This is a genomic window from Oceanibaculum indicum P24 (assembly GCF_000299935.1).
In the GTDB taxonomy this organism is placed as follows: domain Bacteria; phylum Pseudomonadota; class Alphaproteobacteria; order Oceanibaculales; family Oceanibaculaceae; genus Oceanibaculum; species Oceanibaculum indicum.
Genome location: NZ_AMRL01000021.1, coordinates 1 through 56,601 on the forward strand (window position 1 = coordinate 1; position 56,601 = coordinate 56,601).

The window sequence follows — 56,601 nt, forward strand, 5'->3', positions numbered from 1 at the left end:
GGGGCCAGAACACCGCTTACCATATAGCCGCCGACGATATAGGACCATTTGAGCGTCTGGATTTCCCCCAGGCGGCGGCCGGTCGTCAGCAGCAGCCAGAAGGCCGCAGAGACATGCGGCGATTCCGAACCGTCCGCCTCGCATTCGGCCAGCACCGCTTTCAGCCGCGCCAGCTCTTCCGAGGTCAGATAGCGTTCCTTCCGCCGCTCCGGGTACTTCTTCACATGCCGGCAGGGGTTGGAGCCGTCCGGCCGCAAGCCCCATTCCTCGGCTAGGTTGAACATCTTGGACAGCACGCCCAGGGTGCGGTTCGCCTGATAGGGGATATCCGACCGCGATGCATGCAGCTTGGAGATATCGGCCCGCGTCACGTCGCCAATCTTGAAGCTGCCCAGCGCCGGTTTGATGAAGATATCCAGCGCCCGGCGATACTCATTCTGCGTTCTCGGTTTGCACCGCTTCACCACATGCTCGGTATAGAACCGCTCCCCCAGATTGGCGATGGTCGGCTCCGCATGATGTTTGGCGATCTCTTCCGCCGGGTTCTCGCCCCGCGCCACGCGCCCCAGCAGATCGCGGCCATGCTGCCGCGCCTGTTCCACCGTCACCGTGCCATGCATGCCGAGGGCAACGCGCCGGGTCCGCCCGCCGGCCCGGTACTGCACCAGATAGGATTTCTTGCCCGAGGGCAGCACGCGCACGCCGAACCCCGGCATGGCGTCGTCGAAGGCGAAATAATCCGTCTCCCGGATCGGCAGCGCCTCGACGCTGCGCTTGGTCAGTTTCGGCATTCGGAACCCCTTTGGACTGCTTCCATGGAAGCGCCATGGAAGCACGCGGAAGCGAAATCTCACGCAAACCATGAGAGGTCAGAGTCGAACCTGTCCAGAAAAAACAAACCAGAACAATGCATTATGTATATGCAGCGCAAACCGGCGCATATCAGAGAAATCGCCTTTGGCTTCCTCATAACCTGAAGGTGGCAGGTTCAAATCCTGCCCCCGCACCCAACAAAATAGCCTCCCATCAGGGAGGCTATTTTGTTGGTTGGTGGGGACGGTGAATTAACCAGCCGGTTCGGCCAAAGGCAACGCGCGTAAGCATCGCGAACAAACGGCAAATCCTGCCCCCAAAACCAAAATATTATAGAAATATCAATGTATTAAGATCGCTTTGGTAGGCTTCTGCATGTGACACAGCCGCTGTCACATAGATCGCGTGTAAACCCAAGCGTTCCTAGTCGAGACGATGGCTTGTAAACCTGGAAATTCTTCTTTCTCGCCGCATCGCTTCTGCACGTCCGTCATGATGGCTTCGGGGCTTGCGGTGGAAGATCAGACGCATCTCGTCGCCACTCGAACGAGCGGCGGCGCGTGATGCGATAGACGGCCGCAGGGGGGAGGTTGCGTACCGTTCTGCCGATGCGCACCGCCTTTAGCCCCAGCCGGTCGAGAATGGTCCGCGACACCGGGCATCGTGGCCCGTAAGTGAACTGATAGAACGCCCCGTTATTCTGGAGATACATGAAGGCACCAGAAAGGATCGCGATGACCTTGCGCGGAGGCATCGACAGCAGGGGCAAGCCGCTAACCACCGCCCCCACCATTGCTGGCTCGAACAGCTTGTACTTGGCCAGTTGAGACGCATCCATCCACAGAACGCGCGCCTTCGGAAACCGGAAATCGAGCAGCCGGGCGAAATCTGATCCGTACTCGATTATGGTCAGGTTCCTTTCATCGACACCGCGGGCGAGAAGGGCGCGCGTAAAGACGCCGGTCCCCGCTCCCAGCTCCAGAACGGGGCCGCTTTCCTCAGAAATTTCCGATGTGATGAGTTGCGCCAGCGACACGCCGGACGGAGCGATCGCACCAACCCGCAAGGGGTTGCCCACCCATGATCTGAGAAAACGCTGGAGATCGGATCTGTCGTCGATTTCAACCATGATGCAAACCTCTGATGAATGCTGAAGCGGCGGATGAGTTGCCTCGACCGCAGATCGAAGCTCGATCAAGACCGCCTGCCTCTCGAAGCGCATCTTAGAAAGTCAATGTCGCGCCTGTGTGTCGTCAGACTGATCGCAATGTGTCGGGATGTTGCAAAACCCCCTGCTGCGACAGTGAATTACGAAGATTTTTTGCCGGGCATATACGGATCTCGCAGGCCATCCGGTCAATCCTGCCGGCATTCTTCCGTCAGGATTATTACAGCAGGTCCTCGATCCGGAACGGCATCGAGCGCAGGCGCTTTCCGGTGGCATGGAAGATGGCGTTGGCGATTGCCGCCGATGCCCCGGCCATCACGACCTCCCCGAGGCTCTTGAGCCCCGCGGAATTGGCCATCGGGTCCGGCTTGTCAACAAAGCCGACCTCGATCTCACCGATATCCGCGTTGACGGCGATCAGATATTCGGCGAGATCGCAGTTGAGATAGCCTCCGTAGCGGGGGTCGATCTCGGTCGCCTCCCGCAGGGCTGCGCTGAAGGCCCACACGACCCCGCCATGAACCTGACTTCGCGCCGTGCGCGGGCTGATGACACGACCGCAATCGACGACGCTGACGCAACGCGGCATGCGGATGCGGCGGGTGGTCGGCTCGACGCGGACCTCGACGAAATGCGCGATCCAGCTCATCGAGGTGAATTCCGGATATTCGGGTCCAGCCGCCCCATCGCCGCTCACGCGCAGATACTCAATGGCTTCCGCGCCCTGTCCTGGCGCGACCTCGGAGACTTCGATCTGCAGGCAGGGCCGCCGGATCATCGCCAGTTGGCGGTGGATATTGCCCGGCACGGACCTGCCACCCATGAGTTCTTGCAGGGCTGCCTGCATGCGCCTTACCGCCTTCAGGGTCGCCGGCACGCATCCGGCCGTGCCACAGGAGGCACCGGTCTGATGCTGCGGTGCCGCGCTCGTGTCGCCGATGACGATTTCCAGCCCGTTGGGATCAACGTCGAGGCCTTGAAGCAGGGTGTTGGCAATCGTCGTCTTGATGCCCTGCCCCATTTCGTGGCCGGAGACGGTGATGCGCGTCCTGCCATTTGCGCCTATGCGCAGGGTGGCAATGGCAGGCGACATCGGGGACGGATAGTTGCCGAGCGCCATGCCCCAGCCGACCTGCGCACCGTTCGGCGCCGTCATCGAACCGGGTGCGTGCGATCGCCGTGACCAGCCGAAGCGGCGCGCGCCCTCGGTAATGCATTCGGTGACGAACCGGGAGGAATAGGGCTTTCCGGATAGCGGGTCGGTTTGTCCGTCATTTTTCAGTCGCAAGGCGACGGGGTCCATCCCAAGCTTGTAGGCAAGCTCATCGACCGCGCTTTCGAAGGCGAAACATGCCTGGTGCGGGAACGGGCATCGCATGTAACCGGCATCCTGCCGGTCCAGACGAACCTGGATGCCGCCACCATGGTAGTTCGCAATGTCATACAGCCTTGGCGTCCCCTCATGGTACTCGGCAGGCGACAATCCGCCTTCGCGAGAATTCTCATGCTCGGCAACGTACTTAGCCGCGATCATCTGGCCGTTGGAATCGGCGCCAAGGCGAATGTGATGCATGCTTCTCGGCCGATAGGATGCGATGTGAAAGATATGGCCGCGCGGGATGACGATCCTGACCGGCCGGCCGGTCAGGAGGGCAGCATGCGCTGCGATCACCGAGTAGCCGTAGGCATGGGCCTTCTGACCGAATCCGCCGCCAACCGAGGTGCTCTTCACGTCGATCCTGGCCGGGTCGATCCATAACGAGGCGGCGACGGCGTTCTTGACGCCCATCGTATGCTGCGTCGTGTCGTAGATGGTCAGCCTGCCATCCTCGAACACTGCCATCGCCCCCAGCAGTTCGAGCGGGTTGTGATGCTGCGTGGGCGAGACATAGGTCTCTTCCACGATCACCGACGCGCGGCCGAAGGCCTCTTCCGCATTGCCCGCGACGACCGCTTCGTCGATGGGCTCCCGCTGGGCGCCTGGGCTTTCCATCACGACAGAAAACGGCTCTTCCTCATATTCTCCCGTGACCTTCTCTGCCCCCTCAACTGCCGCATCAGGCGTCTCAGCAATGACCACCGCAATCGGCTGTCCGCGATAGGCGATCATATTGACGACGGTGGACGGGACGGCGTAACCCTCGCCGCCCTCTTCCTCCTCATCCTCGGCTGTGGGGGCCTCGAAGTCCGGATTGGGCTCCGGAAAATCCTCCGGGGTGAGCACGCGCAGCACGCCGGGTACGGCCAACGCCGCGGCGGTATCGACACGCACCACCTTTCCCTTGGCAATGAGGGAAGGGACAAGCACGGCATGGAGCATGCCGGGGCGTTGAAAATCCGCCGCGTACTTGGTCGTACCGCGGACCTTGTCAAAGGCATCGACGCGCGCGCGGTCGGGCAGTTGTTCGATGGACATCAAACCGTCCTCATTCTTTCGGAAGCAATCATCAAGGCATCCGCGAGGGTGCGAATGCCGAGTTCGACCTTGAAGCCATTGTGGCGGCCGGGCTGTGCATCGACGAAAGCATGCCACGCCGCGCCCAGGGCTGTTTCGTACCGGAGGGTCTTTCCAATCAGGAACTGCTCGGTCTTAGGGACTCGCCAGGGCCGGGTCGCGACCCCGCCGAGCGCAACATGAGCCCGTTCGACCCGGCGGCGGCTGTCGAACTGAAGCGCCACCGCCGCCGATGCGAGCGCGAAGGCGAAGGATTCACGATCCCGCGCCTTGTGATAGGTTGATCGGCGCCCGGCGTCCGTCTTCGGGATCACGATCTCGGTGATCAGTTCGCCGCGCTGGAGACCGAACTCAAGGTGCGGGGTGTCTCCCGGCAGACGATAGAGATCCGAGATGGGAAGGCTGCGCTGGCCGTTCGGCCCAAGGATATTGATGCGCGCATCGAGCGCGGTGAGCGCGACCGGCCAGTCGCCCGGAGAGACAGCCGTACAGGCGCTGCTGACGCCGAGAATGGCTTGGGTACGATCAAGACCGCCGATGGCGGCGCAACCGCTGCCAGGATCGCGCTTGTTGCAGGGGTAGACCGCTCCCGCCGCGGCAATCGCCCCCGCTCCATGACGGAAATACGAGCACCGCGTCCGCTGTAGCAGGTTCGCCCCAACGGTCGCCATGTTGCGCAATTGCTGTGAGGCACCCTTGAGCAACGACTCGGAAAGGACGGGGTAGTCACTTGCAATGGTCGGGTTCGCCGCGACCTCGCTCATTTTCGCATTGGCACCGATGCGCAGTTCGTCACCCATCGTCGCAATCGCATCATGGCCGATCCGCGTCAGGTCGATCAGCTTGCTCGGACGTTCCACCCGGAGCTTCATCAGATCGAACAGGGTCGTTCCGCCGGCGACATAGCATGCGCCTGCTTCGGACATGAACTCGCTTACTGCCTGCTCGGCGCTGGTCGGGATGCTGTATGAGACCGGTTCCATCACCCCCTCCGCATTCTGGCGGCCGCATCGCCAATCGCTGCGACGATGCCTGGGTAGGCCCCGCACCGGCAGAGATTGCCGCTCATGAATTCGCGTATCTCTTCAGGCGAGCTCGCGTGCCCCTCGTTCACGCAGGCGATGGCGGCCATGATCTGGCCGGGCGTGCAATAGCCGCATTGCAGCGCATCATGGTCGATGAAGGCCTGCTGCATCGGGTGCAGGGCATCGCCATCGCCGATCCCCTCGATGGTGGTGATCTCGCGACCATCGGCCTGGGCAGCGAAAGTCAGGCAGGACAGGATTCTCTGACCGTCGACATGCACGGTACAGGCACCGCATTGGCCCTGGCCGCAGCCTTTTTTCGCTCCCGACAAGCCCAGCGTATCCCGCAAGACATCCAGAAGCGATGCGCGCGCGTCGACCGTCAGATGGACGGAGCGTCCATTGACCTTTGTCCTGACGACAACCCTGTTCGGTTCCGGGACGGCCAATCCGGGGGGCATGCCATCGCCTTGCGCGATGGCCTGATCCCCGGCAAGGACTCCAAGCGCCGTCGCGGCAGCCGCGCCCTTCAGGGTTGTCCGGCGACTGACTGTTAGGGCCGGCGCGACACGGCATGTGGGCACTCCGGCAGTGCGATCGCCACTCCGTTCACCGTCAGCCGGGGAAGAGCCGGAAACGCCCGCCTTGGGACAGGGTTGAAAATGATCGCTCGGTCTGACAGCCACGGGCCTGTTCTCCAAATCCGTCCATGGCGCGACACAATCGAGTGCGCCTCATCAGACTTGAATGTAGTTGGCGAACGTCGCAGTCATGCGTCGGGCCGGCAGCTGAAATGTAATTGCGTGTCGCAAAGCACCGGTACGATACGGAGGGTTACAAAAAGTTGGCTAAATCCCCAGAGCGGCTTCGGGTAATCTCTGCGTTATGACAAGGACACCGAACATCCTGATCGTCGACGACCATCGGGAGATCCGGGATGCGCTGAAGCGTTATCTTGAGCGAAACGGCTTCAGGGCCAGCGCCGTTGACAGCACGAAGGGGATGGACAAGGCGATGGCCGAAAGCCGCTTCGATCTCGTCGTGCTCGACATCATGATGCCGGGTGAAGATGGACTTTCCGCCTGCCGCCGTCTTCGTATCGAAAGTGATGTCGCCGTCCTGATGCTGACTGCGCTTGGCGAGGATACCGACAGGATCGTCGGCCTCGAACTCGGGGCCGACGATTACCTCGCCAAACCGTTCAACCCGAGAGAGGTGGTCGCACGCATCAAAGCCATCCTGCGCCGGACGGAACGCCCGCCGGTAGCACTCGGCGGACAATATGGCGGCAAGCGCCTGTCCTTCGACCGGTGGACACTGGATGTCGACCGCCGCGTGCTGATTGGTTCGGACAAGGCACAGGTCGAGCTGACAACGAGCGATTATCAGCTGCTCATTGCCTTCCTCGAACGTCCGCGAATGGTGCTGTCACGCGACCGGCTGCTGGACCTGACCAGCGGCCGCACGGCAAGCTTGTTCGACCGGGCCATCGATAATCAGGTGAGCCGCCTGCGGCGAAAAATCGAGCGGAACGCGGCAAGTCCCGAACTCATCGCGACGGTCAGAGGCGGCGGGTACTGCTTCATGGCCGACGTTACGGAGAGTGCATGAAGGTCCACCCTGGATGGCCACGATCCATGCGTGGCCAGCTCGTCGCGCTTCTGCTCCTGGCATTGGCCGTGGTGCAGTGCTTCAGCGTATGGATGTTCATTGAAGAACGAAGCAACGCGGTTCTTGCGGCCTTGGCGAAGGATGGAACCAGCCGTGTCCTGGCGGCAGCCGACAGGCTGGAAGCCGCGCCGGAGGAAAGCCATACGGCTATCATCCAGGCTGCAGAGTCGTTCGATTTCCAGCTCAGCATCGACAACAGAGCACTTTCGGACGCACCCGGCGCCGAGTCGCTTACCTTCCTGGCCGAGCATATCCGGAGCGTCCTGGCAACAGCACCACAGCGCCCGTTCCGGCTGGCCTTGGTTGATGAAGACCAGACAATTGCGCCAACGCAGGCCGGCTCCAACCGTGATGAGGACGGCGATCCCAACCAACTTGCCGTTTCGGCCCTCCTGCGGGACGGACGATGGCTGAATGCACGAATCGATACCGGAGGGCCGCCATTGCAGTGGGCATGGCAGGCGCTTGCATCGATGGCTCTGACCGGTGCCGCTGTGATCGCGGTCGTATGGTTTCTGATCGGGCAGATTTCACGTCCGCTGCAACGGCTCGCCGACAACGCGGAGCGCCTTGGGCGAGACAACGCAATTCAACCTGTGCGGGGGGCAGGCCCCAACGAGGTGCGTCGTCTCGCGGTGACGTTCGACGATATGGCCGATCGGCTGACCCGGCTGCTTGCGGAACGCGCCACGATGCTTGCGGCACTCGGACATGATCTCCGTTCCCCGATAACCGCCATGCGCCTGAGGCTCGAACTGGTCGATGACACGGAAACGCGAGAGCGCATGGCCAACTGCCTGGATGAGATGCAGAGCCTTGTCGAGTCGGCGCTCGCCATCGCGCGGGGCGTGGACACTGCGGAACCCGTATCGCAAGTGAATCTCGGCCAGATGCTCGCGCTACTCGCCGATGAATTGCGAGAGGCCGGTGGCAAGGCGAGCCTCTCCGTAACCGGAAATTTCGTCGTGCAAGCGCGGCAGGCCAGCCTGAAGCGAGCCCTGCGAAACATCGCGGACAATGCGATACGCTATGGCGGAGAGGCTCGCATAACGCTGGAAGGTGCAGAGGACGCGGCGCGAATCAGTGTCGAGGATGATGGACCGGGCATTCCGGCGCATGAGCGCGCGCGTATCTTCGAACCGTTCGTGCGTCTCGAGACATCGCGCAGCCGCGACACCGGCGGGTCGGGCCTTGGCCTTGCCATAGCGAAAATGGTGATCGAGTCGAACGGCGGCTCCCTGACGGCTGAGGATGCACGCAACGGCGGTGCCCGCTTTGTCGTCAGCCTTCCGGCGTCCTGACGAGCTGACGCGCCGCAAGACCGTTGGTGGCCTCGCCGATTCAGACTGCCGCCCTTAGATTCTCAATAGGGGCCGTCTTCGGACGGCCGTTATCCGTTGAAGCCAAACCGGTAACGGACCGTCCGCTCCAGGCCTGTTTTACTGCCGCCATTGCCGCATTTCCCCCTTCCGGTCGCGCACCAGTGCGCCCAAGGCGATCAGCCCGATAACCGCGAAGGGCACGCATGATACGAAGGTCCATCGGGCAACCTTCGCGGCGTCTGCGGTTGTCTCCATCGACAGCAGGCCCGACGCATTCGCCACGATCCCGACATAGGCCGCGCCGAAAGCGTAGCCGAGCCTCTGTATCGTGGGGATCGCTCCGGAAACGCGCTGGACCTCGTCGGCATCGGCGAGCGCGATCGTCCGCCTGAGAATGAATGTCCACGCCATCCCGAAACCGCCGCCCTCCATGGCGGCGAACACGACAATCAGCCAGACAGGGCCGCCGGGAACCGCATAGAGAAAGCCGAGGAGGCTGAGGGCCACGATTGCCATGCCGAGGGCGATCATCAGCCGGTCGAACCGCTCGGGCAATCCGCTGACCAGAACGGCCATGACGGCCCAACCGATGGAGGAGCAGGCAACGATGTAACCGGCGGTCAGCGCGGAGACGCCATGGATCACCGTGACCAGCAGCGGCCCGAACGCCGTGATGGGAATGGTCGCCATCGACATGGTCAGAATCATCAGCAGCGAGGCCCCGACCGGGCGCCACAAATCGAATGGGCGACGCGGAAAAAGCCGGGTGTCGCCGGCGCGACGGTCCAGCCACAGGAACCCGATCAGGCAGACCAGACCGGCGGTAACGGAAGGCACCGTCCGCAGGATCGAGACCTCGACGCCGCCAAAGGCGACCAGAACGACGGCGAGACACAGCAAGGACAGGCGCCTGGCAGGGAATTCGGTAGCGTCGGTCGCAGGTCGTGTCGCGTCCGCATCGTGCCGCAAGACGATCCAGAGGGCGAGGGCGAAGGCCTGGCCGGCAAAGAAGGCGAAGCCCCAGCGCCAGGTCGCATATTCCACGAAGAAGCCGCCGACCAGCGGTCCGGCAAAGGCCGAGACACCCCAAAGGATCGAGACGGCCGCCATGGCGCGCGCGATATAGCGGCGCGGGAAGACCTGGCCGACCGCAACGAAGCCCATCGCCATCAGACCGCCGCCGCCGAGCCCCTGCAAGGCGCGACCCGTCAGAAGAAGCGGCATGGTCGGGCTGACGGCGCTGAGGATACAGCCAAATCCAAACAGGGCAGCAGCCATGCTCATCGGCGCGCGCAGGCCGAAGCGCAGAGTCAGCAATGCGCTGGCCGCCCCCGCGACGATTGACCCGATCTCGTACAGCGAGACGGACCAGCCCACCAAGGCGATCCCGCCGATCTCGGCCACGATGGCGGGGAGCATGGTAGCGACGATCAGGCTGTCGGCCGCGTGCAGCCAGACCGCCAGGCAAACCAGGGCCAGAGAGGCCGCGTAAGGGCTTCCGAGAAACTCCCGCCATGACACGAATGTCTCCGTGTCCTGCTCCGTATCGCTGACCATGTCCGCCATGCCCGTCTCCTCTTGACGGGTATGGTGCTACAACCTCAACATTGGTTGAGGTAAAGAGGATTCAGAATGCCGAAGAAGGAATTGTCCGTTGGCGAACTCTCGCGCCGCAGCGGGTTGCCGGTTTCCACGCTCCATTTCTATGAGCGCAGGGGGCTTATCGCCTCCGAACGGACGTCGGGCAATCATCGGGTCTATCGCCGGGAAATCCTGAGGCGCGTGACGGTCATCAAGGTCGCCCAGAGTGCCGGCATACCGCTCGCGCAGATTTCCGAAGCGCTCTCGCAATTGCCGCGCGACGCGTCGCCCGACACGCAGGATTGGGAGCGCATCGCCGAAAACTGGCATGATGATCTCACGCGGCGGATCGCGCTTCTGACGGCGCTGCGCGACAAGATGGCGATCTGCATCGGCTGCGGATGCCTGAGCGTGCAGCGCTGCCCGCTGGTCAACGCGGACGATCAGCTGGCGAAAGAAGGTCCAGGCGCCCGGCTGCTATAGGCCTCACCATCACCTGTTCTCCTGTCGGCGTTCATGCGTCCGGGATGTGGAGCCGTGCCCCTGGATGGTCAGAGACGAAAACGAACGCCAGGGCGGGCCAGCCCGCCGCTTTGTGCCATCACGGTGCCGTCCGCCCGCCAGCAGGCGGCCCCTGTCATCATCCCGTCCTTCTCGAAAGCGATGGCGTTCATGCCGCCGCCCGCGGTCTTGACGAGGCGTACCTCCCGGCCCCGCTTGGCCAGCGCGTCTTCCATATCCGCGTAGGCCGGTTCCAGTTCGATATGGTGGCCTTCCGTCCAGAGGCGCGGTGCCTCGACGGCCTGCTGCAGGCTCATCCGGTGATCGATCAGGTTGACAATGGCCTGCATCGCCGACGGGAAAATGCGGACCCCGCCCGGTAGGCCCAGTGCGAAGACAGGGCGGTCCTCTTTCAGGATGATCATCGGCGCCATCGCTGTCGGCACCCGTTTGCCAGGGGCGATGGACATCGCCTTACCGGGACGCGGGTCGTAGTTCAGCATGTAGTTATTGGGAATGATCCCGGTGCCGGGAACCATGATGCGCGCACCGAAGAGGCTGTTTATCGTATGTGTCGCGGCGACGACATTCCCGTCCCGGTCGGCTGCGGTGACATGCGTGGTGTCGCGGCTTTCGTGAAGCGAGGAGTGCGGCGCCGGCCCTTCCTTCATTCTCTGGAGGCAGGTGCGGGCATAGTCCTTCGAAATGTAGCGTTCGACAGGCACCTCGACGAAATCGGGGTCGCCGGACGCGGTGCGCCGATCCTCGAAGGCGATGCGGATCACCTCGGCCAGCAGGCCCAGAGACTCCACGCTGCCGAACCCCATGGCGGCGACGTCGAAATGCTCCAGCATGTTCAGCATCTGGACGATATGCACACCGGATGAGGCCGGCGGCGGCGGACCGACGATGGTGTGCCCGCGATAGGTGCCGAAGATCGCCTCGCGTTCGATGGCGCTGTAGGAAACAAGGTCTTCCAGCGTCAGGGCACCGGCATCCATACCGCCGGTCTGCAGCCGGTCGATCAGGGCGCGCCCCAGCGCACCGCCATACAGCGCCGATGCGCCTTCCGCCTGCACCTGGCGCAGGCTGTCGGCATAGTCTCCCATCACCATGCGGCTGCCCGGTTCCGCCGGGGTGCCGCCCGGCAGCATCAGCCGTGCAATCTCGGCATCCGCCGCAAGATCGGCCTCATGCTCTTTGATTGCGCCATTCAGATAGTGACTGACAGTGAAACCGCGCCTCGCGGCCTGTATGGCCGGTTCGATCACGTCGGCAAAGGGCAGTTTGCCGTACTTTTCCTGCATCAGGCACCAGCCGCGCAGATTTCCTGGAACGGCGACGGCCGATGGCCCGACGAAATTGCGCCGGTCAAGCGTGTCGCTGTACCGCTCGGGAAGGTCCGAAACAGGGGTGAACATCGTCGGATGCATCGCCGCCCCCGCGGTTGACAGCGCGTCGATCACCACATGGCGGCCGTCACTCAGCCTTATGTGCGAGATCCCGCCACCCGCGATCCCCACCATCATTGGCTCGACAACGGTGAGCGTCAGCAGCGCGGCAACGGCGGCATCGATGGCATTGCCGCCAGCCGCCAGCATCTCGCTGCCTGCCGCTGTGCCGAGCGGCGCGTTCGTCACAACAACGCCCAGATCACCGGAGGCCGAGCGCTTTTCGCAGGTGAAGGGCAATTTTTTGCGGATCAACGGAATCTCCCGGTTTTCACACGGATTGGGTCCATATCGCATCGGTCTGGCGGCGTACGGCGCATGTGGCCAATCCGCAGGGTCTCCCCGCAGGTTTGCCTCCTGTATCAGGACGCCTTCGGTCGCGGCCTGTAGGGAGCCGGAGCCCAGGAGCGAGCTTTGCAAGATAATAGCGTTCAAGGCCAAGACTTTAGATGCCGGGAGTATCGCTGTCCGCCAGATAAATAATCAATGCTGCGATGCGACGTCATCGGACGGGCGAAGGAGGATACGCGGAACCCTGTAAAGGAAATGGCGCGTTTGGGCAGTACGCTATGTTAGCGGTCGAGGCCCCAAATCTCCGGATTGCCGGCCATGTGCTCGATCAGCATCTCGGTCAGGACCCGTATTTTCCGCGCGGGATGCTGGCCGGGCGGACGGACGACATAGGCGCCGGCGGGCGGTGGGGGATAACGTGTCATGATCGGAACGAGGGCGCCGGCGGACACATAGTCATGGATGATGCAGTCGGGCAGCCAGGCAATGCCGAGGCCAGCCGCTGCGGCACCGGCAAGCGCCGTGGCGTTGTCGGCCTTGAACCGGCCCTGCGGCTGCACCGTGACAATCCTGTTGCCATCCTGGAACTGCCAGCTTTCCGTTCCCTGCATCAGCGCCTGGTGGCTTGCCAGCTCATCCGGCGTCTGTGGGGCGCCGTTTTTCTCGATATAGTCCGGACTGGCCACAAGCTTGCCATGGATCGGGCCGATGCGCTTTGCGATCAGGTTGGAGTCCTGGAGATAGCCAACCCGGATCGCGCAGTCGAAGCCCTCGGCGATCAGATCGACAAAACGGTCGCTGTAGGCGCTGTGGATATGCAGCCGGGGATGCCGGTGCGCCATCTCGGCAAGCACCGGGGCGAAATGTGTCGGGCCGAAGGAAAGCGGCATGGCGACCCTGAGATGGCCGCGCAGATCCCCGGTCGGCAGGATCGCCTCCCGGGCCGTGTCGATCTCCGCACTGGCCCGGGCCGCATGATCCCTGAAGGTAACCCCCGCTTCGGTCAGCGCGGCCCCGCGGGTCGTCCGTGCCAGAAGCTGCACGCCGAGTTCGGCCTCGATCCGGAACAACCGCCGGCTGACGATCGACTTGGAGAGGCCGAGCCGGCGTGCGGCGGCTGAGACACCCCCAGCATCGGCCACCGCGACGAAGGTCCGCAGATCGTCCATATCCATATTCGACGTTCCAGTTTTTGCGACACAGCGTGCCGCATTATGGCGCTAGGCCGCCAATTAAAGGAACAGCAGAGTGCGGTCGAGTAACGGCGGCGCTGCCGGCGCCTGTGGCAGACCGCCCCTCACACTGGCACGACAAGGATGCAGCAATGACCTTCCGCAATGGCCTCGATTCGCTTCTCCGCCCCGAAGATTCGGTCCTCGTTCTGATCGACCACCAGCCTTACCAGCTGACGAACCTGAACAGCCATGATCCGCATATGGTGGTGAACAATTCGACCGCGCTGGCGAAGGCCGCCAAGGCCTTCGGCGTGCCCACCATCCTGACCAGCGTGATCGCCGAGCGCGGCGGCCTGATCTTCCCGCAGATCACCGATGTCTTTCCGGGGCAGGAGGTGATCGACCGGACCTTCATCAACACCTGGGAAGACAAGAAGGTCGTCGATGCGGTCAAGGCGACGGGCCGCAAGCAGCTGATCATCGCCGGCCTGTGGACGGAGGTCTGCGTCGCGATGCCGGTGATCCAGGCTCTCGGCGAAGGCTGGGACGTGACGGTTGTCACCGATGCGTCGGGCGGCACCTCGGTCGAGGCTCATGAAGTCGCGATCCAGCGCATGATCGGGGCCGGCGCGAACATGATGACCTGGCTGGCGGTGGCGTCGGAGTGGCAGCGCGACTGGGCCCGCACGGAACATGCCGCCGAGCTGACGCAGATCCTGATACAGCATGCCGCCGGCAGCGGCGTCGCCTATCTGTGGGAACAGCAGCTGCTGAACACGCCGGTGCCGGCAAAAGGCTGAACCAGGCCGGGGATGGCGGGTGTTTCGGGAAATGGCCGGCCCTCGCCATCCCTTCCTGCCGGGGTATGCCGGGAAATCGCACGGTCGCCGAACCTGCCGGAATAGGCCATAGTCTTTACCGGTTGCCGGCACAACATTCAGAAGGCAGGCGGATGGCAGAAGCGAGCCTGGGGCAAATCATCGGACCGGCGGTTGTCCTGATGGGGGCGGCTGTTGTCGCCGTGCCGCTGTTCCGGCGGATCGGTCTTGGATCGGTGCTGGGCTATTTCGCCGCCGGCCTGCTGGTCGGTCCCTCGGTGCTGGGCCTGTTCACCGATGCGCAGTCGATCCTGCATTTCTCCGAACTTGGCGTGGTGATGTTCCTGTTCGTGATCGGACTGGAACTGCGCCCGCAAAAGCTCTGGACGATGCGCGGCCAGATCTTCGGGTTGGGTCTTGTCCAGGTTGCCCTCGCCACCGCCGCCCTGGCGCTGACAGGGGCGGCGATCTTCGGCTTTTCCGCTCAGGTGGCCTTTGTCGCCGGGGCGGGTTTCGTCCTGTCCTCGACCGCTGTCATCATGTCGGTGCTGCAGGACCGCGGCGAAATCGCCAGCCTGGAAGGCCAGAAATCGGTCTCGATCCTGCTGTTCGAGGATCTGATGATCGTGCCGCTGCTGGGCGTCGTCGCCTTCCTGTCGCCGCTGGCACAGGGCGAGGCGGGATGGATGGACGCCCTTCTGGCGGTCGGCGCGCTGCTGGCACTGCTGGGGGTGTCGCACTGGGGCCTGAACCCGTTCTTCGCCCTGCTGGCGCGGGCGCGGACGCGCGAGGTGCTGACCGCCGGCGCGCTGCTGGTGGTTCTGGGAGCCGCACTGCTGATGGATGCCGTTGGCCTGTCGATGGCGATGGGCGCCTTCCTGGCTGGCGTGATGCTGTCGAGTTCGAGCTACCGCCATCAGATCGAAAGCGATATCGAGCCGTTTCGCGGCCTGCTGATGGGGCTGTTCTTCCTTGCCGTCGGCATGTCGCTCGACCTGTCGGTCGTCGCGGTGGAATGGCAGCTCCTTCTGGCGATGCTGGCGGCCTTCACTGTCGCCAAGGGCATCATGGTCTATGGCGTCGCGCGCCTGTTCGGCAGTTCCAACCATCAAGCGCTGCGCCGGACATCGATGTTCCTGCAAGGCGGTGAATTTGCCTTCGTGCTCTATGCCGCCGCGACCTCGGGCGGCGTGATCGATGCGCGGGAAAATGCGCTGTTCGTCACTGTCGTTATCCTTTCCATGGCGATGACGCCGCTTTTCATGCTGATGGCCGACCGGTTGCTGCGCAACGAACCCTCCATGGAGGGTGTCGATGTCGCCCGCGACCTGAAGGGGCGCATCCTGATGATCGGCTTCGGCCGCTTCGGCCAGATCGCCTCCCAATTGCTGCTGTCCCGGGGCGTCAGCCTTTCCGTCATCGACCGCGACCCGGACCGGATTCGTGATGCCGGCCGATTTGGCTTCAAGGTCTTCTTCGGCGACGGCACCCGGCTCGACACGCTGCATCATTCCGGTGCCGGCACGGCCGATGCGATCATGGTCTGCATTGATGACCGGAAGGCCGCGTTACAGATCGTGGAGCTGGCGCAGCACGAGTTTCCGCAGGCGAAGCTGCTGGTGCGCAGCTACGATCGTGGCCATTCCATCGATCTCATCCGCGCCGGTGTGGCATATGAGATCCGGGAGACGGTCGAATCCGCCTATCTGATGGGCGCCGAGGGCCTCCGCGTCCTGGGCTGTGCCGAATCCGAGATCGAGGAGGCCGCGGAGGATATCCGCCAGCGCGATGTCGAACGCCTGTCCGAACAGGTACAGGGCGACATCATGTCGGGCCTGGACCGGCTGCACAGCAACCAGCCCACACCGGAGCCGCTGAACAAGGCGAAGCCAACGGAACAGGCGGACTAGAACCGCACGGAAACGGAAGCGATAGCGGTCAGCGGCTAGCCCGGATGGGTGAAGCCGTCAGTCGCCGGCTGTGGTTGCCTCAGCCGCCGGCCGGCCTATACTGTCGGGGGAGTATATACCCCAGGCCTGAGGCATTCATGCCGAACGATCCGGAAGAGAAGAAGCGTGTGCTCGCCCGCGTCCGCCGTATCCGCGGCCAGTGCGAGGCGTTGGAGCGCGCGCTCGATTCCGGCGCTGCGTGCGGGCCGGTGCTGCAGCAGATCGCCGCCGTGCGCGGCGCCATCAACGGGCTGATGGCCGAGGTGCTGGAAGCCTATATCCGCGAGGAGTTTCCAGCTCCCGGTGAGGGGGTGGATGTGCGGCAGCACGAGCTTCTCGGCCTCGTCCGCAGTTACCTGAAATGAGAATCGGCGGCACAGACGCCAACGACAACAGCCACCAGATGGAGAGAGCATCATGAAATCCCGCGCCGCCGTCGCCTTCGGTCCCGGAAAGCCGCTGGAGATCGTCGAGATCGATGTCGCCCCGCCACAGAAGGGCGAGGTGCTGATCCAGGTCACCCATACCGGCGTGTGCCATACCGACGCCTTTACCCTGTCGGGCGAGGACCCGGAAGGCCTCTTCCCCTGCGTACTGGGGCATGAGGGGGCCGGCATCGTGCTGGAGGTCGGCGCGGGCGTCACCTCGGTGAAGCCGGGCGACCATGTGATCCCGCTCTACACCGCCGAATGCGGGAAGTGCGAATTCTGCACCTCCGGCAAGACCAATCTGTGCGTCGCCGTGCGCGCCACCCAGGGCAAGGGCGTCATGCCGGACGGCACCACGCGCTTCTCCTACAAGGGCGAGCCTGTCTATCACTATATGGGCTGCTCCACTTTCAGCGAGTACACGGTGGTGGCCGAAGTCTCGCTGGCGAAGATCAACCCGGAAGCCAATCACGAGCAGGTTTGCCTGCTGGGCTGCGGCGTCACCACCGGCATCGGCGCGGTGCACAACACCGCCAGGGTGCAGGAAGGCGATTCGGTCGCCGTGTTCGGGCTGGGCGGTATCGGCCTTGCGGTCATCCAGGGCGCCCGCCAGGCGAAGGCGGGGCGGATCATCGCCATCGACACCAATCCGGGCAAGTTCGAGCTGGCAAAGCAGTTCGGCGCTACCGACTGCGTGAATCCGAAGGATCACGACAAGCCGATCCAGCAGGTCATCGTCGAGATGACGGGCTGGGGCGTCGATCATTCCTTCGAGTGCATCGGCAATGTGAATGTCATGCGCGCCGCGCTGGAATGCGCGCATCGCGGCTGGGGCCAGTCGGTCATTATCGGTGTTGCCGGTGCGGGGCAGGAAATCTCCACCCGCCCGTTCCAGCTGGTGACCGGGCGGCGCTGGATGGGCACCGCCTTCGGCGGGGTGAAGGGCCGCAGCCAGCTGCCCGGCATGGTCGAGGACGCGATGAAGGGCAAGATCGAGCTGGCGCCCTTCGTCACCCACACCATGGCGCTGGACCGGATCAACGAGGCCTTCGACCTGATGCATGAGGGCAAGTCGATCCGCTCCGTCGTCCATTACTGACCGGCGGCGCACAAGGAAGCGACATGGAACTTACCGAAAGCAACCGCGCCTTTGGCGGCACGCAGCAGGTCTGGCGGCACGAGTCCCGCACGCTTGGCTGTGCGATGAATGTCGCCGTCTATGTACCCCCTCATGCCGAGGGGGCGCGGCTGCCCGTGATCTACTGGCTGTCGGGCCTGACCTGCACCGAGCAGAATTTCATCACCAAGGCCGGCGCGCAGCGCTATGCGGCGGAACAGGGGGTGGTTCTGGTGGCGCCGGACACCAGCCCGCGCGGCGGCGATGTTGCGGATGATCCGGCCTATGATCTGGGCAAGGGGGCGGGGTTCTACCTGAACGCCACGCAGGCTCCCTGGTCGCCCCATTACCGGATGTACGACTATATCGTTGAGGAGCTGCCGGCGCTGATCGAAGCGCATTTCCCGGTCGATGACCGGCGCGGCATCACGGGGCACTCGATGGGAGGGCATGGCGCGTTGGTCATCGCGCTGCGCAATCCGGGGCGTTACAAGGCGGTCTCCGCCTTCGCGCCGATTGTCGCCCCGTCGCAGGTACCCTGGGGCCGCAAGGCGTTTGCCGCCTATCTGGGCGAGAACGAGGCGGAATGGGCCGCCTATGACGCGACGGCCCTGCTGGGAGGGGCGCGGGAGCGGCTGCCGATCCTGATCGACCAGGGTGATGCTGACGATTTTCTGGAGAAGCAGCTGAAACCGGAGATTTTCGAGGCAGAGGCGGCGCGGGTCGGCCATCCGCTGGAACTGCGGATGCAGCCCGGCTATGGCCACAGCTACTACTTCATCGCCAGCTTCATCGGCGACCATATCGCCCATCATGCCAAAGCCCTGAACCCAAAGCCCTGAACGAGGGCTGATTCATGCGCCCATGACGGGACGGGCATTGCGCAGGTGCGAAAGCCGGCGCAGACTTCGCGGTATCAGGCATGCGTTCTGCATTGCCTGTCCCACCCTGCCAGATGATGTGAGGTCCCGTCATGAGCGCCCGTCCCGACATGCCCTATTGGTGGGAAGAAGCTGAACCCGCGGCGGCATCAACAGGGGCGCTGCCGGCCAGGGCCGATGTCGTGGTGGTCGGCGGCGGCTATGCCGGCATGGGGGCGGCGATCCCGCTGGCGCGGGCGGGCCGCGAGGTCGTGGTGCTGGAACGTGACCGCCCGGGCGATGGCGCGTCCAGCCGCAATGGCGGCATCACCAGCGGCAATATCCGGCATTCCTTTTCCAGCCTCATCTCGAAATACGGGCTGGAGAAGGCGAAGGCCATCTATGCCGAGGGCGTGGCGGCCCGCGAGGAACTCTACGCCTTCATTGAGGCGGAGAAGCTGGATTGCGATTTCCAGCCGACCGGCCGCTTCACCGGGGCGATGCGGCCGGAAATCCTGGACACGATGAAGCGGGAAATGGCGCTGCTGCACGAGCATATCGGCGTCGAGCCGGTGATCGTCGAGCGCCTGGACATGCAGGATGAGATCGGCTCCGACCTCTATCATGGCGGCGTGCGCCGCGCCGATATAGGCGGCGTTCATCCGGCGAAGCTGCACCGTGCGCTGCGCGGCGTTGCCGAGGCGGCCGGGGCCGCGATCCATAGCGGTGTCGGCGTCACCAACATCCGCCGCACCGGTACCACCTTCGAGGTGACGACTCCGAAGGGCAAGATCCAGGCGGCGCATGTCATCGTCGCCACCAATGGCTATACCGACAAGGGCCTGCCCTGGCTGCGCCGCCGCCTCGTGCCGGTGATTTCCGAGATGATCGCGACGGAACCGCTCAGCCCGAACCTGATGCAGAAGCTGATGCCGAAGCGCCAGATGCATGGCGAGACACGGCAGCTCGGCTATTATTACCGGCCCTCGCCCGATGGTACGCGCATCCTGCTGGGTGGCCGGCGCTATGCCAGCGACACGGCGGAGGCGCGCGAGCGGCTGCGCCAGGGGCTGATCGAAATCTTCCCGGAACTGGACAAGGTGCAGCTGACGCATCACTGGGGCGGCTTCGTTGCCTTCCCGATGGACCAGCTGCCGAAGCTGACGGTGCAGGACGGCATTGTCTATGCCGCCGGCTTCTGCGGCTCCGGCGTCGTGTGGGCGCGCTGGATGGGCATGAAGGCGGCCGCCCTCGTGCTGGAGCGGGACGAGCCCTCGGCCTTCTACAGCGACGCCTTCCGGCGCATCCCCTTCTATAATGGGAAGCCCTGGTTCCTGCCGGTGATGATGAACTGGTACAAGCTTAAGGATCGGCTGACCGGCACGATGAAGTAGTCGCCATCGGCGCGGGCTGCCTTCCGGGTGCCGCGCGGCAGCATTGACGGGTACACTCTCAGCCTTTATGTATCGTCAATCGACGATAAACGAAAATGAGGTTGCGGCATGACTACGCTGCTGGCCCCGCGGCCCGATGCGGGCTTTGACAAAGATGACGAGGCCGTGGCGGCTATCGCCAAGGCGCTTGGCCATCCGGCGCGTATCCACATCGTCCGGGTGCTGATGGCAAAGCAATCCTGCATCGGCTGCGACATTGTCGATGAGGTCGGGCTGGCCCAGTCCACCGTGTCGGAGCATCTGCGAATCCTGAAGGCCGCCGGGATCATTACCGGCCAGATCGAGCATCCGCGCGTCTGCTACTCGCTGAACCCGGACAGCCTCGCCCCGCTGGTCGCCCTGCTCGCTGCCCTCTCCGGGGACGGCGACACCACCGCCCCCTCCTGCTGATTCGGCCAATCGAGGCACCCCATGTCGCTCTTCGACCGCTACCTCTCGCTCTGGGTTGCCTTGTGCATCCTCGCCGGAATCGTGCTCGGCAGCCTGTGGCCGGGCCTGTTCCAGACCGTCGCCGGCTGGGAGTACGCCTCGGTCAATCTGGCCGTCGGCGTGCTGATCTGGGCGATGGTCTATCCGATGATGGTGGCGGTGGATTTCGCCAGCCTGCGGCACATCCACAGGCGGCCCAAGGGGCTGGTCATCACGGTCGTGGTGAACTGGCTGATCAAGCCCTTCACCATGGCGGCGCTGGGCGTGCTGTTCTTCGAATTCCTGTTCGCCGATGTGATCGACCCGGCGGATGCCGGCCAGTATATCGCCGGGCTGATCCTACTGGGGGCGGCACCCTGCACGGCGATGGTGTTCATCTGGTCGCAGCTGACACGCGGTGATCCCAATTACACGCTGGTCCAGGTGTCGCTGAACGACATCATCATGATCTTCGCCTTCGCGCCCATCGTGGCGCTGCTGCTGGGCGTCACCGATTTGCAGGTGCCGTGGGAGACGCTGCTGCTCTCCGTCCTGCTCTATGTCGTGATCCCGTTGGCGGCGGGTGCGGCAACCCGTGCGGCACTGGTCGGCAAGGCCAATAACGGTAGTGGCGGTGAAGTGCGGGTCGCCCGCTTCATCGCGGCGGTAAAACCCTTCTCGATCCTGGGCCTGCTGGCGACGGTGGTGCTGCTGTTCGGTTTCCAGGGGCATGTCATTCTCGACAAGCCGTTGCTGATCGGGCTGATCGCCGTGCCGCTGCTGATCCAGTCCTACGGCATCTTCGCCATCGCCTATGCTGCCGCCTGGGCATGGCGGGTGCCGCACAATATCGCAGCACCCTGCGCCCTGATCGGCACCTCGAACTTCTTCGAGCTGGCGGTCGCCGTGGCCATCGGCCTGTTCGGCCTCAATTCCGGGGCGGCGCTGGTCACTGTCGTCGGCGTGCTGGTGGAGGTGCCGGTGATGCTGTCGCTGGTCGCCTTCGCCAACCGGACGAAGCGGCATTTCCCCGACACGGCGGACGCTGCGAACGACAGCACCCCGCCGCTGCATCCCCAGGAGGCCCGGCGATGAATATCCTGTTCCTGTGTGTCGCAAATTCCGCCCGCAGCCAGATGGCCGAGGGGCTGGCCCGCGACCTGTTCGGTAGCCGGGCGACGGTGATGAGCGCCGGCTCCGCCCCGTCGCGCGTCAATCCCTATGCCATCGAGGCGATGGCCGAGCTGGGCATCGATATCAGCGGCCAGCACTCGAAATCGGTCGATGGCATTGACCCGGAGGGGCTCGACCTCGTCATCACGCTCTGCGCCGAGGAGGTCTGCCCGGTCCTGCCCGGCCGGGTGCAGCGGTTGCACTGGCCGATTGCCGACCCGGCCTCGACCGACCCCGCGCTGACGCCAGAGGATTTCCGCGCGCGCTTCCGCGTGGCGCGCGACGAGATCCGCGCCCGGCTGGAAAGCCTGAAGCTCGATCCGGCCTAAAGCCGCTTGTACATGATCGTGGTCGCGTCCAGCCGGTCGATGGCGACGTCGCGGGAATAGTCTGGAACGATGCCGGCTGTCTGGTATCCCAGCGAGGTGTAGAGTGGTTCCGCCTTGTCGCCGGTTCGGGTGTCCAGGGTGATGAGGCTGCGGCCGCGCGCGCGGGCCTCAGCCTCCAGCGCCAGCATCAGGGATCGTGCGATGCCGAGGCGCCGGCACTCGGGATGCACGATCAGCTTGTTCACCTCCGCCCGGTGCGGCTGGTTCGGCGGCGTGTCGAGATTGAGCTGTACCGATCCAGCCAGCAGCCTCTCATGCCGCGCGACGAACAGGATGCGGCTGCCATCGGCCAGGCCTGGCTGTACCTTGCGCCGCCAGAAGGCCTCGCTGTCCGCCAGCCCGAAGGGCTGTATGAAGCTGATGCTGGCCCCGGCGCTGACGCAGGCATGCAGCAGCGCGGTCAGTTCGCCGAGACTGTCGGCGAAAGCATCGGCCGGAAGGATGGAGATATCGTTCTGCGCGGTGGCCAGCATGATTGCCCTCACAGGATGAAGATGAGATAGCGTGCACCCTGCCGGGCGGGCGTGGCGAAGACGCTTTCGCCGAACAGCTGGTAGCGCAGGCAGTCGCCCGGCCGCAGCGAATGGGTTCGTCCCCCGACAGTTACCTCCAGCGCGCCGTCCAGCAGCACCAGATGATGCTCCAGCCCCGGACGCGGTGGCCGGGGATAGTCTATGCGCGCGCCGGGATCGAGCGTGCCTTCCAGCACCTCGCCGGCCAGCGCCTGCGCCGGTGGCGAGACGGAGCGGCGGTGGAATCCGCTGTCGGGGTCATGCCAGACCGGCTGCGCCGCGCGTGGCAGCAGCGGGGTGAATTCCGCTTCCACCAGATGCATCAGGCGCGACAGCGTCATGCCATAGGCCGCGCAGAGCTGGCCCAGCACCTTGGCGGTTGGGCTGACCTCCGCCTTTTCCAGCCGCGACAGGGTGGCGCGGCTGACGCCGCTGCGTTCCGCCAGCTCGTCCAGCGTCCAGCCGCGCTCGCCCCGCAGTGCGCGCAGGCGCTGGGCCAGCCGGTCATCGATGGAGGTGTCTTCGAGGAGTGCTTCTTCCATAAAGGGGAAAATTTCCCATATATGGGATTTCGTCAAGTGAAGATTGACGGGCGTTGCTTGCTGCGATTTTAGTTAAAGCCAATCCTTTGATGGTCGCGGCGAAACCGCATCGCCTCCTGACGGCGCCAGGGTGCCGACCGGGCAGACAGCTGAAGAGAGGTCGAGGAGCATGCGGATCGCGCCGGCTGCGCTTTTGGCCTGTTATCTGGCAGTGGCGGCAGGGGCCGTCGGCTTTGCTGCCTACAGTGTCCACGAAGAGCAGGCGCGCGTTGCCGAAAGGATCGATGAACAGGCGCTGCGCGTGCGGGGCCGTGTCGATTACATGGTCGGCACGGCGAAGGTGCTGGTCGAGCTGATGCAGAAGCTGGCCATCGATTACCGAATCAACCGGCCCGACTTCGCCCCGCCCAGCGACCTTTACCTGGCCCTGACCGAGGAGCCGGACGGGCGCTACCATCTCGACATGCCGTCGCGCGGCATCATTCCGCTGGAGATCGGCAATCTTACCGGCCTTGGCGGGCTGCAAGGGCGGGGCGACGCCTTTCAGGCCGAAATCGAGATGGCGCTGTCGCTGCACACGGTATTCCGGCTGGCGACCGAGCGGCTGCCGAATATTCCGTGGATCTATTACGTCTCGGCCAGACGATTCGAGTTCGTCTATCCCTGGGTGCCGTCGGCGGAACTGACCTATGCCGACGAGGATCTGGAGGAGCCCTATTTCCAGCTGGGCACGCCGGCCCTCAACCCCTGGGGCGCCGAATATTTCACGCCGGTCTATGAGGATGATGGCGGTCGGGGACCGGTCACCACCATCGGTCGCCCGGTCTATATCGACGAACGCTTCGAGGGAATCGTCGCGGTCGATATCACGCTGGATCATTTGCTGCGGCTGCTGAATGGTTTCCCGGTCGAGTACGGCTATCTCAACCTGGTGGAGCGTGATGGCACGCGCTTCTGGTATGACGACCGCCCGCCTGCCCCTGGAGCGACGCGCTACGAGCTGACCCGCGCGCCCTGGAGCCTGGAGCTGACGCCGCCGCCCGGCGGTCAGTTTGCGCTGGCGCTGCGCGGCAGCGCCATGCCCATCGCCTCCTCGGTCCTGATGCTGCTGATGCTGGTTGCGTTCGAATGGCGCCGCCGCGTCGCCCAGAAGATCGAGGCGCAGCGCCAGGCCCTGGCGGACGCCAATGCCGAGCTGCAGGTGGCGCGCCGGCAGGCCGAGGCGGCGACCGAGGCGAAGTCCAACTTCCTGGCCTCAATGAGCCACGAAATCCGCACACCGATGAATGGCGTCATGTCGATGGCCGAACTGCTGGACCAGACACCGCTGACCGACGAGCAGCGCGGGATGAGCGCGATCATCCGGCAATCCTCGGCGGCGCTGCTTGGCATCATCAACGACATTCTCGACTTCTCGAAGATCGAGGCCGGCAAGCTGGACATCGAGATGCTGACCATCGACCTGTCGGAGATCGTCGAGGATGTCGGTGACCTGCTGGCGCTGCGGGCGGAGGAGAAGGGGCTGCATCTCATCGTCGATATCGATCCGCGCCTGCCGGGGCGGCTGCAGGGTGACCCGACGCGGCTGCGGCAGATCCTGCTCAATCTCGGCGGCAATGCGGTGAAGTTCACCGAAGAAGGCCATGTGACGCTGCGCGTGTCGCTGCCCGATACGGCAAAGCCGGCGGCGGGCGCGACCCTGCCGGTCCGGCTGGAGGTCATCGACAGCGGCATCGGGCTGACCCCGGAGCAGCAGGGCCGGCTGTTCCAGCCCTTCATGCAGGCCGATAGTTCGACCGCGCGGAAGTTTGGCGGCACCGGCCTTGGGCTGTCGATCTCGCACCGCCTGACCGAGATGATGGGCGGCCGCATCGGCGTGGACAGCGAGGCCGGCAAGGGATCGACCTTCTGGGTCGAGCTGCCGATGGCGGTGATGGATGAGGCGGGTATCCGCCCGGAGGCCGACATCGCCGATGCGCGGCTGGCGCTGGTCGGCGTGCCGGCGCCGCTGGCCGATGCCATCGCCGGCTATATGCGCTTCGCCGGGGCAGCCGCGCCGTCGGTCTGGCCGGATGGCGCCACGGCGCTGGCGGCGCTTTCCGCTTCCGGTACGCCGTCGCATCTGGTCCTGATCGAGGCAGCACTGCCGGACATGCCGGGGCTGGCACTGGCGCGCGATCTGCGCACAAGGTTGGGCGGGGATGGCCCGAAGCTGGCGCTGCTCGCCTCGCGTCGGCTGTTCTCGACCATTTCCGAGGCAGAGCGGCGAGGGCTGCTGGTCACGCTGCTGCATCCGATGCGCCGCGCGCGGCTGTGGAATGCGATCGCCGCCGCGATGGGCCGCGCGGCATTGCTGACACGGGGCCAGTTGCTGGCTGGAACGGAAGAACTGGAACCGCCCGGGCTGGAGGAGGCGCGGTCAGCGCAGGCGCTGATCCTGGTCGCGGAGGATAATCCGACGAACCAGATCGTCATCGGCCGGCATCTGACGCGGCTCGGCTACGCGCATGAGGTCGCGGCGAATGGCCGGCTGGCGCTCGACCGGCTGGAGGCGGAAACCGGTTACGGTCTGTTGCTGACCGATTTCCACATGCCGGAGATGGATGGTTTCGAGCTGACCGCCGCGATCCGCGCGCAGGAGGAGCCGGATACGGCGCGCCTGCCCATCGTGGCCCTGACCGCCGATGCGCTGGCCGGCACCGAGCAGCAATGTTTCGAGGCCGGCATGGACGGCTATCTGACGAAGCCGATCAACAGCGCGGCGCTGGCGCGGGTACTCGAAGAGATGCTGCCGCAGGCCCAGTCGCTGCGCCGGCCGAAGAGCGCCGCGTCAGAGCAACCTGCGCCTGCAGCGCCGAAAGCGCCGGCGGCCGATCCCGACATCCTGTCACTCGACCAGCTGGGGGAAAGCTTCGGGGCCATCGATGCGGAGGCCATCGCTTTCCTGCGCCGCTTCGCCGAGGATGTGCCGGCGCGCCTCGCCCGGCTGGAGGCGGCGCTTCGGGCCGGCGATGCGGCAGCGGCCCGGCACGAGGCGCATGCGCTGAAAGGCTCGGCCCTGTCCATCGGCGCGGTGCGGCTGGGGCAGACGGCATCGGACCTGCAGGATGTGCTGGATGCCGGCGATCTGGACACGGCGGAACTGCTGGCCTCGACCCTGCCGGACAGCGCCGCCGAATTCAGCGCCGCCGTGGATGGCCTTGGGAAGAGCTTGGGATGAACATGTCAGGGAGAGCGCGGTGAGCGTCAATTTCAAGGCACTGAAGATCGTCATCATCGAGGATGAGGATTTCATCCGCGTGCTGATCCGCCGGCTGCTCCATCAGCTTGGCGTGGAGCTGATCTATGAGGCGAAGGAGGGCGGCGAGGGGCTGAAGGAGGTGGTGCGCACCCGCCCCGACATTGTGCTCTGTGACATTCATATGGAGCCGATGGACGGTCTGACTTTCCTGAACCGGCTTCGGTCCCTGCCGATGGGGCTGGTGAAGGACACGCCCGTGGTTTTCCTGACGGCGGATGCACAGCAGGAGACCGTAATGCAGGCGAAGAAACTGTGGGTGAACGGCTATCTGGTGAAGCCGGTCTCGCTGCAATCGCTGGAAAGGCGGATCGCCAGCATCCTGGCAGGCGCCTGATTTCCAAGGCTTTTTGGCCGACGCCTGATCCCGGATTCCAGCATTGCAATAAAATAGTAAGGGGCATGCAAAAAGGGGGTGCGTGACGGTTAATGCTACATTAGCATGTCATTGCTCCTTACAGTTTCCATCCCGGAGTCGGTGGGGGCATTCACTCGAAACCACAATCGAGGGGGAGGTTCTCATGAAAGAACGGGAACTCAGGGGGCTTATCAACAAGGTCAAGCAGGGCAAGCTGTCGCGACGCGGCTTCATTTCCCGCATGGTGATGCTGGGGCTGACCGCCCCGCTGGCGAGCCAGATGCTGTTGTCTTCCGGTGTCGCGCTGGCGCAGGGCGCGATGGAGTACAAGCCGACCAAGGCCGGCGGCGGCGGCACGCTGAAGCTGCTGTGGTGGCAGGGGCCGACGTTGCTGAATCCGCATTTCGCGACCGGCACGAAGGACCAGGACGGCTCGCGTGTTTTCTATGAGCCGCTGGCGGCCTGGGCGCCGGACGGCACGCTGATTCCGATCCTGGCGGCGGAAATCCCGACGCGGGAAAATGGCGGCCTGTCCGAGGATGGCAAGACCGTCACCTGGAAGCTGAAGCAGGGCGTGACCTGGCATGACGGCAAGCCCTTCACTGCCGACGACTGCGTGTTCAACTGGGAATATGGCCGCGATCCGGCAACTGCCTCGGTGACCAGCGGCACCTACCGCGATGTCGAGGTGGAGAAGGTCGATACCTACACCGTGAAGGTGATGTTCAGCAAGCCCACGCCGTTCTGGGCCGATGCCTTCGTCGGCAATCGCGGCTGCCTCATCCCGAAGCATCTGTTCGCGGAGTATGCCGGGGCGAAGTCGCGCGAGGCGCCTGCCAACCTGGCGCCGGTCGGGACCGGCCCGTTCAAGTTCGTCGAGTTCAAGCCGGGCGATCTGGTGCGCGGCGAGCGCAACCCGAACTACCACGTGCCCAACATGCCCTATTTCGATGCCATCGAGATGAAGGGCGGCGGCGACGCGGTGTCGGCGGCGCGCGCGGTCATCCAGACCGGCGAGTACGATTATGCCTGGAACATGCAGGTCGAGGATTCGATCCTGAAGCGGCTTGAGGATGGCGGCCGCGGCAAGGTCATCGTCTTTGAGGGCGGCTCCATCGAGCATATCCAGCTGAACAACACCGATCCCTGGACCGAGGTCGAGGGCGGCGAGCGTGCCAGCATGAAGACCAAGCACCCGTTCCTGACCGATCCGGCGGTGCGGCAGGCGATGAACCTGCTGGTGGACCGCCAGTCGGTGCAGGATCACATCTATGGGCGCGGCGGTGTTGCTACCCGCAACTTCCTGAACAATCCGGAACGCTTCCGCTCCTCCAAGACCAAGTTCGAGTTCAATGTCGAGAAGGCCATCAAGATCCTGGAGGATGGCGGCTGGAAGGTCGGCAGCGGCGGCATCCGGGAGAAGGGTGGCAAGCAGCTGAAGATGGTCTTCCAGACCTCGATCAATGCACCGCGCCAGAAGACCCAGGCCATCGTGAAGCAGGCCTGCCAGAAGGCGGGCATCGAGCTGGAGCTGAAGTCGATCACCGCTTCGGTGTACTTCTCCTCCGATGTCGGCAATCCGGACACCTACACGAAGTTCTATACCGACATCCAGATGTACACGACGACCCAGCCGCAGCCCGATCCGGCGCTGTTCATGAACCAGTTCACCACGTGGGAGATTTCCACGATGGAGAACAAGTGGCAGGGCCGCAACATCACCCGCTGGTACAACGAGGATTACGACAAGCTGTACCGCCAGGCGGAGGGCGAACTGGACCCGGTGAAGCGCGCGGCCTTGTTCATCGCCATGAACGATCTGGTGATCGAGAATGTGGTGAACATTCCGGTGATCTATCGCCCGGGTGTCGCCGCTGCCTCCAACAAGCTGCATTGCCAGCCCAGCGGCTGGGACAGCAGCCTGTGGAATGTGAGGAGCTGGTATCGCGACGCGTGAGAAGTCCATTCCGGATGGGGCCGGCCATGATGGCCGGCCCTTTTTCCCGCTTCTCTGCGGAGTGACCCGACCGTGAGTCAGTATCTCATCCGCCGGCTGCTGGTGGCGCTGCCCAGCCTGCTCGGCATCAGTATCGTGCTTTTCACCGTCCTGGCGCTGGCGCCGGGCGACCCCTTCGAAGAACTTGCCACCAACCCGAACATCCCGCCCGAGGTGCGCGCGAATCTACGCGAGCAGTTCGGCCTGGACGATCCGGTGTGGGAGCGGTATGTCCGCTGGCTGATCGCCATGCTGAACGGCGACTGGGGCTTTTCCTTCGTCAGCCGTGTCGATGTTGACGATCTGATCATGCAGCGCCTGCCAGCGACGCTGATCATCATCGGCCTGTCGCAGCTGCTGGCGCTGGCGATTGCCCTGCCGGTCGGCGTGATCGCCGCGACCCGGCCCTATTCGGTATTCGACCAGGTCGCCAACACCTTCGCCTTCATCGGCTTCTCGCTGCCGACCTTCTTCACCGGCATCCTGTTCATTCTGATCTTCTCGATCCATCTGGACTGGCTGCCCTTCGTCTATCGCTCGGACGTGGAGGCGACGGGGCTTGCCTGGCTGTGGGAGCATTTCAAGCAGTCGATCATGCCGATCGCCGTGCTGGGACTGTTCCAGGGGGCGTCCTGGACGCGCTTCGTGCGCTCCGCCGTGCTTGACGTGATCCGGCTGGATTACGTGACGACGGCTCGGTCCAAGGGGCTGCGCGAGCGGGTGGTGGTGGTGAAGCATGTGGTGCGCAACGCGCTCATCCCGGTGGTCACGCTGGTAGCATTGCAGATGCCGGTGGTGTTCGGCGGCGCCATCGTCACCGAACAGATCTTCCGCATTCCCGGCATCGGCTCGCTGCTGATCGCCGCCATCCTGGCGAACGACACGCCGGTCATCATGGCCGTCACCTTCGTCTTCGCCTGCCTCGTCATTCTCTTCAACCTCATCGCGGACCTGCTCTATGGCTGGCTCGACCCCCGCATCTCCTACCGCTGACGCGGCCGTGCCGGCCGTTGCCCGGGCGAAGCACATCTCGCCCGCGCATGAGGCATGGCGCCGTTTCCGCCGCCACAAGCTGGCGGTGGCCAGTGCCGCCATCCTGCTACTGATGGTGCTGGCCGTGCTGATCGGCCCGTTCCTCTGGACGGTGCCGATCAACGAGATCGACTTCTCCTCGCAGCTTGAAGGCCCGTCCTGGAAGCACCCGCTGGGCACCGACGATCTGGGGCAGGACCTGCTGGCCCGCATGCTCTATGGCGGGCGCATCTCGCTGGCGGTCGGGCTGGCGGCCATGCTGGTGGCGGTGCTGGTCGGTACGGTGATCGGCGCCATTGCCGGCATCGCGCGCGGCAGCGTCGACACCGCGCTGATGTGGCTTACCGACCTGTTCCTGTCGCTGCCGCAGCTGCCGCTGCTGTTGCTGGTGATCTACCTGTTCCGCGATGTGCTGAAGGAGATCGCCGGGCCGGAGGTCGGCGTGTTCATCCTGATTGTCATTGTCATCGGCGGGTTGCGATGGATGCCGGTGGCCCGCCTGGTGCGCGCGCAGTTCTTCTCGCTGCGCGAGAAGGAATTCGTCGAGGCGGCGCGGGCGCTGGGTGCTTCCACGCCGCGCGTCGTGGTGCGCCATATCCTGCCCAACTCGCTGGGGCCGGTGATCGTCGCAGGCACCATCGACGTGGCGGCCGCGATCATCGCCGAATCGACCCTGTCCTTCCTGGGGCTGGGCTTCCCGCCGGACATCCCGACCTGGGGCCGGCTGCTGTACGACGCCAAGGATTATCTCGACTTCGCACCGCACTGGGCGATCTTTGCCGGGGCGGCGATCTTCCTGGCGGTGCTCACCATCAATTTCATCGGCGACGGGCTGCGCGATGCGCTCGACCCGCGCAAGGTCATGTAGGGGGAATCCGGGAATGACGGAACCGGCTGCGGGCGGTGACGCCCTGCTGCGCATTCGCGGGCTGAAGACACATTTCAAGACGGACGATGGCTGGGTGCGCGCGGTGGATGGCGTCGATCTGACGCTGAACCGGGGCGAGACGCTGGGCGTGGTCGGCGAGTCGGGCTGCGGCAAGACCGTCACCGCCATGTCGGTGCTGAAGCTGATCCCGATGCCGCCGGCGAAGATCGTCGAGGGCGAAATCCTCTGGCGTGGCCGCGACATCGTAAAGCTGGATGCCGACGAAATGCGCGACATACGCGCCAAGGAGATCGCCATCGTCTTCCAGGAGCCGATGACCAGCCTGAACCCGGTCTATACGGTGGGTGAGCAGATCGCCGAGGTGGTGCGGCTGCACGAGAATCTCAGCCGCCGCGACGCGATGGACCGGGCGGTGGAGATGCTGCGGCTGGTGAATATCCCGACGCCGGAACGGCGGGTGCGCGACTATCCGCACCAGTTCTCCGGCGGCATGCGCCAGCGCGTGATGATCGCCATGGCGCTGTCCTGCAACCCGCAGCTACTGATCGCCGACGAGCCGACCACGGCGCTGGACGTGACCATTCAGGCGCAGATTCTCGACCTGCTGGCCGAGATGAAGGAACGGCTCGGCATGGCGGTCATGCTCATCACCCACGCGATGGGCGTGGTGGCGGAGGTGACGCAGCGCGTCGTCGTCATGTATGCCGGCAAGGTGGTGGAGGAGGCGCCGGTCGAGCGCATCTTCGCCAACCCGTTGCATCCCTATACGCAGGGGCTGATCCGCTCGATCCCGCGTATCGACCTGGCGGCGGTGAAGAAGACCCGGCTGGAGGCAATCGGCGGCAGCGTGCCGAGCCTGCTGAACCCGCCGCCGGGCTGCCGTTTCGCCGCGCGCTGCAAGCAGGCGCGCCCCGACTGCACGGCGGAAATCCCGCCGCTGCGCGAGATTGAACCGGGCCACAAGGTGGCCTGTGTCCTGTACTGAGCCGGAGGATTCGACGCGATGACCGAGCCGCTTCTGAAGGTCCGGGATCTGGTGAAGCATTTCTCCGTGCGCGGCGGCATCCTCGGGCGCGAGGTGGACCGGGTGCATGCCGTGGATGGCGTGAGTCTTGAGCTTGCCGCTGGCGAGACGCTGGGCGTGGTCGGCGAGTCGGGTTGCGGCAAATCCACCACCGGGCGCTGCATCCTGCGGCTGATCGAGCCGACCGCCGGCGAGATCTGGTTCGAGGGCAAGGATGTCATGGCGATGGGCCGGGGCGAGCTGGCCGCGCTGCGCCGCGACATGCAGATCATTTTCCAGGACCCCTATGCCTCGCTGAACCCGCGCATGACGGTGGGGTCGATCATCGGCGAGGCGCTGCTGATTCACAATCTGACGAAGACCCGCCACGAGTTCGAGGATCGCATCGTCGAACTGCTGGAGACGGTGGGGCTCAATGCCGACCATATGCGGCGCTACCCGCACGAATTCTCTGGCGGGCAGCGCCAGCGCATCGGCATCGCCCGGGCGCTAGCCGTCAGCCCGAAGCTGGTGGTGTGCGACGAGCCGGTCTCGGCGCTGGACGTGTCGATCCAGGCACAGGTCATCAACCTGCTGGAAGACCTGCAGGAGAAGTTCAGCCTCACCTATATGTTCATCGCCCACGATCTGTCGGTGGTGGAGCATATCAGCACGCGGGTCGCCGTGATGTATCTCGGCCGCGTGGTGGAGATCGCGCCGGCGAACGAGCTTTATACCAACCCGCTGCACCCCTATACCGAGGCGCTGCTGTCGGCGGTGCCGATCCCCGACCCGACGGTGGCGCGCAAGCGCATCATGCTGCAGGGCGATGTGCCCAGCCCGATCAATCCGCCGCCGGGCTGCCACTTCCACACACGCTGCCCGATCAAGCAGATGCCGCTCTGCGGCACCGAACGTCCGGAGCTGAAGCAGACCAAAGACGGGCACTGGGTGTCCTGCCATCTGCGCGGCTGAAGTCAGCTTCTGGGGCGGGCTGTCAGCCACAGGACCGGCAGCAGTGCAATGCCGACTGCCGTGCCGATACCCGCCGCCCCGCTGATCAGCAGCACATAATCCGCCAGTACCGCGACATGGTGGAAGCCGGCATCGGTCCAGGCCGGCAGCAGCAGCGCCGTCAGGATGGCAGCAACGATCCCGGCCAGCAGCGCCAGGAAACGCGGGCGCGCGCGATCCGGCGGCGGTGCCGTGCGCAAGGCCAGGACCGCCAGCACGGCCCAGATCGCGGCCAGCGCCAGCAGCGCAAAGAACCAGAGCCCGAAGAACTCCAGGGCGGTGAAATAGATATTTCCCATCGACAGGCCGGACATGGCGTTCCCCCCTCAACCGAAGCCGCGCAGCATGGCCGCATAGACCGGGCGCAGCGCCTTTTCCTCGACCATCCAGGCCGCCCAGCTTTCCGCCAGCGGGTCGATCAGCGGCAGGGTCGGGATCAGCCGCCCCTCATAGTCGAACTCTATCAGCATGGCCTGACCGACCCTGGTGATCATCGGGCAGGAGGTATAGCCGTTATAGCGGGCGCTGGGCGGCTTGCCGGCCATGGTGTCGATCAGGTTCTGCACCGCCACGGGCGCCTGCCATTTCACGCTGGCCGCCGTCTTGCCGCGCGGCACGCCATTCACATCGCCGACGCCGAAGATATTGGGGTAGCGGCGGTGCTGCAGCGTGTCGCGGTCCACTTCCAGCCAGCCCTGGGCGGCGAACGGGCCTTCCTTCCAGCTCAGCGGCCCGTCGGCGACTGGCGGGGCGGCGCGCATCGGCGGCACCACATGCAGGAAGTCGTAGCGCATCTCCACGCTCTCCGCGCCGTGGCGGAAGCGGGCGATGCGCCGGCCGGGATCGACCGCTTCCAGCACATGGCTGTAGGCGACCGCGATGTCGCGGCCGGCGAACAGCTCCTTCACCTTCTCGTTCACCGGTTTCACGCTGAACAACGTGCCGTCATGCGCGGCGTAGGTGACCTGCGCGCGCGACCGCATGCCGGCCTCGCGCAGCCGGTCATCGGTCAGGAAGGTCATCTTCAGCGGCGCGCCGGCGCATTTCATGTCACCGGGCGGGCGGGTGAACACGGCATCGCCGCCCTGCTCGCGGAACTGCGCCATCGCCTGCCAGGTGTGGAGTGCGCCGTCCGGCCCGGCATAGACGCTGCCGATGCGATGCTCTGTACCGATCAGCCCTGGCTCCATGCCCTCGATCAGGTCGTAGCGCAGGTCCAGCCCGGTGGCGACGATCAGGAAATCGTACGGCACCGCCGTACCGTCCTCTGCCAGCACGCGATTGGTTTCCGGGTCGAAGGCGGCAACGCGCGCGCGCACCCAGCGCACGCGGGACGGCATGTAATCCGCATTCGCCCATTGCACCCGTTCCGGACCCCACAGCCCGGCGGCGACCAGCGTGAAGCCGGGCTGGTAGAGGTGGGTGACGCGGTCATCGATCAGGGTGATCTCCGCCCGGTTCAGCCGGCGGGAAAGCTGCGCCGCCACGGCCAGGCCAGCGGCCCCTGCGCCGGCAATGGCGATGCGCACAGCCTTGTCCTGTGCGATGGCCTGTGATGGCCTGCCCAGAGGCGCTGCCATAAGGGCACTACCCGCCGTGGCGGCCAGCGTGGCTTTCAGGAAGGCGCGGCGGTTCAGTCCGGGGTCGCTGAAATCAGGCATGGGCATGCTCCTCCATCCGCGGGCAGCAGCCAAAGGCAGCGCCCCACCGTTATCGGCTTATATTTGAAAATATAAAGATGAGAGGGCTGCCTGGCTTTGATCTGAATCAAGAGGCCAGGGGGAGAGGAGTATGCCGCGTAACAGACCGGGAAAAGCCCCGGGTCATCCCTCTGGTTCAGCCCTGTTCCGCCATCTCTTCCAGCGCGTCGAAATCGCGGATGTCGATGTGGCTGGAGGGCAGCAGGGCGATCACGCCGCTCTGCTTCATTTTGGTGAAGACGCGGCTGGTGGTCTCGATGGTGAGGCCGAGATAATCACCGATTTCCGACCGGTTCATCGCCAGCGGAATCGGGGTCGGCTTCTGGCCGCGCCGTTCCGCCCGCTTCGAGAGCATCAGCAGGAAGGAGGCCAGCTTCTCCTGCGCTGTCTTGCGGCCCAGCAGGACCATCTGGTCCTGCGCCGCCGCCAGCTCGTTGCTGGCCATGCCGAACAGCCGCTGCTCCATCGCTGGGAACTTCTGAAGTGCTTCCTGCAGGGCGGGGCGCTTGAACCGGCACAGTGTCGCCGGCGTCAGTGCCTCGGCGCTGTAGCGATAGATCTTGTCGCTGCCCAGCCCCAGGAAATCGCCAGGGAACAGGAAGCCGGTCACCTGCCGCCGCCCGTCGGCCAGCAGCCGATAGACCATCATGGTGCCGGCGGTGATGTTGAACAGATGGTCGGCGGGGTCGCCTTCGCTGAACAGCGTGTCGCCGGGCTCCAGCGACCGCTCGCTGACGATGCTGACCATATGCTGCAGATCGTCATGCGTCAGCGGCGCGCAGATGGTCAGGCCACGGACCTGGCAGGCATTGCAGGGCGAGCCGAGCGCACCTTCCTGCCAGTCGCAGTGGATTTTTCCCGTGTTCGCCATGCCGGTCATCAGAACCACCCTTTCGCCGAAAAGCCCGGATGCTCTTCGGGATCAGCAGGCCATTTTCGAGCGCCCGGTTCCAGTGCGTCTTCGGAACTGCAGCGTTGATGCAAATCAATGCCCCACTATCCGGACGATATCAGTATGGCCGCTACCGTACAACAGGAGGTGGCAGGCTTGCGCGCGTTCTCGATACGCCCGGTGACAGCGGATCTGGTCGGACAGGCCTTTCCTGTCGTGCAGGCGGCTGCCCCGGATGTCACGCTGGAACAGTGGCGCGCCTTTGCGACAAACCCGCCTGGCGAGAACGGCATGGGGCTGGTCGGCGTGTTCAACGAGCAGGACTATATCGTCGGCCTGTTTGCCTATCGGCGCGAACCGCATCTCCAGCATGGGCGCATCCTGCGCATCTGCCATCTGGCGGCGGTCGATCTCGTCGATTCGGAGCCTGTCCTGCAGGCCCTGCTCCAGGCGATCGAAGATCAGGCCAAGGCGCAGGACTGCTCGGCGATCCTGATGGCGACGCCCGCCAGCTACCTGAAGGTGGCGGCGCACTGGATGCATCCGCTGTTCGCGGCCCGCGGCTATCTGCTGGACAGCACGCAGATCCGCAAGATGCCGCCTTCCTAAATAGTCAGCACCATGCGGACCAGCGTGGGGTCTTCCTCCGACTCCATCGCGGTGAAGCCCAGATCGCGGCAGAGCTGCAGCATCGGCTGGTTCTCGCGCAGCACATCGCCGAACACTTCCCGCACGCCGCGCTGTTTTGCCTGCGCGATGATGAGTTTCATCAGCCCATAGCCGATGCCGCGCCCCTTCAGGTCGCTGCGCACCAGGATGGCGTATTCGGCGCGCTCATTGTCCGGGTCGCAGCTGATGCGCACCACGGCGGAGATTTCCTCTTCCTGTTCTGGGGGCTCCTTCGGGCTGGCGATCAGCGCCATCTCGCGATCATAGTCGATTTGCGTCAGCCGGGCGGCCAGCGCCAGTGGCAGCGACTTCAGCGGCTGGAAGAAGCGCATGCGGATATCCTCCGGCGCCAGCCGTGCGAACAGCGCCTGTAGCGCCGGACCATCTTCGGGCCGGATCGGCCGCACGGCATAGCGGCTGCCGTCGCGCACCACCATCTGCTGCTCCAGCTCCTGCGGATAGGGCCGGATCGCCAGCCGCGCGGTACCGCGCCGGGCCGGCTGCGCCACCCGGATGCGGGCATCCAGTGCGATCACGCCCTTCTCGTCGGCCAATAGCGGATTGATGTCCAGCTCGGCGACTTCGGCGAAGTCGCAGACAAGCTGCGATATCTTGATGAGGGTCAGCGCAATGGCGTCCAGATCGGCAGCGGGCCGGTCGCGATAGCCGCGCAGCAGCCGGATGATCCGGGTCTCCTCCATCGTCTCGCGGGCCAGCTTCATGTTCAGCGGCGGCAGGGCGAGCGCCTTGTCGTCCAGCAGCTCGACGGCTGTACCGCCCTGGCCGAACAGTAGCACCGGGCCGAACTGGCGGTCATCGACCATGCCGACGATCAGCTCATGCGCGTGCGCGCGGCGGATCATCGGCTGCACGGTGAAGCCCTCCAGCCGGGCCTCAGGCTGCCGGCGGCGGATGGTCGCCAGCATCGTTTCTGCGGCCTGCCGGGTTTCCTCCGGCGTTTCCAGATTCAGCACCACGCCGCCGGCATCGGATTTGTGGGTGATGTCGGGCGACAAGATCTTCAGCGCCACCGGCCCAGCCATCTCCTCCGCGTAGGTGGCGGCCTCGGCCGGGGTGCGGGCGATGCGGGTCGGCACCACAGGCACCTGATAGGCGGCGAGCACCTGCTTGGCTTCCGATTCCGACAGCCAGTCGCGGCCCTCAGCCAGCATGGCGCGCAGGATGGTGCCCGCGCGGTCCCGGTCCGGCGCGAAATTCTCCGGCAGCGAGGGCGGCGTCTCCATCAGCAGCGCCTGGTTGCGCCGGAAGCGCACCAGATCCATGAAGCCGCGTACCGCCTGTTCCGGCGTATGGTAGGTCGGGATGCGCTGTTCGGTGAACAGGTGGCGCGCGTCGGCCGCCGCCGGATCGCCCAGCCAGTTGGTCAGCAGGGTGCGCTTCGACTCCTTCGCGGTCTCGATGATGGCACGGGCGACCTCGGTGCTGTCGGCCACTGCCGTCGGGCAGTTCAGCACCAGCACGGCATCGTTGTTCGGGTCGGCCAGCAGCGCCTTCAGCGCTGCGGCATAGCGCGCCGGCGGGGCGTCGCCAATGATGTCCACCGGATTGCCGCGCGACCAGGTGGCTGGCAGCGCCGCGTCGAGTGCCGCCATGGTCGTGGGCGCGAGGTCGGCCAGCGTGCCCTCGAAATCGATCAGCGCATCGGTGGCTAGCACGCCAGGCCCGCCGCCATTGGTCAGGATCGCCAGCCGCTCGCCCTGCGGCGGCCGCGCCGTCGCCAGCGTCTCCACCGCGTCGAACAGCTCGCGCATCTCATAGACGCGCAGCGCGCCGGCACGCCGGAAGGCGGCGTCATACACCGCATCGGCCCCGGCCAGGGCGCCGGTGTGCGAGGCGGCGGCCCGGGCGCCTTCGGCATGGCGGCCGGCCTTGATGATGATGACCGGCTTCAGGCGGGCGCAGGCGCGGGCCGCCGACATGAACTTCCGTGCATCGGTGACCGCCTCGATATAAAGCAGCACCGCCTTGGTGACGGGATCGGCGGCGAGGTAATCCAGCATGTCGCCGAAATCCACATCCGCCATGTCGCCCAGCGAGACGAACTGCGAGAAGCCGATGCCGCGCGAGGCCGCCCAGTCCAGCACGGCGGTCACCATCGCGCCCGACTGGGTGACGAAGGCGATGTCGCCGGCACGCGGTGCGATATGCGCGAAGCTGGCGTTCAGCCCGGCCCCCGGCGCCATGATGCCCAGGCAGTTCGGCCCGACGATGCGCAGCAGGTGCGGTTTAGCCGCGTCCAGTGCCGCCTGGCGCAGCGTGCCGCCGTTCCCGTCGTCGGTGCCAAGCCCGGCAGAGATGACGATGGCGGCTTTCGTCCCGCGCGCGCCAAGTTCAGCAATCAACCCCGGTACGCTGTCGGGCGGCGTACAGATCACCGCGAGGTCCGGCGTCACCGGCAGGCCGGCAACATCCGGATAGGCCAGCACCCCCTCCACCGCCCGGTGGTGCGGGTTCACCGGCATCACCGGTCCCCTGAACCCGGCGTTGAAAAGGTTGCGGGCAACCACCGCGCCCACCGATCCGGCGCGTGTGCTGGCGCCGATCAGCGCCACCGAGGCGGGCTTGAAGAGATAATCGAGATTGCGGACGCTCATGGCTGTCTCCTGCGGGGTCGATCAGCGTTTGTTGAGGCCGCGCGCCTCATAGTCGCGCAGTGCCGCCCGGATCACCGGGGCCAGAATGTACAGCCCGGCCAGATTGGCGAGCGACATGGCGAAGATCATCGAATCGGAGAATTCCAGCACCGATTCCAGGTTCATCGTCGCGCCGATCACCACGAAACCGCAGAAGATCAGCTTGAACAGGATATCCAGGCTGCGGCTTTCGCCCAGCAGATAGCTCCAGCATTTCACGCCATAATAGGACCAGGCGATCAGGGTGGAGAAGGCGAACAGGTTGACCGCCAGCGCCAGCACGACCGGAAACCAGGAAAAGGCGCTGGCGAAGGCGCTGGAGGTTAGCGCCACGCCGTTCACCGCGCCGGGGGGCGGGACGACGCCGGTGACAATGATGACCAGCGCCGTCAGGGTGCAGATCAGCACCGTGTCGATGAAGGGCTCCAGCAGCGCGACATAGCCTTCGGTTACCGGCTCCTTCGTCTTCACCGCCGAATGGGCGATGGCGGCGGACCCGATGCCGGCCTCGTTGGAGAAGGCAGCCCGTCGGAAGCCCTGGATCAGCGTGCCGAGAAAGCCGCCCGCGACCCCTTCCGGCGAGAAGGCGCCGCTGACGATCATGCCGAAGGCCCAGGGTATCCGGTCGTAATTCAGGATCAGGATGAGCAGGGCGGCGGTGCAGTAAACCGCGGCCATCAGCGGCACCAGCTTGGAGGTGACCCGCGCGATGGAGCGGATGCCGCCGATGATGACGAGGCCGACCAGCACCGCCGCGATCAGCCCGTAGAGCCAGGCCTTATCGGCGAAGAAGCTGCCATCGCCGCCGGTCGCCGCGACGAACTGGCTGTAGGCCTGGTTCACCTGGAACATGTTACCGCCGCCCAGCGCCCCGCCAACGCAGCACACCGCGAAGAAGGCCGCCAGCATCCGGCCCAGCCGGGGCAGGCCGCGATCCGCCAGCCCGTGGCTGAGATAGTGCATCGGGCCGCCGGAAACCGACCCGTCGGGATGCACATGCCGGTACATCACGCCCAGCGTGCATTCGGCGAATTTCGAGGACATGCCGAGCAGGCCGGCGAGGATCATCCAGAAGGTTGCCCCCGGCCCGCCGACCGAGACGGCAACCGCGACGCCGGCAATATTGCCGAGGCCGACCGTGGCGGCCAGCGCGGTTGAGAGCGCCTGGAAATGCGAGACTTCGCCCGGTGCGCGGCTGGGCTCGTGCACCTTGCCGGTGACCAGCCGGACGGCATGGCGGAAGCCGCGCAGATTGACGAAGCCGAGATAGGCGGTGAAGAAGCAGGCGCCGAAGATCAGCCAGACCACGATCAGGCTGACATCGGCCCCGGCGATGCGCACCGAATAGAACACCAGGCCGGCCACCGCATCGGCATAGGGCGACAGCCCCCCGTCGATCCAGCTGTCCAGCGAGGCAAGGTTCATTGCGGGGCCGCTTCGATCATGCGCTGCAGCTTGCGCATCAGGCGGCGGCGCGCGGTATCGTCCTCCATGCCGCGCAGCCGGCGCTGCACATCCAGCATCAGGCGGGCATAGTCATTGTGCCAGTCATGCCCGGCCAGTGCCTCCGCCTCGGCATAGCGGTCAAGGCGGCGGGGTGCGCCATCCTGCGGGATGCGCGCGGGGCGCTTGCCATCCAGCCGGTAGGCCTCGTCGATATGCGGCACGGTGACCGGCGGCAGTTCCTCCTTCCAGCCGGCGATGGCGGCGCGCAGGCTGGCTGCGGCATCCAGCTCGCCATGGGTAAGGAACAGGCCGCGCCGGACCGGCAGCCGGGCGCGCAGCCAGTCCAGCAGCTCGTCATGGTCGGCATGGCCGGAATAGATCTCCAGCTTGCGGATACGCGCCTTCACGGCGATCTCGTCGCCCTGGATGCGCACCCTGCGCTCGCCGGCTTCCAGCAGCGCGCCCAGCGTGCCCGGCGCCATGTAGCCGATCAGCAGCACGGTGGCGTTGGCGCGCCACAGATTGTTCTTCAGGTGATGGCGGATGCGCCCGGCATCGCACATGCCGCTGGCGGAGATGATGATGGCGCCGCCCTTCACCTTCTCGATCCGCATGCTTTCCTGGACCGTGCGGGTGAAGCGCACATTGCCGGCGGCGAAGGGCTGCTTCGTCGTCGCCTCGATGCCGTTGCCGGCCTGCAGGAAACGGTCGAAGACATGGGTGATCTGGGTGGCAAGCGGCGAATCCACGAAGATCGGCACGCTGGGCACGGTGCCGTCGGCAATCAGCCTGTTCAGGTCGGCCAGCAGTTCCTGCGTGCGCTCCACCGCGAAGGCGGGGATCACGAGGTTGCCGCCGGCGGCCAGCGCGGCATTCACCTCGCCGGCCAGCACGGCGCGGCGCTGCAGCGGGTCCAGTTTCGGCCGGGTGCGGCCGCCATAGGTCGATTCCATGACCAGGATGTCGATGTCGCGCGGCGCCTCCGGGCTTTTCACCAGCGCCTTGTGCTCCGGCCCGATATCGCCGGAGAACAGCAGCTTCAGCGGTTTGCCGTCGTTTTGCGCCACTGCCAGCTCGATGGAGGCCGCGCCCAGTATGTGGCCGGCGTTCCAGAACCGCGCGCGCACGCCGGGCACGGCCTCGAACCAGTTCTCGTAAGGCTGCGTCTCAAGCTGTTCCAGCGCGTCCTGCGCATCCTGCTGGGTATAGATCGGCCGCAGCGACGGCAGGCCCCGACGCTGGTTGCGGCGGTTCAGCCGCTCCACCTCCATCTCCTGGATGGAGCCGGAATCCGGCAGCATGAAGCGCAACAACTCCGCCGTGCCCTCGGTGGCAATGACCGGGCCCTTGTAGCCGGCCTTGGTCAGACGGGGGATCAGCCCGCTATGGTCGATATGGGCATGGGTCATCACCACCGCATCGACGCCACGCGGGTCGAACGGCCAGGGCTCGTAGTTCAGCTGCTTCAGCGTCTTGTCGCCCTGGAACATGCCGCAATCGATCAGCAGCGTCTTGCCGTCGGCCTCCAGCCGGTAGCAGGAGCCGGTGACGGTGCCGGCGGCGCCGTGAAAGGTGAGGGTGATGCTCATGCCGTCTCCACCATGCCATCGACGAGATAGCCGCTATCCTGTCCCGCCAGTTCGGCGGCGAAATCCAGATCCGCCTTCAGTCCGGCATGGATGCGGTAGAGCGGTTCGCCCTTGCGCACCGCGTCGCCGGCCTTCTTCAGCAGATCGACGCCGGCCGCCTTGAAGGAGGGCGCGCCGGCCATGCGCGCGACGCGGGCGATGCGCAGGCAGTCGATGGCCTCCACCATGCCGGCGCGCGGGGCCAGCACCTCGCTCGACAGGCTGCTGGCAGCAAGGCCATTGCCGCTTGGTCCCTGCGCTTCGATGATGCGCTCCATTGCGCGCAGCGCCGCGCCGCTTTCCAGCAATTCGCGGGCGCGGCGGATGCCCTGGCCGCCCTTCACATTGCGGTCGCTCTCGATCAGTGCGCCGGCCAGCAGCAGGCTGCGTTCGCGCAAATCCGAAGGGGCGTCAGGCGCGTTGCGCAGCACCGCCATGACGTCGCGCGCCTCCAGCACCGGGCCGACGCCGCGCCCGATGGGCTGGCTGCCATCGGTGATGATGGTCTCGAGCATCAGGCCCAGCGCGCCGGCGATATGCTCGAACAGCTTGCGCAGCCGGATCGCCTCGGCCTGCGAGCGCACCTTGGCGGTGGGGCCGACCGGGATGTCGAGCACGAGGTAGCGCGAGCCGGCGGTCAGTTTCTTCGACAAAATGGACGCCACCATCTGCTCGCGTGTGTCGATGCCGAGCGGGCGTTCGACGGTGATCATCACATCGTCGGCGGGCGACAGATTCACCCGGCCGCCCCAGACCAGGCAGCCGCCGATGCGCTCCACGATGGCGCGCATCTCGTCGGTCTCGATATCGACGCGGGCCAGCACTTCCATCGTGTCGGCGGTGCCGGCGGGCGAGGTGATGGCGCGCGAGGAGGTCTTGGGGATGACCAGGCCATGCGCCATCACCAGCGGCACCAGGATCATCGAGGTGCGGTTGCCGGGAATGCCACCGATGCAGTGCTTGTCCACCACCCATTTGTCGCCCCAGTCCAGCCGGTGGCCGACGGCGGCCATGGCGCGCGTCAGGTTCAGCACCTCCTCCGTGGTCATGAAGCTGGCGCAGGCCACCAGGAAGGCGGCGATCTCCATCTTGGAATAGCGCAGCGCGGCGATGTCGCGGATCACGGCGGTATAGTCACCGGCCGACAGGATATGGCCCTGCGCCTTGGCGCGCACGGCTTCCAGGCTTTCCAGCGGCCTGGGGTGTTCGATGCAGACCGGCGTGCCTTCCGGCAGGCGGAACAGGCGGAAGGCCTCCTCCGACAGGCCCAGCTCGCCCGGCGTCAGCAATTCGGGGTCATCGACGATGTTCAGCGTCGCCGGCATCTGCCGGTCCGGGCCGACCACCTCGATCTTGGCCAGCGCCTGGAATTCCTCCGGCTGATAGACGGTACAGCCGCGATTGAGATAGGCGATGCTCTCGCGGTGGGTGTCGATGCCGATGCGCTTCAGTTTCAACATGGCTTTCCCATAGCGGGGAAAGGCAGCCCATGCCCTTGATCCACATCAAGGACCGCGCATCTTGCCCGCACGGAAAGACTTCCATATATACGAAGAAATGGAAATGACGCGACTATCGGCGGCGGCGGAACAGGCGAGCGAGCTGCTCAAGGCCCTGTCCAACCCGACGCGCCTGAAAATTCTCTGCACGCTGGTCGAATCGGAGAAGTCGGTCGGCCAGATCGCCGAGGCGCTGGATGTGCGGGAGAATAATGTCTCCCAGCACCTGGCGCTGCTGCGCAAGGACAGGATGGTGCGCACCCGGCGCGACGGCCAGACGATCTATTACAGCATCGACGATCCGGCGGCGCAGCAGGTCATCGCCCTGCTGCACGATCTGTTCTGCGGGCCGGAGGAGCTTTCCCGGCAGCGATAAGGGCGGGCCGTCAGCCGCCGCTCACATAGGCCGCCATCTGGCGCACTTCCTCCTGCGCTTCCTCCAGCCGCCATTTCACCACATCGCCGATCGAGATCATGCCGGCGAGGCGGCCATCCGCGACCACCGGCACATGGCGGAAGCGGCCGCTGGTCATCAGCTCCATCACATCGCTGATCGACTGGTCGGGCCGGCAGGTCACCACCTTTGCAGTCATCAGCCGGGAGACCGGGCCGTCCAGACAGGCAGCCCCTTCGGCTGCCAGCGTGCGCACGATGTCACGCTCGGACAGGATGCCGGCGATTTTCTCCCTGTCCATCACCAGCACGGAGCCGATGCGCTTTTCCGCCAGCAGCTTTGCCGCGTCGGATACCGGCAGCGAGGGCGGCACGGCAACGACGTCGGCCCCTTTCGTCTTCAGAATGTCGGAAACCAGCATGGCCTTCTCCTCCCGTCCGTTTCAGGCGGGTACCCGGAAGCCACGCGGAAGAGACAGCGCCGGAGCCGGGCGACCCGATTCCTCATAGACGTATCCTTGTTGTCTAATATTCCGATGATGGCGCGGAAAGGCGGGCTTGGCAATCGCGGGAGGCCGAGGGGCGGGGCAGGTCAGCCCTGCAGGCGCCGCAGGATCAGATGGTCCAGCGAGAAGCGGCCCGGGCCCAGCGCCAGCACGGCGAACAGGATCGTCGCCCAGAACATGTGGTGCGACACCCAGGCGTCGGGATAGACGAAGAGCTGGATCACCATGGTCATGGTCAGCAGCCCCAGCGCGCCCAGCCTTGTCGCCAGCCCCAGCACCAGCAGCACCGGCAGGATATGTTCGGCCAGCGTGGCGAGATGGGCGGACAGCACCGGGAAGGGCAGGCCGTATTCATGCTCGAACAGGAAAAAGGCGCTGGGGCTGGGAGCGAAGATGTTCCAGCCCTCCACCTTGGTGCGCGCCGAGGCCCAGAACACCCAGGCGACCGGCAGGCGCAGCGCGAGCAGGGCGAAAGGCTGCAGCACGGCCTGCAGCCGGTCCGTCGCGGCCTGGCCGGTGGCGAGAAGCTGGTGTGGCGTCATGATCTGTATTCCTCCGGCAGGGCAAGGATCGGCAGGGCGGCAAGGCGCTGGAAGCGGGCGACCAGCCCTTCGCCCGCGTGCTGTGGCGGGCAGGACATGGCGATGCGGGCAAGCGGCCAGCCGGCCTTCAGCCGGCGCAACAGCTGCAGCTCGGTGGGGTCGATCCCGGTCAGCCGGACGGCAGGCCCGACGCGATAGATCAGCACGGATTGCGGCCGATCCTCGATTTCCCCGCCGCCATTGCTATCGCCGCTGTTGGCAGCATGGATATCCAGGGCGGGATAGCGCGAGGCGACCAGCCGCACGGCGGGATGCAGGGGTAGCGGCGTTTCCGCCAGCGCCTCGCCCAGCGCCAGCAGCTGTTCCGGCGTGGCGACAGGGGCATCGGCAGCATGCAGTACTTCCAGCGCTGCGCGTTCCAACCGTGCCACATCGGCGAGATAGGGCAGGGACCGGGCTGGCGGAAACCGGTACAGGAAAGCCGGGAAACGGTCGCCATAGTGGGTCAGGCTGCGTGCGCGCGGCAGGTTCTCCGCCACATAAAGCCGCGCCATGGCGAAGAAGAACTCCTCCCCGACCAGCCGCTGGACCACCGGATAGGCATCGGCCAGCGCCTGCACCAGCCCGTGATGCACATTGTTCAGATAGACCGCGAAGCGCCGTGCCAGCGGATGGGTGCCTTGCGGATCGCCGGTGAGGCCGGCGGGCGGCGCATCCTGAAGGCGCAATGCTGTTGCGAAGGAAGTCTGCTGCACTTCAAGCAAGGGCCGGCTCCCGCGCCAGCGCGGCAAGGACAGCATCGGCCTTCTGCACCTCGGCGGCCAGTACCGGCCAGGCGGGCACATCATTGTCCCATTCGATCAGCGTCGGGCGCGGACCGATGCGGGCGACCAGCGCCTCATACAGAAGCCAGACCGGGTCCGGCACGGCGGTGGAATGGGTGTCGATCAGCAGCTCGCCTTCCGGGTGGCGCTCGACCGTGTGGCCGGCCAGATGGATCTCGCCGATCAGATCGCCCGGAAAAGCATCGAGATAGGCGGCGGGGTCAAAGCCCATATTGCACCCGCTGACATAGGCGTTGTTCACGTCCAGCAGCAGGCCGCAGCCGGTGCGCCGGGCGAGCGCGATGAGGAAATCGGCCTCTTCCAGCTCCGCACCCTCGAAGCCGGCATAGACCGACGGGTTCTCGATCAGCAGCGGGCGGCGCAGCACATCCTGCGCGATGGCGACGTTGCGGCAGACGATCTCCAGCGCCTCCCCGGTCATCGGCAGCGGCAGCAGATCGGCGAAATAGGTGCTGCCCTCGGCTGACCAGGACAGGTGATCGGAGACGAGGCCAGGCTCGAACCGGTCAATCAGCCGGCGAAAATTCTTCAGATGCGCCAGGTCAGGCGGTGTCACGCTGCCGAGCGACAACCCCACGCCATGCAGCGACAGCGGATAATCGGCGCGCAGCCGGTCGAGCGCCGCCAGGCGCGGCCCACCTTCGACCATGTAATTCTCAGGATGGACCTCGAACCAGCCGATATCGGGACGGGTGCTGGCGATCTCGCCGGCATGTTCCAGCTTGAAGCCGGCGCCGGCGCGGCAGGGAATGTCAGGAGGGCCATAGCTCATGGCGTGTCTCGCGGAAAGCGAAAGGGCGGCACCGCTGGCACCGCCCTTTGCGGGGTTCCGGGTCAGCTCGGCAGGTTGCGGTTCAGCGCGCTCAGGCTGCCCTTCAGCTCCTTACCGTCCGAGGTCTTGATGACCATGGATTCGCAGGTGCCCTTCGGGACCAGCTTCCAGGCATTGCCCTGATAATCAACCTTCGAGGTGCCGGCGCATGTGGTGCCGGGGCCGGCAGCGCAGTCATTCTTGCCGGCCATCGCCACGCCGAAGCACTTCTCCATATTGGCGGACTGGGCCTGCACGCCGTTGGCGGCGGTCAGGGTCAGGGCGGAAACCAGGGCAGCGCCCAGGGCCATGCTGTTGAACTTCATCATCATCCTCCATTGTCGCGGCGAGCGGCGGTCGCCGCGTTTTCCGCAAAGTCGCTCTGTTCGGCAATAAATACTGGGCGCAGTTTTATTTAACCTTCGCCCGTTTATTGCCGGATCAGAATGGCGAATTACTGTGGAGATGGAAAATCAACAGCCATCACGCTGATGTGAGGCGTGTGTGATCTCTTGAGAAGCCCGGAAAATCTCTGAAAAAGGGCAATGGCCGCTTTGAATTCTAGAACAGCCCGCGCAGTTTCGTGACCGCGCTGTCCGGCGTCGTGAACACCGGCAGGCCGGTGGCCTCGGCAATCGGCTTCGCCATATGCGCCAGAGAAAACTGCCCCAGCACCAGCGCATCCAGCGCCGGCAGTTTCTTCGCCGCCTCCAGCGCCAGCCGGTCATGCTCGGCCGTGTCGCCGGATTGCAGCGCGGCGATGGCGCCCTCGACCAGGATGCCGTGGATATCGAGTGGCTTGCCCTTTTTCGCGGCGATGGCGGTCATCTCGTCGCCCAAAAGTTTCAGCGAGACTGGGAAGGTGACCATCAGGCCGATGCGGCTGCCCTTTTCCAGCGCTGCCTCGAAGGCCGCCTCGCTGGGGCTGAATACCGGAATGGAAAGGTCCCGCTTCACCGCCTCAATGGCCGGGCCGAAGGCGGAGCAGGTGAACTGGATGGCATCCGCCCCGGTGCCGGCGGCATAGCGCCCCAGCGTCAGGAAACGCTCGACCATCTCGTCAGTCAGCCTGCCGGCGGCGGCCACATCGGCCGACAGCGAATCATCCAGCAGGTTGAAGATGCGGGCCTGTGGCCAGCCGGCCTCGAAGGCGCGCCAGGCCGGCACCTGCGATTCGCGCAGCGCATGGATCAGCATGATGCGGGGCGTGGGTTCGGTCATGACATACCTGTCTGCTTGTTTGTTCGGTAAAGACTATTGCGGTTCACTCTACCCGTCATTCCCGCACTTGTTGCGGGAATCCAGACCTCCGCTCGCTCAGGCGTCACCGGTGCAAGCTGGACCCTGGACCCCCGGGACAAGCCCGGGGGTGACGGCCGGAGGGTTTTTCGACTGGCGCCGCGACATCAGCCTCGTCGGGAAAAGCCAGGCTCAGGGGGTCGTGGCGGTGATGCCGCCATCGACGACGATCTCGGTCGCGGTGACGTATTTCGCCTCGTCGGAGGCGAGGAACAGCACGGCGTTGGCGATGTCCCAGGCCTCGCCCATATGGCCCATCGGCACCTGCGCGTTGCGCTTGGCGACGAAACCGTCGAAATCGCCGCCGGCATATTTGTCGGCCAGCCTTGTCACCAGCGGGGTGAAGATCAGGCCCGGCACCACGCAGTTCAGGCGCACCTTCTTCGCCGCATGGATGACGGCGGTGGTCCTGGTGAACTGGATCAGCGCCGCCTTCGCCGCCGCATAGGCGACCTGCGGCTTGCCGATATAGCGCAGCCCGGCGACCGAGGAGATGTTCACGATGGACCCGCCGCCCTGGCGCTCCATGACGGGGATCGCCGCCTTGCTGCCATTATAGGCGGTGGTGAGGTTCAGCTGCAGCTGCCGGTCCCACACCTCCGGCGCCATCTCGACCGGGCCGCCCGGCTCCGACTGGCCGACATTGTTCACCAGAATGTCGAGTCGCCCATGGCGCGCGACGATGCCGTCCACCAGCGCCTGCACCTTGGAAAGGTCGGTAACGTCGCAGCTGGCAACCTCGCAGGTTCCGCCCTCGCCCTCGATGATCTTCTTCGTCTCCTCGGCGGCGGCGAGGTTGATATCGACGCCGATGACAATCGCGCCCTGGCGCGCGAACAGCGTGGCGATGGCCTTGCCATTGCCCCAGCCGGGACCGCTGGAACCGCAGCCGGTGACCAGCGCCACCTTGCCTTTCAAACTGAGCATTCTTCTTCTTTCCTTCGTTTCCGGATCACGCTGTGCCGCGCCGCTTCAGCAGCCGCAGCGGCGTATAGACCAGCACCTCGCGCCCGTCCTGGTCGCGCACGCTGTTGCGGGTGCGCACGAGGCCACGGTCGCCGCGCGAGGTCAGTCTATGCTCGATCACCTCGCAGAACACGGTGATGGTATCGCCCACGCGGGTCGGCGCCTTCACGTCCAGCTCCATATGCAGGAAGGCAAGGCCGGTATCCTGCATCATCGGCAGCATCAGCCCTTCGCAGAAGGAATAGACCAGCGCCGCCGGCACCACGCGCTCGGTCAGCGCCATTTCGCTGCGATGGGCGGTGTTGGTGAACAGTTCCTCGGTCAGCCACGTCATGTTGCAGAAATTGACCAGATCGGCCTCGGTCAGCGTGCGGCTGGCGGTGCGGAACCGCATGCCCTGATGCAGTTCCTCGAAATGAAAGCCGACCCCGATTTTCGGGATGTCGTTGCCGTCGCTCATGGGTGTTCCTCAGTGCTTTTTCGTTGCGCGGAACGGTAAGGGCAGAAGCCGCAGATCGCCAGTGTCTTCGTGGCATGGCTTGGTCTCTCTCGACATTGGGCGGCGCGGGTCCAGTATAAGAGGAATTGTTGCGAACAATGCTGAGGTTGCCCCGTGGCCAGGACCCTGCCCTATACCGCCCGCACGCAAAGTGGCGAGACGCTCGATTTCTCCTTTCCGCTGCACAAGGACACAGCCTCGCCGATGCGGGTGTCGCAGCTGGTGACGACGATCCTGGGCGCGCTCGATCAGGATGTGCGCACGCTGGGCGAGACGGCGAATGGCGATGTGCTGCAGGCGCTGGCGATGGCGCTGGCGGTGCGCACGGCGATGATCCCGGCCCCGGCGCTGACCACCACCGCGATGGCGCATCAGCTGGTTGACGAGGCGCTGGGCGCGGTGGAAACCGCCACTCACTCCGGCCCCGACGCCAGCCCCGATAGCGGAACCGCCTGATCCTCATTAGGATGGCGGCAACCGACAGACGGGGGAGGAGATAATGGCCGAACGGGACAAGCCGGCAAAACGCCCGGCCGATGATTTCGTGGTGACGCATGCCGATGAGGCCGGCTTCGATGGCGGGTTGCGCGAATTCTTCGATTATCGCGATCTCGGCATGGCTGGGGTCAGCGGCGGCAAGGTGCAGGCGCATGTGATCCGTGCCAAGGACGGCCACAAGGCGACCGGCGGCTGGCACTACCACATCCTCGATTTCCAGATGGTCTATGTGCTGAAGGGCTGGGTGCGCTTCGAGTATGACGGCGTCGGCGAGGTGGTGCTGAAGCCCGGCTCCTGCGTCTATCAGCCCCCCGGCATCAGGCACCGCGAGATCGAGCACTCGGCGGACCTGGAGCTGATCGAGATCGTCAGCCCGGCCGAGTTCGAGACCGTGGCAATCGAGGCACCGTGAGCCCTGAACAATTGCAGGCCCGCGTGCTGCATCGCGACGGGCTGATGCTCATCATCGACAAGCCGGCTGGCCTGCCGTGTCATGCCGGGCCAAAGGGCGGCCCCAATCTGGAGGCGCAGTTCGACGCGCTGCGCTTCGGCCTGCCGAAGCCGCCATCCCTGGCGCACCGGCTCGACCGCGATACCAGCGGCTGCCTGGTGCTGGGCCGGCACCGCAAGGCGCTGGCGAAGCTGGGACGGCTGTTCTCGTCGGGCGGCATCGACAAGACCTACTGGGCGGTGGTCGCGGGCGGCCCTCAGGAGGAGGCCGGCCATATCGACAGGCCGCTGTCGAAACTGAACAAGAAGAGCGGCTGGAAGATGGTGGTCGATCCGCAAGGCCAGCCCTCGCAGACCGATTTCCGCGTGCTGGGCCGTTCGGAAGGCATATGTTGGCTGGAGCTGAAGCCACTGACTGGCCGCACCCATCAGCTGCGCATCCATTGTTCCTCGATGGGCTGGCCGATCCTCGGCGACCCGGTCTATGGTCCGGTTGCGGGCGAAACCGGCGGCGTGCCGCTGCATCTGCATGCCCGCGCGGTCAGCGTGCCGCTCTATCCGAAGCGCGATCCGATCTCCGTCACCGCCGAACCACCCGCGCACATGCTGGAGGCGCTACAGGCGTGCGGGTATGGCGGCTGATATGCACCGCCCGCGCTTGGCAGTGCGGCGGGCTTCGTGCTTTGCTGGCGGCAAGGAAGATCAATTAAATCCAAAAAGGCAGGCCGATGAGCATTCTTGAGAAGATTTCCGCCTATCACGACGAGCTGACCGCGATCCGCCGCGACATCCACATGCATCCCGAGCTGGGTTTCGAGGAGGAACGCACCAGTGACATCGTCGCCGAGAAGCTGAAGGGCTGGGGCTGCGAGGTGGCACGCGGCATCGGCAAGACCGGCGTGGTCGGCACGCTGCGCGTCGGCAATGCGCACAAATCCATCGGCCTGCGCGCCGATATGGACTGCCTGCCTATGCAGGAGATGAACGGCCTGCCGCATGCCTCCAAGTTCGATGGCAAGATGCATGGCTGCGGCCATGACGGCCACACCACCATGCTGCTGGGGGCGGCGCGCTATCTGGCCTCGACGAAGAATTTCGACGGCACGGTGCATTTCATCTTCCAGCCGGCCGAGGAAGGGCTCGGCGGCGCCGACGCCATGCTGGCCGACGGGCTGTTCAGCAAGTTCCCCTGCGACGCCATCTTCGGCATGCACAATCGGCCGAGCCTGGAGCCGGGCAAGTTCGCCATCCGCACCGGCCCGATGATGGCCGGCGGGTCGTCCTGGGACATCCATATCAAGGGCAAGGGCGCGCATGGTGCGCGGCCCGAATCCGGCATCGATCCGGTGGTCGTCGCCTCCTACATCGCCACCGCGCTGCAGACCATCGTGTCGCGCAATGTCCGTCCGCAGGACACGGCGGTGCTGTCGATCACCCAGATTCATGCCGGTGATGCCTACAATGTCATCCCGGAGACGGCGGTGATGCGCGGCACGGCGCGCTGCTTCACCAAGGAGAATATGAAGCTGATCGAGGATAATATGCGCCGCATCGCGGAATCGGTTGCTGCCGGTTTCGGGGCGACGGCGACGCTGGATTTCCGCGGCAAGTTCCCTCCGCTGGTGAACCATCCGGAGGAAACCGACCTCTATGCCGATTGTGCGGCGATGCTGGTCGGCGAGGAGAATGTCGAGCGCAACGGCAATATGGTCATGGGGTCGGAGGATTTTGCCTCCATGCTGCTGGAGCGGCCGGGTGCCTACATGCTGATCGGCGGCGGCAATAACGGCGTCGGCGAGACCTCCTGCGAGGTCCACAATCCAGGCTACGACTTCAATGACAAGATCCTGCCGCTGGGGGCCGCGCTCTACGCCCAGACGGTGGAGCGCTTCCTGCGGAAGGAAGGCGTGTAAGCCACGGCTAGCTGTCGCGCGACATAAGGCGCTGCCGCGTGTTTCTGTTTTCTTCGGGAAATACTCCGCCCGTCACCCCCGCACTTGTTGCGGGGGTCCAGGCCTCCGCCTGCTGGATATCTGTCGAGTGGACTGAACCCTGGATTCCCGGGACAAGCCCGGGAATGACGCATTGAGGGATCAAATATAACTGTCGCTGCATGGAGCTGCCGCGCCACCTTTAGCCGCCGCGGTGGCAAGCGATCAGCAGGAAGGGCGGGCGGTCGCGTTCGGCCGCCCAGTCCGGCCGTTCCGCGATCTGCGCCGCGTCCGGCCCCCACTCGTCGATCCAGCCAAGCGTGAAGCCGGCCTGCGTGAGCAGCGACAGATAGGTCGCCACGGTGCGGTGCTGCTTCACCACGCCGGGCGCCAGCCAGTCGGTCACGCGCGGGCCCTCGTAGAGATAACCATCCAGCGGCCAGGTCCGCTTGCCGTCCTTGTCCGCTACCCAGCCGGGGCGGGAGGGGGCGGTGAACAGCGGATGTTCGACCGAGAAGACGAAGCGCCCGCCCGGCGCCAGCCCGGCATGGAGGCGGGCGAACAGCCCGGCCAGATCGCGGATGTAATGGAAGGCGAGCGAGCTGTAGGCGAGGTCGATGGAGCCCGGCGCGATGGTGAAGCTTTCCAGATCGGCGCGCTCATAAGTGACGGCAGGATCGGCGGTTTCCGCGCGGGCGCGTTCCAGCATGCGCTCCGACACATCGACGCCATGGACGCTGGCCGCCCCCTGTTCCCGCGCCCAGCGGCAGAACCAGCCGAAGCCGCAGCCGAGGTCGAGCACGCGCAGCCCCTTCAGCTCGGGCAACTGCGCGCGCAACGATGGCCATTCCGGCGCCGCCGCCAGCCCGTGCACGGAGCGCGGGAGCTGGCTGTAGCCCTCGAAGAAGCCGGAATCGTCGTAGATATTCTGGGTCATGAGCTCGCCTTTACGGCCGCGTCGCGAAGGCGAGGTAGTTCACGCCGAGATCGCGGCCCAGCGAGAAACGGTCGGCGAGCGGGCTGTATTCGATGCCGGTCAGGTCGGCGAGATCCAACCCCTGTCGGCGCAGTGCGGCGGCCAGCTCCGACGGGCGGATGAATTTCTTCCAGTTGTGCGTGCCGCGCGGCAGCCAGCGCAGCACATATTCCGCGCCGACAATGGCGGTCAGGTAGGATTTCGGCGTGCGGTTCAGCGTGGACAGCGCCAGCGCCCCGCCGGGCCGGGTCAGGTCGCGGCAGGCGGCCAGGAAGGCATCGACATCGGCGACATGCTCCAGCACCTCCATCGAGATGACGGCGTCGAAGGACTCGCCCGCCGCGACCAGCGATTCGGCAGTGGCGGCGCGGTAATCGATTTTCAGCCCGACAGAGGCGGCATGCGCTTTGGCGGCGGCGATGCCTTCTTCGGCGGCGTCGATGCCGGTCACGGTCGCGCCCATCCGGGTCATCGGCTCCCACAGCAGCCCGCCGCCGCAGCCGACATCGACGAGGCGCAGGCCGTTGAGCGGCTTCGGCGCTTCCGGGTCGCGGCCGAAATGGGCGCACAGCCTGTCGCGGATATAGCGCAGCCGTACCGGGTTCAGCCGGTGCAGCGGACGGAACGCGCCTTCCTCGTCCCACCAGGCATCCGCGATGGCGGCGAACTGCGCGATTTCCCTGGCATCGACCGTGCTGCCCATGGCGGTTGCCTTTCATTGAAAAAGGTAAGCCTGACTGTCCCGGCAGCCTTGCTCCGGCACAACCCACAGAGTATGTATTGGCCCGGCTTGCGCCCGGCAACCGCTTTCGGGGGTTGCATCGGCGCGGGGACTTGGCCGAAGGGGCTGTTATGGCGCGTATCGTGATGAAATTCGGCGGCACGTCCGTCGCCGACATGACCCGCATCAAGGCGGTGGCGGAGCGCGTGAAGCGCGAGGTCGATGCCGGCAACGAGGTGGCGGTGGTGGTTTCCGCCATGTCGGGCGAGACCAACAAGCTGGTGGCCTATGCCCGTGAGGCGGCGCCGATGCATGACGCGCGCGAATATGACGCTGTCGTCGCCTCGGGCGAGCAGGTGACCGCGGGCCTTACCGCGCTGGCGCTGCAGGCGATCGGCGTGAATGCGCGCTCCTGGCTCGGCTGGCAGATTCCGCTGCGCACCGATGGCGTGCATGGTAAGGCGCGTATTCTGGGGATCGATACCGACGATCTCATCAAGCGCATGAAGGACGGCCAGTTTCCGGTCGTCGCCGGTTTCCAGGGGCTGGGGCCGGACAACCGCATCACCACACTGGGGCGCGGCGGGTCCGACACTTCCGCCGTGGCGCTGGCCGCCGCGCTGAATGCCGACCGCTGCGACATCTTCACCGATGTGGACGGGGTCTATACCACCGACCCGCGCATCGTGACGAAGGCGCGCAAGCTGGATAAGATCACCTATGAGGAGATGCTGGAAATGGCCTCCCTCGGGGCGAAGGTGCTGCAGACCCGATCGGTCGAGCTGGCAATGAATCACGGGGTGCGGGTGCAGGTGCTGTCCAGCTTCGTGGACGCGCCCGGTACCCTGGTAGTCGATGAGGGAGAGATCGTGGAACAGCAAGTCGTCAGCGGCATCGCCTATTCCAAGGACGAGGCGAAGATCACCCTGGTGAAGGTCGCCGACCGGCCGGGCATCGCGGCGGGCATCTTCGGGCCGCTGGCCGATGCGGCGATCAATGTCGATATGATCGTCCAGAACGTCTCCGAGGATGGCAAGTCCACCGACCTTACCTTCACCGTCACCAAGGCGGACCTCGACCGTACCGTGCAGGTGCTGGAGTCGCGCAAGGCGGAGCTGGCCTACAAGGCGATCACGCCGGACCCGAATGTCGTGAAGATCTCGGTCATCGGTGTGGGCATGCGCAGCCATGCCGGCGTTGCCCAGACCATGTTCAAGACGCTGGCCGACCGCGGCATCAACATCCAGGTCATCTCTACCTCGGAGATCAAGATCAGCGTGCTGATCAACGAGGAATATACGGAGCTGGCGCTGCGCGCGCTGCACACCGCCTACGGGCTGGACGCCGCCTGACCATGATCCATGCCGCCGCCCTCGCGATGACCGGGACTGCCAATCGGCAGACCCGTCGTCGTGCCGGCGGCGCCATGATGTGGTGCGGCCCGCGACACCTCCTCAAGCCGGGCCGGCTCGGGATCCTTCGCTGATGTCACCTGCAAGCGTACGTCCCCAGCCGCGTCAGATGTTGAAGCGGCTGCGCGATGTCATGGCCGGGCCTGGCAGCGCGCAGGAACGCCTGGAACAGGTCGTGACGGTCATCGCCGCCGACATGGTGGCCGAGGTGTGCTCGGTCTATATCCGGCGCGCCGGCGAGCTGCTGGAGCTGTTTGCGACCGAGGGCCTGAACCCCGAGGCGGTGCACCGCACGCGGCTGCGCATCGGCGAGGGCCTTGTCGGCGATATCGCGGCGCATGCCCGCCCGCTGGCGCTGGCTGACGCGCAGGCCCATCCGCAGTTCGCCTACCGGCCGGAAACCGGCGAAGAGGTGTTCGCCTCGCTGATGGGCGTGCCGATCCTGCGCTCTGGCAAGGTGCTGGGCGTGCTCGCCGTGCAGAACCGCACGCGCCGGCAATATACCGAGGAAGAGACCGAGCATCTGGAAACCATCGCCATGGTGCTGGCGGAGCTGGTTGCCACCGGCGAGCTGATCAAGCCGGCGGAGATGCTCTCGACCGAAGGCAATGCCATGCTGCCCTCGCGCCTGGAGGGGGTGAAGATCAATGGCGGGCTGGCCATCGGCCAGGCGGTCCTGCATCAACGCCAGGTCGTCATCCGCCGCGTGGTGGCCGAGGATGCTGAGGAGGAGCTGGTGCGCTTCCGCACCGCGCTGGCCGGCATGCAGTCGGCCATCGACCGGATGATCGATGCGGTGGACAGCGACGTGGCGGCGGGCGAACACCGCGACATTCTCGAATCCTACCGCATGTTCGCCGAGGATCGCGGCTGGATCGGCCGCATCGCCGAGGCGATCCGCACCGGCCTCACTGCCGAGGCGGCGGTGCAGAAGGTGCAGAACGACACCCGCGCGCGCATGTCGCAGATCACCGACCCCTATCTGCGCGAACGGCTGCTGGACCTCGACGATCTCGCCATGCGGCTGCTCCAGCATCTGTCGGGCGATGTCGATCTGCTGGTCGATCTGCCGCCCACCGATGTGGTGCTGATCGCCCGCTCGATGGGGCCGGCGGAGCTGCTGGACTATGACCGCACAAGCCTGCGGGCGCTGGTGCTGGAGGAAGGCTCGATCACCTCGCACGTCGCGATCGTCGCCCGCGCGCTGGACATTCCGGTGGTTGGCCGCGTCTCGGGCATCGTCACCCGGGTTGAGGCAGGCGACCAGATCGTCGTCGATGGCGATAACGGCCTGGTCATGGTGCGGCCCGGCGAGGATGTTCTGGAGCATTTCGCGGCGGCGATGGGTGCGCGCCAGCAGCAGATGCAGAGCTATGCCGCGCTGCGCGACCTGCCGGCCCGCACGAAGGATGGCGTCGATATCGCGATGCTGCTGAATGCCGGCATGCTGGCCGACCTCACCCATGTCGAGGAGGCCGGGGCGGCGGGCATCGGCCTCTACCGCACCGAAATCCCGTTCATGATCCGCTCGGCCTATCCTGACCTGAAGAGCCAGGTGGAGATTTATTCCC

The 56,601-nt window shown here is 65.3% G+C and carries 55 protein-coding genes (1 of these 55 only partly in view); 27 read left to right on the top strand and 28 right to left on the bottom strand.

Annotated elements, in window-relative coordinates; all coding sequences use genetic code 11:
• The 5 genes from P24_RS14180 to P24_RS14200 all read right to left on the bottom strand — a co-directional run.
• The coding region (locus P24_RS14180) for a tyrosine-type recombinase/integrase (RefSeq protein ID WP_008945425.1) at positions 1-791 on the bottom strand (791 nt) is incomplete at its 3' end.
• Between the two features lie 512 nt (positions 792-1,303).
• Entirely contained in the window at positions 1,304-1,942 is a 639-nt protein-coding gene (locus P24_RS14185) for a class I SAM-dependent methyltransferase (RefSeq protein ID WP_040707863.1), read from the bottom strand.
• A 259-nt stretch (positions 1,943-2,201) separates the two neighbouring features.
• Positions 2,202-4,397 (bottom strand): xanthine dehydrogenase family protein molybdopterin-binding subunit, encoded by a 2,196-nt coding sequence (locus P24_RS14190; protein WP_008945427.1) that lies wholly within the window; start codon positions 4,395-4,397, stop codon positions 2,202-2,204.
• The gene (locus tag P24_RS14195; RefSeq protein ID WP_008945428.1) at positions 4,397-5,419 is read right to left on the bottom strand and encodes an FAD binding domain-containing protein; all 1,023 of its coding nucleotides are present in this window, start codon (positions 5,417-5,419) and stop codon (positions 4,397-4,399) included. Before P24_RS14195 ends, P24_RS14190 begins: the two co-directional genes overlap by 1 nt.
• Positions 5,419-5,922: a (2Fe-2S)-binding protein gene (locus P24_RS14200; RefSeq protein WP_008945429.1), complete on the bottom strand. Its 504-nt coding sequence runs from the start codon at positions 5,920-5,922 to the stop codon at positions 5,419-5,421. The genes P24_RS14195 and P24_RS14200 overlap by 1 nt, the downstream gene beginning before the upstream one ends.
• Positions 5,923-6,346: 424 nt before the next feature.
• Between P24_RS14200 and P24_RS14205 the strand changes: the two genes are divergently transcribed.
• On the top strand, positions 6,347-7,072 hold the full coding sequence (locus tag P24_RS14205) for a response regulator (protein WP_008945430.1): 726 nt from the start codon (positions 6,347-6,349) through the stop codon (positions 7,070-7,072).
• Between the two features lie 26 nt (positions 7,073-7,098).
• Positions 7,099-8,433 (top strand): sensor histidine kinase, encoded by a 1,335-nt coding sequence (locus P24_RS14210; protein WP_008945431.1) that lies wholly within the window; start codon positions 7,099-7,101, stop codon positions 8,431-8,433.
• Between the two features lie 138 nt (positions 8,434-8,571).
• Here P24_RS14210 and P24_RS14215 read toward each other — a convergent pair whose 3' ends face one another.
• Positions 8,572-10,020 carry an MFS transporter gene (locus tag P24_RS14215; protein ID WP_008945432.1) on the bottom strand — a complete coding sequence of 483 codons (1,449 nt, stop codon included), beginning with the start codon at positions 10,018-10,020 and terminating at the stop codon, positions 8,572-8,574.
• A gap of 66 nt (positions 10,021-10,086) precedes the next feature.
• On the opposite strand from P24_RS14215, the gene soxR reads away from it, so the two are divergent.
• Positions 10,087-10,518 carry a redox-sensitive transcriptional activator SoxR gene (gene soxR, locus P24_RS14220; protein ID WP_008945433.1) on the top strand — a complete coding sequence of 144 codons (432 nt, stop codon included), beginning with the start codon at positions 10,087-10,089 and terminating at the stop codon, positions 10,516-10,518.
• Positions 10,519-10,586: 68 nt separating this feature from the next.
• Here soxR and ggt read toward each other — a convergent pair whose 3' ends face one another.
• Both ggt and P24_RS14230 read right to left on the bottom strand, forming a co-directional pair.
• On the bottom strand, positions 10,587-12,422 hold the full coding sequence (gene ggt / locus P24_RS14225) for a gamma-glutamyltransferase (protein WP_272943355.1): 1,836 nt from the start codon (positions 12,420-12,422) through the stop codon (positions 10,587-10,589).
• Between the two features lie 137 nt (positions 12,423-12,559).
• Positions 12,560-13,447: a LysR family transcriptional regulator gene (locus tag P24_RS14230; protein WP_237740202.1), complete on the bottom strand. Its 888-nt coding sequence runs from the start codon at positions 13,445-13,447 to the stop codon at positions 12,560-12,562.
• Positions 13,448-13,602: 155 nt separating this feature from the next.
• Here P24_RS14230 and P24_RS14235 point away from each other — a divergent pair, with 155 nt between their 5' ends.
• The 9 genes from P24_RS14235 (at position 13,603) to P24_RS14275 (ending at position 21,989) form a co-directional block, all read left to right on the top strand.
• The gene (locus tag P24_RS14235) at positions 13,603-14,253 is read left to right on the top strand and encodes a hydrolase (RefSeq protein ID WP_008945436.1); all 651 of its coding nucleotides are present in this window, start codon (positions 13,603-13,605) and stop codon (positions 14,251-14,253) included.
• Between the two features lie 152 nt (positions 14,254-14,405).
• Positions 14,406-16,181 (top strand): monovalent cation:proton antiporter-2 (CPA2) family protein, encoded by a 1,776-nt coding sequence (locus P24_RS14240; protein WP_008945437.1) that lies wholly within the window; start codon positions 14,406-14,408, stop codon positions 16,179-16,181.
• 137 nt (positions 16,182-16,318) lie between these two features.
• Positions 16,319-16,585: a metal/formaldehyde-sensitive transcriptional repressor gene (locus tag P24_RS14245; protein WP_008945438.1), complete on the top strand. Its 267-nt coding sequence runs from the start codon at positions 16,319-16,321 to the stop codon at positions 16,583-16,585.
• A 52-nt stretch (positions 16,586-16,637) separates the two neighbouring features.
• Positions 16,638-17,747 (top strand): S-(hydroxymethyl)glutathione dehydrogenase/class III alcohol dehydrogenase, encoded by a 1,110-nt coding sequence (locus P24_RS14250; RefSeq protein WP_008945439.1) that lies wholly within the window; start codon positions 16,638-16,640, stop codon positions 17,745-17,747.
• Between the two features lie 23 nt (positions 17,748-17,770).
• Positions 17,771-18,607, top strand: a complete 837-nt coding sequence (fghA, locus tag P24_RS14255; protein ID WP_008945440.1) for an S-formylglutathione hydrolase — start codon at positions 17,771-17,773, stop codon at positions 18,605-18,607.
• Between the two features lie 131 nt (positions 18,608-18,738).
• The gene (locus P24_RS14260; protein ID WP_008945441.1) at positions 18,739-20,019 is read left to right on the top strand and encodes an NAD(P)/FAD-dependent oxidoreductase; all 1,281 of its coding nucleotides are present in this window, start codon (positions 18,739-18,741) and stop codon (positions 20,017-20,019) included.
• A gap of 108 nt (positions 20,020-20,127) precedes the next feature.
• Positions 20,128-20,469 (top strand): ArsR/SmtB family transcription factor, encoded by a 342-nt coding sequence (locus P24_RS14265; protein WP_008945442.1) that lies wholly within the window; start codon positions 20,128-20,130, stop codon positions 20,467-20,469.
• Positions 20,470-20,490: 21 nt separating this feature from the next.
• Entirely contained in the window at positions 20,491-21,582 is a 1,092-nt protein-coding gene (gene arsB, locus P24_RS14270) for an ACR3 family arsenite efflux transporter (protein ID WP_008945443.1), read from the top strand.
• Positions 21,579-21,989 carry an arsenate reductase ArsC gene (locus tag P24_RS14275; RefSeq protein ID WP_008945444.1) on the top strand — a complete coding sequence of 137 codons (411 nt, stop codon included), beginning with the start codon at positions 21,579-21,581 and terminating at the stop codon, positions 21,987-21,989. The genes arsB and P24_RS14275 overlap by 4 nt, the downstream gene beginning before the upstream one ends.
• On the opposite strand, the gene P24_RS14280 is transcribed toward P24_RS14275, so the two are convergent.
• Positions 21,986-22,522 carry a GNAT family N-acetyltransferase gene (locus P24_RS14280; RefSeq protein WP_008945445.1) on the bottom strand — a complete coding sequence of 179 codons (537 nt, stop codon included), beginning with the start codon at positions 22,520-22,522 and terminating at the stop codon, positions 21,986-21,988. The genes P24_RS14275 and P24_RS14280 overlap by 4 nt on opposite strands.
• A gap of 8 nt (positions 22,523-22,530) precedes the next feature.
• Entirely contained in the window at positions 22,531-23,103 is a 573-nt protein-coding gene (locus P24_RS14285) for a helix-turn-helix domain-containing protein (protein ID WP_008945446.1), read from the bottom strand.
• A 169-nt stretch (positions 23,104-23,272) separates the two neighbouring features.
• On the opposite strand from P24_RS14285, the gene P24_RS14290 reads away from it, so the two are divergent.
• The 7 genes from P24_RS14290 (at position 23,273) to P24_RS14320 (ending at position 32,654) form a co-directional block, all read left to right on the top strand.
• A complete protein-coding gene (locus tag P24_RS14290; RefSeq protein WP_008945447.1) occupies positions 23,273-26,323 on the top strand; it encodes an ATP-binding protein in 3,051 nt (1,016 codons plus the stop codon).
• Positions 26,324-26,342: 19 nt separating this feature from the next.
• Positions 26,343-26,738: a response regulator gene (locus P24_RS14295; RefSeq protein ID WP_008945448.1), complete on the top strand. Its 396-nt coding sequence runs from the start codon at positions 26,343-26,345 to the stop codon at positions 26,736-26,738.
• Between the two features lie 184 nt (positions 26,739-26,922).
• Complete coding sequence (locus tag P24_RS14300; protein WP_008945449.1) at positions 26,923-28,716, top strand: peptide ABC transporter substrate-binding protein; 1,794 nt, start codon at positions 26,923-26,925, stop codon at positions 28,714-28,716.
• Positions 28,717-28,788: 72 nt separating this feature from the next.
• A complete protein-coding gene (locus P24_RS14305) occupies positions 28,789-29,748 on the top strand; it encodes an ABC transporter permease (protein ID WP_008945450.1) in 960 nt (319 codons plus the stop codon).
• 7 nt (positions 29,749-29,755) lie between these two features.
• Complete coding sequence (locus P24_RS14310; protein WP_008945451.1) at positions 29,756-30,655, top strand: ABC transporter permease; 900 nt, start codon at positions 29,756-29,758, stop codon at positions 30,653-30,655.
• A gap of 13 nt (positions 30,656-30,668) precedes the next feature.
• Positions 30,669-31,661 carry an ABC transporter ATP-binding protein gene (locus P24_RS14315; protein ID WP_008945452.1) on the top strand — a complete coding sequence of 331 codons (993 nt, stop codon included), beginning with the start codon at positions 30,669-30,671 and terminating at the stop codon, positions 31,659-31,661.
• A gap of 18 nt (positions 31,662-31,679) precedes the next feature.
• Positions 31,680-32,654, top strand: coding sequence for an ABC transporter ATP-binding protein (locus tag P24_RS14320; protein ID WP_008945453.1), 975 nt, complete (start codon positions 31,680-31,682; stop codon positions 32,652-32,654).
• Positions 32,655-32,656: 2 nt separating this feature from the next.
• On the opposite strand, the gene P24_RS14325 is transcribed toward P24_RS14320, so the two are convergent.
• From P24_RS14325 to P24_RS14335, 3 genes are all read right to left on the bottom strand, one after another.
• A complete protein-coding gene (locus tag P24_RS14325) occupies positions 32,657-33,007 on the bottom strand; it encodes a hypothetical protein (RefSeq protein ID WP_008945454.1) in 351 nt (116 codons plus the stop codon).
• 12 nt (positions 33,008-33,019) lie between these two features.
• Positions 33,020-34,354 (bottom strand): NAD(P)/FAD-dependent oxidoreductase, encoded by a 1,335-nt coding sequence (locus P24_RS14330; protein ID WP_008945455.1) that lies wholly within the window; start codon positions 34,352-34,354, stop codon positions 33,020-33,022.
• Between the two features lie 175 nt (positions 34,355-34,529).
• Entirely contained in the window at positions 34,530-35,273 is a 744-nt protein-coding gene (locus P24_RS14335) for a cyclic nucleotide-binding domain-containing protein (RefSeq protein ID WP_008945456.1), read from the bottom strand.
• Positions 35,274-35,408: 135 nt separating this feature from the next.
• Here P24_RS14335 and P24_RS14340 point away from each other — a divergent pair, with 135 nt between their 5' ends.
• The gene (locus P24_RS14340) at positions 35,409-35,894 is read left to right on the top strand and encodes a hypothetical protein (protein ID WP_156816319.1); all 486 of its coding nucleotides are present in this window, start codon (positions 35,409-35,411) and stop codon (positions 35,892-35,894) included.
• Here P24_RS14340 and P24_RS14345 read toward each other — a convergent pair.
• The 4 genes from P24_RS14345 to P24_RS14360 are packed head-to-tail and all read right to left on the bottom strand — an operon-like array spanning position 35,891 to position 43,142.
• Entirely contained in the window at positions 35,891-38,569 is a 2,679-nt protein-coding gene (locus tag P24_RS14345) for a bifunctional acetate--CoA ligase family protein/GNAT family N-acetyltransferase (RefSeq protein ID WP_008945458.1), read from the bottom strand. The two genes, P24_RS14340 and P24_RS14345, sit on opposite strands and share 4 nt — an antisense overlap.
• A gap of 21 nt (positions 38,570-38,590) precedes the next feature.
• Positions 38,591-40,033: an alanine/glycine:cation symporter family protein gene (locus tag P24_RS14350; protein ID WP_008945459.1), complete on the bottom strand. Its 1,443-nt coding sequence runs from the start codon at positions 40,031-40,033 to the stop codon at positions 38,591-38,593.
• Complete coding sequence (locus P24_RS14355; RefSeq protein WP_008945460.1) at positions 40,030-41,643, bottom strand: MBL fold metallo-hydrolase; 1,614 nt, start codon at positions 41,641-41,643, stop codon at positions 40,030-40,032. The genes P24_RS14350 and P24_RS14355 overlap by 4 nt, the downstream gene beginning before the upstream one ends.
• Positions 41,640-43,142, bottom strand: a complete 1,503-nt coding sequence (locus tag P24_RS14360; protein WP_008945461.1) for a thymidine phosphorylase family protein — start codon at positions 43,140-43,142, stop codon at positions 41,640-41,642. Before P24_RS14360 ends, P24_RS14355 begins: the two co-directional genes overlap by 4 nt.
• Before the next feature lie 103 nt (positions 43,143-43,245).
• On the opposite strand from P24_RS14360, the gene P24_RS14365 reads away from it, so the two are divergent.
• Positions 43,246-43,557, top strand: a complete 312-nt coding sequence (locus P24_RS14365; RefSeq protein WP_008945462.1) for an ArsR/SmtB family transcription factor — start codon at positions 43,246-43,248, stop codon at positions 43,555-43,557.
• A gap of 10 nt (positions 43,558-43,567) precedes the next feature.
• Here the strand turns inward: P24_RS14365 and P24_RS14370 are convergent, their stop codons facing one another.
• From P24_RS14370 to P24_RS14405, 8 genes are all read right to left on the bottom strand, one after another.
• A complete protein-coding gene (locus tag P24_RS14370) occupies positions 43,568-43,996 on the bottom strand; it encodes a CBS domain-containing protein (protein ID WP_008945463.1) in 429 nt (142 codons plus the stop codon).
• 170 nt (positions 43,997-44,166) lie between these two features.
• Positions 44,167-44,622, bottom strand: a complete 456-nt coding sequence (locus P24_RS14375) for a DoxX family protein (protein ID WP_008945464.1) — start codon at positions 44,620-44,622, stop codon at positions 44,167-44,169.
• On the bottom strand, positions 44,619-45,377 hold the full coding sequence (locus P24_RS14380; RefSeq protein ID WP_237740204.1) for an HvfC/BufC N-terminal domain-containing protein: 759 nt from the start codon (positions 45,375-45,377) through the stop codon (positions 44,619-44,621). The genes P24_RS14375 and P24_RS14380 overlap by 4 nt, the downstream gene beginning before the upstream one ends.
• 1 nt (position 45,378) lies before the next feature.
• Positions 45,379-46,239, bottom strand: coding sequence for an MNIO family bufferin maturase (gene bufB, locus P24_RS14385; RefSeq protein WP_008945466.1), 861 nt, complete (start codon positions 46,237-46,239; stop codon positions 45,379-45,381).
• A gap of 62 nt (positions 46,240-46,301) precedes the next feature.
• Entirely contained in the window at positions 46,302-46,604 is a 303-nt protein-coding gene (locus tag P24_RS14390) for a BufA1 family periplasmic bufferin-type metallophore (protein ID WP_156816320.1), read from the bottom strand.
• Positions 46,605-46,839: 235 nt separating this feature from the next.
• A complete protein-coding gene (locus P24_RS14395) occupies positions 46,840-47,499 on the bottom strand; it encodes an aspartate/glutamate racemase family protein (protein ID WP_008945468.1) in 660 nt (219 codons plus the stop codon).
• A gap of 210 nt (positions 47,500-47,709) precedes the next feature.
• Positions 47,710-48,504: an SDR family NAD(P)-dependent oxidoreductase gene (locus P24_RS14400; RefSeq protein WP_008945469.1), complete on the bottom strand. Its 795-nt coding sequence runs from the start codon at positions 48,502-48,504 to the stop codon at positions 47,710-47,712.
• 25 nt (positions 48,505-48,529) lie between these two features.
• A complete protein-coding gene (locus tag P24_RS14405; RefSeq protein WP_008945470.1) occupies positions 48,530-49,003 on the bottom strand; it encodes a MaoC family dehydratase in 474 nt (157 codons plus the stop codon).
• Positions 49,004-49,156: 153 nt separating this feature from the next.
• On the opposite strand from P24_RS14405, the gene P24_RS14410 reads away from it, so the two are divergent.
• From P24_RS14410 to P24_RS14425, 4 genes are all read left to right on the top strand, one after another.
• Positions 49,157-49,498 carry a hypothetical protein gene (locus tag P24_RS14410; protein WP_008945471.1) on the top strand — a complete coding sequence of 114 codons (342 nt, stop codon included), beginning with the start codon at positions 49,157-49,159 and terminating at the stop codon, positions 49,496-49,498.
• Between the two features lie 43 nt (positions 49,499-49,541).
• Complete coding sequence (locus P24_RS14415; RefSeq protein WP_008945472.1) at positions 49,542-49,952, top strand: cupin domain-containing protein; 411 nt, start codon at positions 49,542-49,544, stop codon at positions 49,950-49,952.
• Entirely contained in the window at positions 49,949-50,632 is a 684-nt protein-coding gene (locus P24_RS14420) for an RluA family pseudouridine synthase (protein ID WP_040707860.1), read from the top strand. Before P24_RS14415 ends, P24_RS14420 begins: the two co-directional genes overlap by 4 nt.
• Before the next feature lie 86 nt (positions 50,633-50,718).
• Positions 50,719-51,903, top strand: coding sequence for a M20 aminoacylase family protein (locus P24_RS14425; protein ID WP_008945474.1), 1,185 nt, complete (start codon positions 50,719-50,721; stop codon positions 51,901-51,903).
• A gap of 220 nt (positions 51,904-52,123) precedes the next feature.
• On the opposite strand, the gene P24_RS14430 is transcribed toward P24_RS14425, so the two are convergent.
• Both P24_RS14430 and ubiG read right to left on the bottom strand, forming a co-directional pair.
• The gene (locus P24_RS14430) at positions 52,124-52,858 is read right to left on the bottom strand and encodes a class I SAM-dependent methyltransferase (protein ID WP_008945475.1); all 735 of its coding nucleotides are present in this window, start codon (positions 52,856-52,858) and stop codon (positions 52,124-52,126) included.
• 10 nt (positions 52,859-52,868) lie between these two features.
• On the bottom strand, positions 52,869-53,600 hold the full coding sequence (gene ubiG, locus P24_RS14435; RefSeq protein WP_008945476.1) for a bifunctional 2-polyprenyl-6-hydroxyphenol methylase/3-demethylubiquinol 3-O-methyltransferase UbiG: 732 nt from the start codon (positions 53,598-53,600) through the stop codon (positions 52,869-52,871).
• Positions 53,601-53,749: 149 nt separating this feature from the next.
• Between ubiG and P24_RS14440 the strand changes: the two genes are divergently transcribed.
• Positions 53,750-54,970, top strand: coding sequence for an aspartate kinase (locus P24_RS14440; protein WP_008945477.1), 1,221 nt, complete (start codon positions 53,750-53,752; stop codon positions 54,968-54,970).
• Here the strand turns inward: P24_RS14440 and P24_RS20130 are convergent.
• A complete protein-coding gene (locus P24_RS20130) occupies positions 54,949-55,110 on the bottom strand; it encodes a hypothetical protein (RefSeq protein ID WP_156816321.1) in 162 nt (53 codons plus the stop codon). The two genes, P24_RS14440 and P24_RS20130, sit on opposite strands and share 22 nt — an antisense overlap.
• Here P24_RS20130 and ptsP point away from each other — a divergent pair.
• Positions 55,104-56,601, top strand: partial view of a phosphoenolpyruvate--protein phosphotransferase gene (gene ptsP, locus P24_RS14445; RefSeq protein ID WP_040707861.1) — the 5' portion only. 773 nt of this gene lie beyond the right edge of the window; the window shows 1,498 of its 2,271 coding nt (coding positions 1-1,498); its start codon is at positions 55,104-55,106; its stop codon lies beyond the right edge, outside the window. The genes P24_RS20130 and ptsP overlap by 7 nt on opposite strands.

Bases quoted from the DNA above. Each gene is read 5' to 3' on its own strand.
- P24_RS14200 (WP_008945429.1), bottom strand. From the start codon at position 5,922: ATGCCCCCCGGATTGGCCGTCCCGGAACCGAACAGGGTTGTCGTCAGG.
- P24_RS14405 (WP_008945470.1), bottom strand. From the start codon at position 49,003: ATGAGCGACGGCAACGACATCCCGAAAATCGGGGTCGGCTTTCATTTC.
- P24_RS14285 (WP_008945446.1), bottom strand. From the start codon at position 23,103: ATGGAAGAAGCACTCCTCGAAGACACCTCCATCGATGACCGGCTGGCC.
- P24_RS14190 (WP_008945427.1), bottom strand. From the start codon at position 4,397: ATGTCCATCGAACAACTGCCCGACCGCGCGCGCGTCGATGCCTTTGAC.
- ubiG (WP_008945476.1), bottom strand. From the start codon at position 53,600: ATGGGCAGCACGGTCGATGCCAGGGAAATCGCGCAGTTCGCCGCCATC.
- P24_RS14240 (WP_008945437.1), top strand. From the start codon at position 14,406: ATGGCAGAAGCGAGCCTGGGGCAAATCATCGGACCGGCGGTTGTCCTG.
- P24_RS14280 (WP_008945445.1), bottom strand. From the start codon at position 22,522: ATGCTGGCCACCGCGCAGAACGATATCTCCATCCTTCCGGCCGATGCT.
- P24_RS14230 (WP_237740202.1), bottom strand. From the start codon at position 13,447: ATGGACGATCTGCGGACCTTCGTCGCGGTGGCCGATGCTGGGGGTGTC.
- P24_RS14345 (WP_008945458.1), bottom strand. From the start codon at position 38,569: ATGAGCGTCCGCAATCTCGATTATCTCTTCAAGCCCGCCTCGGTGGCG.
- P24_RS14325 (WP_008945454.1), bottom strand. From the start codon at position 33,007: ATGTCCGGCCTGTCGATGGGAAATATCTATTTCACCGCCCTGGAGTTC.
- P24_RS14215 (WP_008945432.1), bottom strand. From the start codon at position 10,020: ATGGCGGACATGGTCAGCGATACGGAGCAGGACACGGAGACATTCGTG.
- P24_RS14390 (WP_156816320.1), bottom strand. From the start codon at position 46,604: ATGAAGTTCAACAGCATGGCCCTGGGCGCTGCCCTGGTTTCCGCCCTG.
- P24_RS14400 (WP_008945469.1), bottom strand. From the start codon at position 48,504: ATGCTCAGTTTGAAAGGCAAGGTGGCGCTGGTCACCGGCTGCGGTTCC.
- P24_RS14235 (WP_008945436.1), top strand. From the start codon at position 13,603: ATGACCTTCCGCAATGGCCTCGATTCGCTTCTCCGCCCCGAAGATTCG.
- P24_RS14425 (WP_008945474.1), top strand. From the start codon at position 50,719: ATGAGCATTCTTGAGAAGATTTCCGCCTATCACGACGAGCTGACCGCG.
- fghA (WP_008945440.1), top strand. From the start codon at position 17,771: ATGGAACTTACCGAAAGCAACCGCGCCTTTGGCGGCACGCAGCAGGTC.
- P24_RS14320 (WP_008945453.1), top strand. From the start codon at position 31,680: ATGACCGAGCCGCTTCTGAAGGTCCGGGATCTGGTGAAGCATTTCTCC.
- bufB (WP_008945466.1), bottom strand. From the start codon at position 46,239: ATGAGCTATGGCCCTCCTGACATTCCCTGCCGCGCCGGCGCCGGCTTC.
- P24_RS14375 (WP_008945464.1), bottom strand. From the start codon at position 44,622: ATGACGCCACACCAGCTTCTCGCCACCGGCCAGGCCGCGACGGACCGG.
- P24_RS14260 (WP_008945441.1), top strand. From the start codon at position 18,739: ATGAGCGCCCGTCCCGACATGCCCTATTGGTGGGAAGAAGCTGAACCC.
- P24_RS14360 (WP_008945461.1), bottom strand. From the start codon at position 43,142: ATGTTGAAACTGAAGCGCATCGGCATCGACACCCACCGCGAGAGCATC.
- P24_RS14340 (WP_156816319.1), top strand. From the start codon at position 35,409: ATGGCCGCTACCGTACAACAGGAGGTGGCAGGCTTGCGCGCGTTCTCG.
- soxR (WP_008945433.1), top strand. From the start codon at position 10,087: ATGCCGAAGAAGGAATTGTCCGTTGGCGAACTCTCGCGCCGCAGCGGG.
- P24_RS14290 (WP_008945447.1), top strand. From the start codon at position 23,273: ATGCGGATCGCGCCGGCTGCGCTTTTGGCCTGTTATCTGGCAGTGGCG.
- P24_RS14335 (WP_008945456.1), bottom strand. From the start codon at position 35,273: ATGACCGGCATGGCGAACACGGGAAAAATCCACTGCGACTGGCAGGAA.
- P24_RS14250 (WP_008945439.1), top strand. From the start codon at position 16,638: ATGAAATCCCGCGCCGCCGTCGCCTTCGGTCCCGGAAAGCCGCTGGAG.
- P24_RS14440 (WP_008945477.1), top strand. From the start codon at position 53,750: ATGGCGCGTATCGTGATGAAATTCGGCGGCACGTCCGTCGCCGACATG.
- P24_RS14330 (WP_008945455.1), bottom strand. From the start codon at position 34,354: ATGCCTGATTTCAGCGACCCCGGACTGAACCGCCGCGCCTTCCTGAAA.
- P24_RS14365 (WP_008945462.1), top strand. From the start codon at position 43,246: ATGACGCGACTATCGGCGGCGGCGGAACAGGCGAGCGAGCTGCTCAAG.
- P24_RS14300 (WP_008945449.1), top strand. From the start codon at position 26,923: ATGAAAGAACGGGAACTCAGGGGGCTTATCAACAAGGTCAAGCAGGGC.
- P24_RS14395 (WP_008945468.1), bottom strand. From the start codon at position 47,499: ATGACCGAACCCACGCCCCGCATCATGCTGATCCATGCGCTGCGCGAA.
- P24_RS14370 (WP_008945463.1), bottom strand. From the start codon at position 43,996: ATGCTGGTTTCCGACATTCTGAAGACGAAAGGGGCCGACGTCGTTGCC.
- P24_RS14185 (WP_040707863.1), bottom strand. From the start codon at position 1,942: ATGGTTGAAATCGACGACAGATCCGATCTCCAGCGTTTTCTCAGATCA.
- P24_RS14415 (WP_008945472.1), top strand. From the start codon at position 49,542: ATGGCCGAACGGGACAAGCCGGCAAAACGCCCGGCCGATGATTTCGTG.
- P24_RS14210 (WP_008945431.1), top strand. From the start codon at position 7,099: ATGCGTGGCCAGCTCGTCGCGCTTCTGCTCCTGGCATTGGCCGTGGTG.
- P24_RS14315 (WP_008945452.1), top strand. From the start codon at position 30,669: ATGACGGAACCGGCTGCGGGCGGTGACGCCCTGCTGCGCATTCGCGGG.
- P24_RS14195 (WP_008945428.1), bottom strand. From the start codon at position 5,419: ATGGAACCGGTCTCATACAGCATCCCGACCAGCGCCGAGCAGGCAGTA.
- P24_RS14355 (WP_008945460.1), bottom strand. From the start codon at position 41,643: ATGAGCATCACCCTCACCTTTCACGGCGCCGCCGGCACCGTCACCGGC.
- P24_RS14430 (WP_008945475.1), bottom strand. From the start codon at position 52,858: ATGACCCAGAATATCTACGACGATTCCGGCTTCTTCGAGGGCTACAGC.
- P24_RS14265 (WP_008945442.1), top strand. From the start codon at position 20,128: ATGACTACGCTGCTGGCCCCGCGGCCCGATGCGGGCTTTGACAAAGAT.
- arsB (WP_008945443.1), top strand. From the start codon at position 20,491: ATGTCGCTCTTCGACCGCTACCTCTCGCTCTGGGTTGCCTTGTGCATC.
- P24_RS14245 (WP_008945438.1), top strand. From the start codon at position 16,319: ATGCCGAACGATCCGGAAGAGAAGAAGCGTGTGCTCGCCCGCGTCCGC.
- P24_RS14205 (WP_008945430.1), top strand. From the start codon at position 6,347: ATGACAAGGACACCGAACATCCTGATCGTCGACGACCATCGGGAGATC.
- P24_RS14350 (WP_008945459.1), bottom strand. From the start codon at position 40,033: ATGAACCTTGCCTCGCTGGACAGCTGGATCGACGGGGGGCTGTCGCCC.
- P24_RS14275 (WP_008945444.1), top strand. From the start codon at position 21,579: ATGAATATCCTGTTCCTGTGTGTCGCAAATTCCGCCCGCAGCCAGATG.